The sequence below is a fragment of the Knoellia remsis genome, from assembly GCF_003002895.1.
Taxonomy (GTDB): domain Bacteria; phylum Actinomycetota; class Actinomycetes; order Actinomycetales; family Dermatophilaceae; genus Knoellia; species Knoellia remsis.
In genome coordinates, this window is record NZ_PVTI01000021.1 from 1 (window position 1) to 57,671 (window position 57,671).

49 protein-coding genes (1 of these 49 running past the window's edge) are annotated in these 57,671 nt (G+C 72.5%); 20 read left to right on the top strand and 29 right to left on the bottom strand.

Annotation, left to right across the window (positions count from 1 at the left end):
* Nucleotides 1–114 precede the first annotated feature (114 nt).
* From BCF74_RS12205 to ahcY, 8 genes are all read right to left on the bottom strand, one after another.
* Complete coding sequence (locus tag BCF74_RS12205; protein ID WP_106298238.1) at nt 115–1,350, bottom strand: winged helix-turn-helix domain-containing protein; 1,236 nt, start codon at nt 1,348–1,350, stop codon at nt 115–117.
* Nucleotides 1,351–1,421: 71 nt separating this feature from the next.
* Nucleotides 1,422–2,135: a response regulator gene (locus BCF74_RS12210; RefSeq protein ID WP_281257185.1), complete on the bottom strand. Its 714-nt coding sequence runs from the start codon at nt 2,133–2,135 to the stop codon at nt 1,422–1,424.
* Nucleotides 2,136–2,231: 96 nt separating this feature from the next.
* A complete protein-coding gene (hpf, locus tag BCF74_RS12215) occupies nt 2,232–2,915 on the bottom strand; it encodes a ribosome hibernation-promoting factor, HPF/YfiA family (RefSeq protein ID WP_106298240.1) in 684 nt (227 codons plus the stop codon).
* A 131-nt stretch (nt 2,916–3,046) separates the two neighbouring features.
* Entirely contained in the window at nt 3,047–3,772 is a 726-nt protein-coding gene (locus BCF74_RS12220) for a ComF family protein (RefSeq protein WP_106298241.1), read from the bottom strand.
* A gap of 90 nt (nt 3,773–3,862) precedes the next feature.
* The gene (locus BCF74_RS12225) at nt 3,863–5,713 is read right to left on the bottom strand and encodes an LpqB family beta-propeller domain-containing protein (RefSeq protein WP_170070233.1); all 1,851 of its coding nucleotides are present in this window, start codon (nt 5,711–5,713) and stop codon (nt 3,863–3,865) included.
* A complete protein-coding gene (mtrB, locus tag BCF74_RS12230; RefSeq protein ID WP_245889330.1) occupies nt 5,710–7,395 on the bottom strand; it encodes an MtrAB system histidine kinase MtrB in 1,686 nt (561 codons plus the stop codon). Before mtrB ends, BCF74_RS12225 begins: the two co-directional genes overlap by 4 nt.
* 2 nt (nt 7,396–7,397) lie before the next feature.
* A complete protein-coding gene (gene mtrA, locus BCF74_RS12235; RefSeq protein ID WP_106298243.1) occupies nt 7,398–8,075 on the bottom strand; it encodes an MtrAB system response regulator MtrA in 678 nt (225 codons plus the stop codon).
* Nucleotides 8,076–8,349: 274 nt separating this feature from the next.
* On the bottom strand, nt 8,350–9,801 hold the full coding sequence (ahcY, locus tag BCF74_RS12240; protein ID WP_218279262.1) for an adenosylhomocysteinase: 1,452 nt from the start codon (nt 9,799–9,801) through the stop codon (nt 8,350–8,352).
* A 260-nt stretch (nt 9,802–10,061) separates the two neighbouring features.
* On the opposite strand from ahcY, the gene BCF74_RS12245 reads away from it, so the two are divergent.
* The 4 genes from BCF74_RS12245 to BCF74_RS12260 all read left to right on the top strand — a co-directional run bounded on the left by BCF74_RS12245 (nt 10,062) and on the right by BCF74_RS12260 (nt 12,571).
* Entirely contained in the window at nt 10,062–10,319 is a 258-nt protein-coding gene (locus tag BCF74_RS12245) for a hypothetical protein (protein WP_146132959.1), read from the top strand.
* Nucleotides 10,320–10,391: 72 nt separating this feature from the next.
* The gene (locus BCF74_RS17935; RefSeq protein ID WP_342747574.1) at nt 10,392–10,940 is read left to right on the top strand and encodes a CsbD family protein; all 549 of its coding nucleotides are present in this window, start codon (nt 10,392–10,394) and stop codon (nt 10,938–10,940) included.
* 78 nt (nt 10,941–11,018) lie between these two features.
* On the top strand, nt 11,019–12,035 hold the full coding sequence (locus tag BCF74_RS12255) for a DUF808 domain-containing protein (protein WP_106298245.1): 1,017 nt from the start codon (nt 11,019–11,021) through the stop codon (nt 12,033–12,035).
* Between the two features lie 5 nt (nt 12,036–12,040).
* On the top strand, nt 12,041–12,571 hold the full coding sequence (locus BCF74_RS12260; protein ID WP_106298246.1) for a YbaK/EbsC family protein: 531 nt from the start codon (nt 12,041–12,043) through the stop codon (nt 12,569–12,571).
* A gap of 236 nt (nt 12,572–12,807) precedes the next feature.
* Here the strand turns inward: BCF74_RS12260 and BCF74_RS12265 are convergent, their stop codons facing one another.
* The 3 genes from BCF74_RS12265 to BCF74_RS12275 all read right to left on the bottom strand — a co-directional run bounded on the left by BCF74_RS12265 (nt 12,808) and on the right by BCF74_RS12275 (nt 15,784).
* Nucleotides 12,808–14,001, bottom strand: a complete 1,194-nt coding sequence (locus tag BCF74_RS12265; protein WP_106298247.1) for an SIS domain-containing protein — start codon at nt 13,999–14,001, stop codon at nt 12,808–12,810.
* A gap of 113 nt (nt 14,002–14,114) precedes the next feature.
* The gene (locus BCF74_RS12270; RefSeq protein ID WP_106298248.1) at nt 14,115–14,300 is read right to left on the bottom strand and encodes a Trm112 family protein; all 186 of its coding nucleotides are present in this window, start codon (nt 14,298–14,300) and stop codon (nt 14,115–14,117) included.
* Nucleotides 14,301–14,302: 2 nt separating this feature from the next.
* Entirely contained in the window at nt 14,303–15,784 is a 1,482-nt protein-coding gene (locus BCF74_RS12275; protein WP_106298249.1) for a phosphomannomutase/phosphoglucomutase, read from the bottom strand.
* A 137-nt stretch (nt 15,785–15,921) separates the two neighbouring features.
* Between BCF74_RS12275 and BCF74_RS12280 the strand changes: the two genes are divergently transcribed.
* Entirely contained in the window at nt 15,922–18,288 is a 2,367-nt protein-coding gene (locus BCF74_RS12280) for an ATP-binding cassette domain-containing protein (RefSeq protein ID WP_245889331.1), read from the top strand.
* Nucleotides 18,289–18,337: 49 nt separating this feature from the next.
* On the opposite strand, the gene BCF74_RS12285 is transcribed toward BCF74_RS12280, so the two are convergent.
* Nucleotides 18,338–18,724 (bottom strand): DUF3499 domain-containing protein, encoded by a 387-nt coding sequence (locus BCF74_RS12285; RefSeq protein WP_106298251.1) that lies wholly within the window; start codon nt 18,722–18,724, stop codon nt 18,338–18,340.
* A gap of 60 nt (nt 18,725–18,784) precedes the next feature.
* Here BCF74_RS12285 and BCF74_RS12290 point away from each other — a divergent pair, with 60 nt between their 5' ends.
* On the top strand, nt 18,785–19,210 hold the full coding sequence (locus BCF74_RS12290) for a metallopeptidase family protein (protein WP_245889332.1): 426 nt from the start codon (nt 18,785–18,787) through the stop codon (nt 19,208–19,210).
* Between the two features lie 100 nt (nt 19,211–19,310).
* Here the strand turns inward: BCF74_RS12290 and BCF74_RS12295 are convergent, their stop codons facing one another.
* The 3 genes from BCF74_RS12295 to BCF74_RS12305 are packed head-to-tail and all read right to left on the bottom strand — an operon-like array spanning nt 19,311 to nt 24,074.
* Entirely contained in the window at nt 19,311–20,762 is a 1,452-nt protein-coding gene (locus BCF74_RS12295) for a DUF5719 family protein (RefSeq protein WP_106298252.1), read from the bottom strand.
* Nucleotides 20,759–23,779: a glycosyltransferase family 2 protein gene (locus BCF74_RS12300; RefSeq protein ID WP_106298253.1), complete on the bottom strand. Its 3,021-nt coding sequence runs from the start codon at nt 23,777–23,779 to the stop codon at nt 20,759–20,761. Before BCF74_RS12300 ends, BCF74_RS12295 begins: the two co-directional genes overlap by 4 nt.
* A 31-nt stretch (nt 23,780–23,810) precedes the next feature.
* Complete coding sequence (locus BCF74_RS12305) at nt 23,811–24,074, bottom strand: WhiB family transcriptional regulator (protein WP_106298254.1); 264 nt, start codon at nt 24,072–24,074, stop codon at nt 23,811–23,813.
* Nucleotides 24,075–24,317: 243 nt separating this feature from the next.
* Between BCF74_RS12305 and cofD the strand changes: the two genes are divergently transcribed.
* The 3 genes from cofD (at nt 24,318) to BCF74_RS12320 (ending at nt 27,255) form a co-directional block, all read left to right on the top strand.
* Nucleotides 24,318–25,286, top strand: coding sequence for a 2-phospho-L-lactate transferase (gene cofD / locus BCF74_RS12310; protein WP_106298299.1), 969 nt, complete (start codon nt 24,318–24,320; stop codon nt 25,284–25,286).
* Nucleotides 25,283–26,416, top strand: a complete 1,134-nt coding sequence (locus BCF74_RS12315) for a coenzyme F420-0:L-glutamate ligase (protein WP_106298255.1) — start codon at nt 25,283–25,285, stop codon at nt 26,414–26,416. The genes cofD and BCF74_RS12315 overlap by 4 nt, the downstream gene beginning before the upstream one ends.
* Before the next feature lie 92 nt (nt 26,417–26,508).
* Nucleotides 26,509–27,255: a TOPRIM nucleotidyl transferase/hydrolase domain-containing protein gene (locus BCF74_RS12320; RefSeq protein ID WP_177426660.1), complete on the top strand. Its 747-nt coding sequence runs from the start codon at nt 26,509–26,511 to the stop codon at nt 27,253–27,255.
* Here the strand turns inward: BCF74_RS12320 and BCF74_RS12325 are convergent.
* Genes BCF74_RS12325 through BCF74_RS12345 form a run of 5 tightly spaced genes read right to left on the bottom strand, consistent with a single transcriptional unit; the run spans nt 27,165 to nt 32,932 of the window.
* Nucleotides 27,165–28,118, bottom strand: coding sequence for a DNA-3-methyladenine glycosylase family protein (locus BCF74_RS12325; RefSeq protein ID WP_245889333.1), 954 nt, complete (start codon nt 28,116–28,118; stop codon nt 27,165–27,167). The two genes, BCF74_RS12320 and BCF74_RS12325, sit on opposite strands and share 91 nt — an antisense overlap.
* A 19-nt stretch (nt 28,119–28,137) precedes the next feature.
* Nucleotides 28,138–28,953: a class I SAM-dependent methyltransferase gene (locus tag BCF74_RS12330; RefSeq protein ID WP_106298256.1), complete on the bottom strand. Its 816-nt coding sequence runs from the start codon at nt 28,951–28,953 to the stop codon at nt 28,138–28,140.
* Nucleotides 28,950–29,906, bottom strand: coding sequence for a lysylphosphatidylglycerol synthase domain-containing protein (locus tag BCF74_RS12335; protein WP_106298257.1), 957 nt, complete (start codon nt 29,904–29,906; stop codon nt 28,950–28,952). The genes BCF74_RS12330 and BCF74_RS12335 overlap by 4 nt, the downstream gene beginning before the upstream one ends.
* A gap of 10 nt (nt 29,907–29,916) precedes the next feature.
* Entirely contained in the window at nt 29,917–31,866 is a 1,950-nt protein-coding gene (locus BCF74_RS12340; protein ID WP_106298258.1) for a glycosyltransferase family 4 protein, read from the bottom strand.
* Between the two features lie 22 nt (nt 31,867–31,888).
* Complete coding sequence (locus tag BCF74_RS12345; RefSeq protein ID WP_106298259.1) at nt 31,889–32,932, bottom strand: glycosyltransferase family 2 protein; 1,044 nt, start codon at nt 32,930–32,932, stop codon at nt 31,889–31,891.
* A gap of 86 nt (nt 32,933–33,018) precedes the next feature.
* Here BCF74_RS12345 and BCF74_RS12350 point away from each other — a divergent pair, with 86 nt between their 5' ends.
* From BCF74_RS12350 to BCF74_RS12360, 3 genes are all read left to right on the top strand, one after another.
* Nucleotides 33,019–33,648 (top strand): trimeric intracellular cation channel family protein, encoded by a 630-nt coding sequence (locus BCF74_RS12350; RefSeq protein WP_170070234.1) that lies wholly within the window; start codon nt 33,019–33,021, stop codon nt 33,646–33,648.
* A complete protein-coding gene (locus BCF74_RS12355; RefSeq protein ID WP_106298301.1) occupies nt 33,645–34,259 on the top strand; it encodes a GyrI-like domain-containing protein in 615 nt (204 codons plus the stop codon). The genes BCF74_RS12350 and BCF74_RS12355 overlap by 4 nt, the downstream gene beginning before the upstream one ends.
* 78 nt (nt 34,260–34,337) lie before the next feature.
* Entirely contained in the window at nt 34,338–35,126 is a 789-nt protein-coding gene (locus tag BCF74_RS12360) for an inositol monophosphatase family protein (RefSeq protein WP_106298261.1), read from the top strand.
* Nucleotides 35,127–35,133: 7 nt separating this feature from the next.
* Here BCF74_RS12360 and BCF74_RS12365 read toward each other — a convergent pair whose 3' ends face one another.
* Nucleotides 35,134–37,254 carry a hypothetical protein gene (locus BCF74_RS12365; RefSeq protein WP_106298262.1) on the bottom strand — a complete coding sequence of 707 codons (2,121 nt, stop codon included), beginning with the start codon at nt 37,252–37,254 and terminating at the stop codon, nt 35,134–35,136.
* 36 nt (nt 37,255–37,290) lie between these two features.
* Between BCF74_RS12365 and BCF74_RS12370 the strand changes: the two genes are divergently transcribed.
* Complete coding sequence (locus tag BCF74_RS12370) at nt 37,291–38,004, top strand: TIGR03089 family protein (protein WP_106298263.1); 714 nt, start codon at nt 37,291–37,293, stop codon at nt 38,002–38,004.
* Nucleotides 38,005–38,025: 21 nt separating this feature from the next.
* On the opposite strand, the gene BCF74_RS12375 is transcribed toward BCF74_RS12370, so the two are convergent.
* Nucleotides 38,026–39,885, bottom strand: coding sequence for a peptidoglycan-binding domain-containing protein (locus tag BCF74_RS12375; protein WP_106298264.1), 1,860 nt, complete (start codon nt 39,883–39,885; stop codon nt 38,026–38,028).
* Nucleotides 39,886–40,177: 292 nt separating this feature from the next.
* Between BCF74_RS12375 and BCF74_RS12380 the strand changes: the two genes are divergently transcribed.
* Together BCF74_RS12380 and BCF74_RS12385 are read left to right on the top strand one after the other, a co-directional pair.
* The gene (locus tag BCF74_RS12380; protein WP_106298265.1) at nt 40,178–40,990 is read left to right on the top strand and encodes a CoA transferase subunit A; all 813 of its coding nucleotides are present in this window, start codon (nt 40,178–40,180) and stop codon (nt 40,988–40,990) included.
* Between the two features lies 1 nt (nt 40,991).
* Nucleotides 40,992–41,630: a CoA transferase subunit B gene (locus BCF74_RS12385; RefSeq protein WP_106298266.1), complete on the top strand. Its 639-nt coding sequence runs from the start codon at nt 40,992–40,994 to the stop codon at nt 41,628–41,630.
* 60 nt (nt 41,631–41,690) lie between these two features.
* Here the strand turns inward: BCF74_RS12385 and BCF74_RS12390 are convergent, their stop codons facing one another.
* Together BCF74_RS12390 and BCF74_RS12395 are read right to left on the bottom strand one after the other, a co-directional pair.
* A complete protein-coding gene (locus BCF74_RS12390; protein ID WP_106298267.1) occupies nt 41,691–44,087 on the bottom strand; it encodes a cell wall-binding repeat-containing protein in 2,397 nt (798 codons plus the stop codon).
* 178 nt (nt 44,088–44,265) lie between these two features.
* Nucleotides 44,266–45,567 (bottom strand): nucleotide sugar dehydrogenase, encoded by a 1,302-nt coding sequence (locus BCF74_RS12395; RefSeq protein WP_106298268.1) that lies wholly within the window; start codon nt 45,565–45,567, stop codon nt 44,266–44,268.
* A 135-nt stretch (nt 45,568–45,702) separates the two neighbouring features.
* On the opposite strand from BCF74_RS12395, the gene wecB reads away from it, so the two are divergent.
* Genes wecB through BCF74_RS12410 form a run of 3 tightly spaced genes read left to right on the top strand, consistent with a single transcriptional unit; the run spans nt 45,703 to nt 48,580 of the window.
* Complete coding sequence (gene wecB, locus BCF74_RS12400) at nt 45,703–46,770, top strand: non-hydrolyzing UDP-N-acetylglucosamine 2-epimerase (protein ID WP_106298269.1); 1,068 nt, start codon at nt 45,703–45,705, stop codon at nt 46,768–46,770.
* Nucleotides 46,771–46,778: 8 nt separating this feature from the next.
* A complete protein-coding gene (locus BCF74_RS12405; RefSeq protein WP_106298270.1) occupies nt 46,779–48,104 on the top strand; it encodes a glycosyltransferase in 1,326 nt (441 codons plus the stop codon).
* Nucleotides 48,101–48,580 carry a hypothetical protein gene (locus BCF74_RS12410; protein ID WP_106298271.1) on the top strand — a complete coding sequence of 160 codons (480 nt, stop codon included), beginning with the start codon at nt 48,101–48,103 and terminating at the stop codon, nt 48,578–48,580. The genes BCF74_RS12405 and BCF74_RS12410 overlap by 4 nt, the downstream gene beginning before the upstream one ends.
* Here the strand turns inward: BCF74_RS12410 and BCF74_RS12415 are convergent.
* From BCF74_RS12415 to BCF74_RS12425, 3 genes are read right to left on the bottom strand one after another with little or no spacing between them, the layout of a single operon-like run.
* Nucleotides 48,570–49,556: a Gfo/Idh/MocA family protein gene (locus BCF74_RS12415; RefSeq protein ID WP_106298272.1), complete on the bottom strand. Its 987-nt coding sequence runs from the start codon at nt 49,554–49,556 to the stop codon at nt 48,570–48,572. The two genes, BCF74_RS12410 and BCF74_RS12415, sit on opposite strands and share 11 nt — an antisense overlap.
* Nucleotides 49,556–50,653: a DegT/DnrJ/EryC1/StrS family aminotransferase gene (locus BCF74_RS12420; protein WP_106298273.1), complete on the bottom strand. Its 1,098-nt coding sequence runs from the start codon at nt 50,651–50,653 to the stop codon at nt 49,556–49,558. The genes BCF74_RS12415 and BCF74_RS12420 overlap by 1 nt, the downstream gene beginning before the upstream one ends.
* Complete coding sequence (locus BCF74_RS12425; protein ID WP_106298274.1) at nt 50,650–51,249, bottom strand: acyltransferase; 600 nt, start codon at nt 51,247–51,249, stop codon at nt 50,650–50,652. The genes BCF74_RS12420 and BCF74_RS12425 overlap by 4 nt, the downstream gene beginning before the upstream one ends.
* Before the next feature lie 216 nt (nt 51,250–51,465).
* Here BCF74_RS12425 and BCF74_RS12430 point away from each other — a divergent pair, with 216 nt between their 5' ends.
* On the top strand, nt 51,466–53,238 hold the full coding sequence (locus BCF74_RS12430; protein WP_106298275.1) for a glycosyltransferase family protein: 1,773 nt from the start codon (nt 51,466–51,468) through the stop codon (nt 53,236–53,238).
* Nucleotides 53,235–55,145, top strand: coding sequence for a glycosyltransferase family protein (locus BCF74_RS12435; RefSeq protein ID WP_106298276.1), 1,911 nt, complete (start codon nt 53,235–53,237; stop codon nt 55,143–55,145). The genes BCF74_RS12430 and BCF74_RS12435 overlap by 4 nt, the downstream gene beginning before the upstream one ends.
* A 16-nt stretch (nt 55,146–55,161) precedes the next feature.
* Here BCF74_RS12435 and BCF74_RS12440 read toward each other — a convergent pair whose 3' ends face one another.
* Nucleotides 55,162–56,685, bottom strand: coding sequence for a hypothetical protein (locus tag BCF74_RS12440; RefSeq protein WP_106298277.1), 1,524 nt, complete (start codon nt 56,683–56,685; stop codon nt 55,162–55,164).
* Nucleotides 56,686–56,737: 52 nt separating this feature from the next.
* A protein-coding gene (locus tag BCF74_RS12445) for a glycosyltransferase family 4 protein (protein ID WP_106298278.1) crosses the window boundary here: on the bottom strand, nt 56,738–57,671 show its 3' portion. It continues 401 nt past the right edge of the window; the window shows 934 of its 1,335 coding nt (coding positions 402–1,335); its start codon lies beyond the right edge, outside the window; it ends in the stop codon at nt 56,738–56,740.

The window sequence follows — 57,671 nt, forward strand, 5'->3', positions numbered from 1 at the left end:
CCGTCCCCAACCGTCCAATTGGGTGAGCTCGGGACACACCCGTCCAATGGGGTGAGCTCGGGACACGGGCCCACCGTCCCCAACCGTCCAATTGGGTGAGCTCGGGACGGCGGCTCAGGCGGGCAGCGGGGTGAGCTCGACCTCGCGCAGGTCGAGGTGGTCCGCGAGCGCGGTCAGCTCTTCGTGGAGCTCGCGCGCGTCGTCCACTCCCCCACGTCCCGGCTCCCACGTCACCCTGCGAGCGAGCAGCCGCCCGCCGGGTCGGTCGGCCTTGAGGTCGACGCGCGCGACGAGGTCCTCCCCGAGGAGGAAGGGCAGCACGTAGTAGCCGTGCACCCGCTTCTCCTCGGGCACGTAGATCTCGAGCCGGTAGTCGAAGTCGAAGAGCGCGGCCGTCCGGTCCCGCTGCCAGATGAGCGAGTCGAAGGGTGAGAGCAGCGCCCGCGCCGCGATGCGTCGTGGTCGCCGAGCGTCGACGTGCAGGTATGCCGGCCGCTTCCACCCGTCGATGTTCACCGGTTCCAGCTCACCGGCCGCGACAAGCGCGGCGATGGCGGGGCGGGCCTGCTCGGGCCTGAGGCGGAAGTAGTCGCGCAGGCACTGCTCGGTCCCGACCCCGTGGGCCCGGGCCGCGATGCGGACGAGCTCGACGAACGCCTCCGCGTCGCTCGGCCGCAGGGCCGGTGACTCGGCGACGTCGCGAAGGTGGGGTGGGAGCACCCGGGACGGGACGGCATACCGACGCTCGAACTGGCTGGTGCGCCCGGCCGAGCTGACCTCACCGGCCCAGAAGAGGTGCTCCAGGGCGGCCTTGACGAGCGACCAGTTCCACCCCCAGTGCTCGCGCTCGCGTGGGCGGTCGTGGGCGAGGGCGGACTCGACCTGCCGGCTCGTCATCGGGCCGCGGGCGCGGACCTCGGCGAGGACGGCGTCGACGATCTCGGGGTGGTCGCGCTTGACGCGCTGCATGCCACCCCAGGACTCGTCATGGGCCCGGCGCATCCGGAAGTCGAGCAGCGGCCACGTCGCGGGCGGGATGAGCGAGGCCTCGTGCGCCCAGTACTCGACGAGGCGGCGCGGCGCCCGGTCGCGCGCCCGGTCGACGAGGGCGCGGTCGTGCGGCCCGAGGCGGGAGTAGAACGGCAGGTAGTGGCTGCGCGAGACGACGTTGACGCTGTCGATCTGGACGATGCCGACGGTGTCGATGACCCGCTGGACGTGCCGTGACGTCGCCGTCCACGGGTCGGGGCGGGGCGCCGCGAACCCCTGCGCGGCGAGGGCGATCCGGCGTGCGGCGCGCTGGGTCAGCCGGCGCGGTGGGACGGGTGTCACCGGCGCGACGCTGCTCATGCACCCATCATCACCGCAGGCACCGACATCGCCGCGACCAGCCGGGGGCACGGGGGTGACGGGAGCGCCGGTCAGGCGTCGGGCTCGATGAGGTTGCGACGCAGGGCGTAGAGCGCAGCCTCGACGCGGGAGTGCAGCTGGAGCTTCTCGAGGATGTTGCGCACGTGGTTCTTCACCGTGTTCTCGCTGATGAAGAGCTGGCTCGCGATCTCCTTGTTGGCCTTGCCCTTGGCCACGAGCGCCAGCACCTCGAGCTCACGCTCGGTGAGGCGTGGCCCGCTCGTCGCCTCCTTGGGTGGCTCGTTGCTCAGCCGGGAGAACTCGGCGATGAGCTGGCTGGCCATGTGCGGCGGCACCATCGACTGGCCCGCGTGGGCGAGCCGCACCGACTGGGCGATCTCCTCGGTGGGGAGGTCCTTGAGGAGGTAGCCGCTCGCACCGGCCTTGATGGCGGCGAAGAGGTCGGCCTCGTCGTCGGACGCCGTGAGGATGAGGATCTTGGTGCCGGGCGACTTCTCCTTGATCGCGGTGCACGCCTCGATGCCGCTGTTGCCCGGCATGCGCACGTCGAGCAGCACGACGTCGGGTTCGTGCTCGAAGACCTTGGCGACGGCCTCGGCTCCGGAGCCCGCCTCGGCGACGATGTCGAGGTCGGGCTCCAGGCCGATGACCGCCTGCATGCCACGACGGTAGAGGTCGTGGTCATCGGCGATGACGATGCGGATACGGTCAGTGGCCTCCCCCGGGGACGAGGCCTGCTGACCCCTCAAGGGTTGCGGACTCACCGCGTCATGGTGACACACATCGACACCACGTGGAGGCAAAACAGAACATTCCACCTGCGCAGATGCCGGCGTCCCCGTCAACCGGGGTGACCGAAGTCAGGATGCGGCGGCGCGCTCCGGGGCCGCTGCGGGCTCTGGGACCGCGGCCGGACCGGACCCGGTCTGCGCGTCGGTGCCGCCGTCGAGGTCGAGGTGCAGCACCCCGTAGGACCAGCCGCGGCGCCGGTAGACCACGCTCGCCTTGTCGGTCTCGACGTCGTGGAAGAGGTAGAAGTCGTGACCGACGAGCTCCATCTCCTTGAGCGCCTGCTCGAGGGACATCGGGCTCGACACATGGACCTTCTCGCGCACCTCGATCGGGGAGTCGGCGAACATCCCGCCGTCGTCCTCGGAGTCGTCGTGGGCGGCACCGTTGCTGCTCGGCTCCGGTGGCACGAACGCGGTGGCCGTGGCCACGGACTCCTGCGTGTGCCGGCCGCGGCGCACACTGCGGTCGTGCTTGCGGCGCAGCCGTTCGAGGAGCTTGTCGAGGGCCACGTCCACGGCGGCGTACTTGTCCTCCTGGCACGCCTCGGCACGCACGACCGGGCCCTTGACGTGGACCGTGATCTCGATGCGCTCGCAGGCCTTGGACTGGCGGCGGTTCGCCTCATGACTGACGACGACGTCGATGCGGCGGGCGCGGGGCGCGAGCTGCTGCACCTTGTCGAGCTTGGCGGTGATGTGCTGCCGGAAGCGGTCCGAGACGGTGGTGTGACGTCCGGTGACGACGATGTCCACTGATCCTCCTGAAGACGGGGGCGTGCCTGGCTGGCCTGACGTGCCTGTCGAGGGCTACGGGCGAACGGCTCCACCTCCCACGGAGGGTGCGGCGTCTGATAGAGCGACGGTAGACCTGTCGATGAGCCCTTTCAAGAGATGGGTCGGGATCCACCGCCGAAGCGCCGGGGCGTCGCCCCGATGGCGGCCGCGACGACCCCTGCCGCACCGGCGTCGGTGAGCGCACGGGCCGCCTCGGTCAGCGTCGCACCGGTCGTCACGAGGTCGTCCACGACGACGCAGACCGACCCCCGCACGGTCGGCTCACGCCGTTCCGGCACCGCCATGGAGTGCGCGAGGTTGTCCGCCCGGGCCTGCGCGCCGAGCCGGGACTGGTCCCTCGTGACCCGCGTCGGCACGAGCACCGGGGCCACGACGACCCGCCCGGGCAGGGCCCGGGACGCAGCCTGCACCACGGACACGAGCGGCACGTCGCCGCGACGACGGCGAGCCCTGGGCGAGCCCAGAACGGGGACGACGAGCAGGCCGCGTCCGACGAGGGCGGCCCGCGCCTCGGGACCGGCGGCAGCACGTCGCAGGGCCGGCGCCAGGAGCGCGCCGAGCGCGCCGGCGAGGTCCCGCCGGTCCTCGTCCTTGTATGCCGTGACGAGCGCCCGCAGCGCACCGGTCGCCGCCCCGGCGACCCAGCAGGACGGCATACCGGCTGGTTCGGGGTCGGGACGACACCGGGTGACGTCGACGGAGAGGCACGCTCGCACCTCCCCGCGACAGGTCCGGCACAGCCGGGCCCCCGGACGGTGGCAGAGGGCGCACGTCACGGGCAGGACGAGGTCGACGAGGTCACGCAGCACGAGCACAGCCAAGCCGGGGGGTCACCGTCGCGCCATCGCCGCAGGGACCCACTGTGGACGACGAGCCGTCCGGTCCTCGCCTGTGGACGAGTGGAGTCAGTGCGCGGGGACGGCCACGTCACTGCCGGTGCCGAGCGAGAGCCACTGTCCCCCGGCCCGGCTGAGCACGCGCTGGTCCGAGGTGGTGACGATGATGTCGCGCTCGCCGCCGACCGTCGTGATCGCCACGGCGTCCGGGGTCTCGGCGAGCGGCTGGTCCTGCCCGTCGACGGAGATGACGTAGGGCCGCAGCTTCTCGTTCGTCCCGACCCGCTGCCCCAGCGCCGCCAGGGACAGGTCCGAGAGCCAGACGAGGTCCTTGAGAGCGGTCAGGGTGGCCCCGAGCCGCAGCGGCGGAGCGAGCCGCGCGGGCACACCACCCTCGCCACGGGCCACGCCGGCGAGGTCGATGCGCGGGTCGGACCCGTTCGCGGCCGTGTGCAGGACGGCCACCCGGTCACCCTCCGGCGACGGCTTCGCCTCGACGACCCTGCGTCCTGCGAGCCACTCCGCGCTGACCGGCTGGGCCGTGGCCAGCCGCTCGCGAGAGGGGTCGCCGGAGACGTCGACCGTCCACAGCGAGATGTCCGAGTCCTCGTCGAGACCGGTGCCGCCGAGCCACAGCCGACCCGTGCGGTCGTAGGACGGGCGACCGACGTTGGTGCCGAAGAACGGCACCTCGTATCGGGTCACCCCACGGAACCGTGAGATGCCCTTGCCGTCCGGGTCGACGGCGGCGATCTCCTCACCGTCCGCCGAGAGGGCGAGCGAGGTGAAGTCGTGTGGGACGTCGACGTTGCCGGAGGGCTGGGGGTCCTCCTCGCTCCCGAACGTCGTGGGCAGGAACGAGATCGCCGCACGTCGCCGGACCACGGCACGCCCGGTCGAGGACACGTCGGGCTCGACGAAGCCGACCTGTTCCAGTGAGCGGACGGGCAGGTCGACGTCGGGGAGCTCGAGCGTCGTGTCGCCGACCTTGACCCGGACCCCTTGGACGCTGGGGTCCTGCACCAGGGTGGAGACGAGCTGGACGTAGACGTTCTCGCGCTGCGTGCGGTCCGTCGGGACCGACCCGGTGATCTCGACCTCGGCGACGCCGTCGGTCACCGTGACCGAGTCGGCGATGAGCCGTGAGCCTGCGGGGATCGCCGTGGTCACCGCATCGGCGAGGTATGCCGGTGGGGCGCCGAGCTGCGCGCGCGCCAGTCGCGTGGCGAGATGGTCGCGCGGGAACCACAGGCGGTCGGGGACGAGCGAGCGGCCGTCGCGGCTGAGGTAGTGCACGTCGTAGGGCTTGAGCAGCCTGCCCAGGTCCGAGGTCGTGAGCCAGCGCCCGAAACCCTTGGGAACACTGCTGATCCGCCATTCGTCGTTGATCCGGGCGAAGCCGAAGTCGGCGCTGCGTGTCGTCCCCTGACGGGCGCCGACGAAGCGGCCGTCGGGCCCGATCGTCGAGTCCACGACCGCGGTGAGGCGGGCGCTGTCGGCCTTGATCGGGGTGACCTTCGGCGGGGCACTCGTGGAGTAGAGGACGACCTCGCCCTCGGGGACCCAGGTGCGCGCGGCGTCCTCGGTGAGGTAGCTGCGCGCCGTGGAGTAGTCGCCGTCACTCGCCGCCCCGGCACGCACGAAGCCGAGGATGACCTGCTCCTGCGTCGCGCCCTTCGTCGGCCCCGGGAAGAGCGCTCGGGGCGGTTGCACGTCCGCTCCGCGCACCTCGAGCCCCGGCTCGACCGGGGTGTGCGCACCGACGCTCGCGCAGCCGGTGAGGACGACCGCAGCAAGGAGCGTGGCGAGCAGAGCACGACCGGCGCGGACGGAGCGGGTGCCGGCGGTGGCCCGGAACCGGCCGGCACGCGCCGGTCCCACGCGCGGCACCGGCCGGCATACGTGAGTGGTCCGGGTCATGGCCGCTCCCCCGGCGAGAGCGGCAGCGGCGAGGCGGTCAGCGTCTCCCCCGACCGCTCGGGGAGGGTGAGCCGGAAGCGGGAGCCGACCCCGGGCTCGCCCCATGCCTGGAGCCAGCCGTTGTGCAGCCGGGCGTCCTCGAGGGCGATGGCGAGGCCGAGGCCGGTGCCGCCGGTGGTCCGCGCCCGGGCCGGGTCGGCCCGCCAGAAGCGGGTGAACACCATCGAGGCCTCCCCCGGCCGCAGGCCGACGCCGTGGTCCTCGACGACGACGGCGACGGCCCCGTCCTCGGCGCGCAGGTGCACGGTGACCGGCTGGCCCTCCCCGTGCTCGATGGCGTTGACGACGAGGTTGCGCAGGATGCGCTCCACGCGACGCTCGTCCACCTCCGCCTCGACCGGGCCGGGCGCGACGACGGTGACGGTGGACCCACGGCGCTCGGCGAGGGGTCGCGCCGCCTCGACGACCTCGGCGACGGTGTCGCGCAGGTCGACGGGCTCGACGTCGAGTGCGGCGGCACCCGCGTCGAAGCGGCTGATCTCGAGGAGGTCCGAGAGCAGGGACTCGAACCGGTCGAGCTCGCCCTCGAGCAGCTCGGCGGACCGGCTGACGACCGGGTCGAAGTCACCGCGCGACTCGTGGATGAGGTCGCTCGCCATGCGGATGGTCGTGAGCGGGGTGCGCAGCTCGTGGGAGACGTCCGAGACGAACCGCTGCTGCACACGGCTCAGGCCTTCGAGCTGGCGGATCTGCGCCTGCAGGCTGTCGGCCATCGCGTTGAAGGAGGTGCCGAGGAGCGCGAGGTCGTCCTCGCCGCGGGCCGGCATACGTTCGTTGAGCTTGCCCGACGAGAGGCGCTCGGCGACCTCGGCGGCACGGCGCACCGGTGAGACGACCTGTCGGGTGACCACCCATGCGACCGCGCCGACGAGGACGATGAGGATGAGGCCGGCGACGGTGAACGCGGTGGAGATGAGGTCCATGGTCCGCAGCTCCTGCGCCATGGGGAAGATGTAGTAGAGGTCGTAGCGGCCGGCGCCCGGGACCTCGACCGAGCTGCCGACGAAGACGGCGGGGACCTGGCGGCCGTCGACGAGGATGTCGCCCACCATGCGCTGCTGGCGCGTCGGGTTCGCGGCGACCTGCTCGCGCAGCTCCTGGCTCACCGACGCCAGACCGATGCGGTTGGACTCCAGTGGCGTGAGCTGGATCGGGCTGTTGTTGCCGGCTCCCCGCATGAAGACGACGTAGCGCGACGGGTCGGTGCCCGGAGGGGTGAGCGTCGAGCTCATGATGTCGCTGGCGAGGATGTTGAGCGCCTGCGAGGTCGTCGCCGGGGCGCTGTTGTCCCACTGGCTCTGCGCCTCGGACGTCAGCAGCTGGGCCTCGGCCTCGCTCGCGCGGATCTTGTCGGCCTGCAGCCCGGTCGCGATCTCGTTGTAGAGGTAGGAGCCGAGCAGCGAGATGACGACGATGCTCAGTGCGACGGTGGTCGTGACCACGCGGAACTGGAGCGAGCGGCGCCAGGTGCGCCGCAGTGCCCGCCACCCGCGCACGATGGCCCGCGCGACCGTCCCCAGGACGCTCTGCGCCGCCGCCCCGAGCTGGCGCATGTGCCCGGCCAGGGTGGGTGAGGGCGACGACGTGCCGATCGTCGTCTTGCTGATCGGCGTCCCCGCCATGGTCAGCTCGATCCGGCGCGGTACCCGACGCCGCGAACCGTCACGACGACCTCCGGGTGCTCGGGGTCCTTCTCGATCTTGGAGCGCAGGCGCTGGACGTGGACGTTGACGAGGCGGGTGTCGCCGGCATGCCGGTAGCCCCAGACCTGCTCGAGCAGCACCTCGCGGGTGAAGACCTGCCACGGCTTGCGGGCGAGTGCGACGAGCAGGTCGAACTCGAGCGGGGTGAGGCCGAGCTCCTCGTCGCCGCGCTTCACGGTGTGGCCGGCGACGTCGATGGTGAGGTCGCCGATGGTGAGCCGCTCGTGCTCGACGTCGTCACCACGGCGGAGGCGGGCGCGGACGCGGGCGATGAGCTCCTGCGGCTTGAACGGCTTGACGACGTAGTCGTCGGCGCCGGACTCGAGGCCGACGACGACGTCGACGGTGTCGGTGCGGGCGGTGAGCATGACGATGGGGACGCCGGACTCGGCGCGGATGCGCCGGCACACCTCGAGGCCGTCGATGCCGGGGAGCATGACGTCGAGGAGCACGAGGTCGGGCCGCGACTCACGGAATGCCGCGAGCGCGCCGTTGCCGTCGGCGACATGGCTGACCTCGAGGCCCTCGTTGCTCAGCACGATCCCGAGCATCTCGGCCAGCGCCTGGTCGTCATCGACGACGAGCACGCGTCCCTTCACGGTTTGCCCTCCCGGTGGCACCACGGTTCCGACACGGATACGAACGGTGCGGAGCGCCGCACCGTTCCGCACATCGTCGCACAGTCACCTCGGCGTTTCGGTGAGCTTGCCCGTCAGACGACCGTATGCCGTCCGCTCACCCGCGCACCGCGCGCAGTACCTCGGGCTCGCTGGCGAAAAACCGGGGCAAAGCCTCCGAAAACGACGGTATGCCGGCCGCGCAGGAGCGCGGACGGCATACCGACAGCGGCCCGAAGGGCCGAAGGACACGACCTCAGTAGCGGTAGTGGTCGGGCTTGTACGGGCCCGCCACGTCGACACCGATGTACTCGGCCTGCTCCTTGGTCAGCTCGGTCAGCTCGGCGCCGAGGGCGTCGAGGTGGAGCCGGGCGACCTTCTCGTCGAGGTGCTTGGGCAGCACGTAAACCTGCTTGTCGTACTCGTCGTTCTTGGTGAACAGCTCGATCTGGGCGATCGTCTGGTTCGCGAACGAGTTGCTCATGACGAAGCTCGGGTGGCCCGTGGCGTTGCCGAGGTTCATGAGCCGGCCCTCGGACAGCACGATGATGCTTCGGGGCGGCCGGCCATGCCCCTCAGGGAACGTCCACTCGTGCACCTGCGGCTTGATCTCGGTCTTGGTGACGCCGGGGACCTTGGCGAGGCCGGCCATGTCGATCTCGTTGTCGAAGTGGCCGATGTTGGACACGATCGCCTTGTCCTTCATCTGCGTCATGTGCTCGGCGGTGATGATGTTGAAGTTGCCGGTCGTCGTGACGAAAAGATCGGCCACGTCCACCACGTCCTCGAGGCGGGCGACCTGGTAGCCCTCCATCGCGGCCTGCAGCGCGCAGATCGGGTCGATCTCGGTGACGATGACGCGAGCGCCCTGGCCGGCGAGCGCGGCGGCACAGCCCTTGCCGACGTCGCCGAAGCCCGCGACGACGGCGACCTTGCCGCCGATGAGGACGTCGGTGGCGCGGTTGAGGCCGTCGAGGACGGAGTGGCGGCAGCCGTACTTGTTGTCGAACTTGGACTTGGTCACCGAGTCGTTGACGTTGATCGCCGGGAAGAGCAGGTCACCGGTCTTGGCCAGCTCATAGAGCCGGTGCACGCCGGTCGTCGTCTCCTCGGTGACGCCCTTGATGCCCTCGGCGACCTTGGTCCACTTCTGCGGGTCGGCCGCGAGGGTCCTGCGGACGAGCTCCTTGAAGACACCGATCTCCTCGGAGTCCTCGTCGGTCGTGGGCGGCACCTGACCGGCGGCCTCCCACTCGCGGCCCTTGTGCACGAGCATCGTCGCGTCACCGCCGTCGTCGAGGATCATGTTCGGGCCGTCGCCGCCCGGCCACGTGAGGATGGCGTCGGTGCAGTCCCAGTACTCCGGGAGGGTCTCGCCCTTCCACGCGAAGACGGGCACGCCCTGCGGGTCGTCGACGGTCCCCTCGGGGCCGACGACGACGGCCGCGGCCGCCTCGTCCTGGGTCGAGTAGATGTTGCACGAGGCCCAGCGGACCTCGGCGCCGAGCGCGACGAGGGTCTCGATGAGGACGGCGGTCTGCACGGTCATGTGCAGCGAGCCGGCGATCTTCGCGCCCTTGAGCGGCTGCGCGGATCCGTACTCCTCACGCAGGCTCATGAGGCCGGGCATCTCGTGCTCGGCGAGTCGGATCTGGTGACGGCCGGCCTCGGCGAGGCTCAGGTCGGCAACCTTGAAGTCGAAGGACATGGGTGATCTCTTCCGTGTCTGTGTCGTATGACGCCCGCTCACCGTGGCGGTGAGCGCGGACGCCCGGTTGTCTGACCCGGCGCAGCCCATCTGGGCGAACACGGTCGCGGCGACGGGCACAGGTGGCCCGAGGTCACGTGGAGCGGGGCATCTCCCGCGCCGGCACCCCCACTGTACCGAGCGGCGCGGTAGACATGAACGTGTGCGGGGCTCGCCCGCACCAGCAGCGACGAGCACGACGGGAGTCCAGAGCGATGAGCATGAGCGAGTCCGAGAACACCGAGACACCTGCCGACACGGAGGCCACCGGGGGCACCGAGGACACCCGAGGTGGCACGGAGGACACCCGGGGTGACGCGGAGCCGGCGCCCGAGCGAGTCACCGACGACGAGGTTCGCGACGAGGTCCGCCTCGACCTGGACCAGGAGAGCATCGAGGACTGGGACGACGTGCGCGACGACTACGCCGTCGACCCCGGCCAGGACCCGGTGCGTCCGGCCCTCAGCGAGGACGAGTAGGCCGGCCCCGGGGTCGGCGAACTCCCCGACCGCTCACGCCCCTCTCGCGCTGGCCGATGGCTAGCGTGGCTCGTGTCCAACCGACCGAGAATCAACTCCGAGGAGATGGCCATGGGCATGGACGACATCAGGAACAGCGCCGCGAACACTGCCGACGAGGCAGCGGGCAAGGCCAAGGAGCAGTGGGGCAAGGCGACCGGCAACGAGTCGCTCGAGGCCGAAGGTCGCATGCAGGACGCGACGGCCGACGTGCGCCAGGACGCCGACGCCGTGCGTGACCGCTTCGACGACACCGACGGCAGCTTCGGCGACAAGGTCGACGCCGCGCGTGACGAGGCCGGAGACCGGTTCGACTCCACCCGCGACTCCGCCGGCGAGGCCACCGACTCGTTCGGCGACCGGGTCGACGCCGCGCGCGACAACGCGGGCGACCGTCTCGATGCCGCCCGCGACGACGTCAGCGAGAAGCTCGACGTCGAGGACCGGGGCGACCCGGGCCTCGGGCCGGTCGGCGAGGGCATGCGCAAGGCCGAGGACTCGGTGAGCGCCGCCGAGGACAAGGTCGGCGACGCCGTGCGCGGGCTCGGCGACAAGATCAAGGGCGCCTTCGACAAGAAGTGAGCCCCCGTCGCGGTCTGGGTAGGGTGACGTCGTGACGCACTCGACCCAGACCGCCCTGACGATCGAGCGAGCCCGCTGATGGCCGGCGGACTCTTCGCCCTCCTCGACGACATCGCCGTCCTCGCCAAGGCCGCTGCGGCCTCCGTCGACGACATCGGCGCCGCCGCGGGCCGGGCCAGCGCCAAGGCCGCCGGTGTCATCGTCGACGACACGGCGGTGACGCCGCGCTACGTCCACGGGCTCGACCCTGCCCGCGAGCTGCCGATCATCAAGAAGATCGCCATCGGCTCGCTGCGCAACAAGCTCCTCTTCATCCTGCCGGTCGCGATGCTGCTCAGCCAGTTCGCCGAGTGGGCGCTCACTCCGCTGCTCATGATCGGTGGCACCTACCTCTGCTACGAGGGTGTCGAGAAGATCTGGGAGAAGCTCTCCGGCCACCAGGAGGGCAAGGCCGGCGAGGCGCACGAGCAGGGTCTCGTCGCCGACGAGGACACCATCACGAGCGGCGCCATCCGCACCGACTTCATCCTCTCGGCCGAGATCATGGTCATCTCGCTCAACGAGGTGAAGGACGAGCCGTTCCTCACGCGCGCAGCCATCCTCGTCGTCGTCGCGATCGCGATCACCGTCCTCGTCTACGGCGTCGTCGCGCTCATCGTGAAGATGGACGACGTCGGCCTCGCGCTCACCGAACGCTCCGGCGGCAAGTCCGCCCTCGGCCGCGGGCTCGTCTCCGCGATGCCTCGCCTGCTCACCACCCTCTCCGTCGTCGGGATCGCCGCGATGATCTGGGTCGGCGGTCACATCCTCCTCGTCGGCCTCGACGAGCTGAGCCAGTACTGGTCGCCGCTCGCCGCGCCGTACGACCTCGTGCACCACGCCGAGGTGTGGGTCAAGGAGGCGACCGGCGCCCTCGGCGGTGTCCTCGGCTGGGTGACCAACACCATCGGCTCGGCCATCCTCGGTCTCATCGTCGGTGCGATCGTCGTCGCCGTGATGCACGTCCTGCCCAAGCGCGGCAGCGACCACGGCGGTGCGGCCCATGGCACGGGTGACGCCCCGGCCGTGCCCGCGCCGGACACCGACCTCTCCTGAGCCGTATGCCGTCCGCTCGCGGAACGCTGGACTGGTCGCCTGCCGGTGACCACACCGACCTGCTCGCCGATGCGGTGGCCACCGCACTCGCGACGGCGCCGGGGGCCGAGGTGGCTCCCATCGACGCAACGCTCGCGGACACCGAGAGGTTCTGTGCGGCATACGACGTCGCCCTCGAGGCGAGCGCCAACTGCGTCATCGTGGCGGGCAAACGCGCCGGTGAGGTGCGCCGGGCCGCGGTCATGGTGCTCGCGACCGACCGTGCTGACATCAACGGGGTCGTGCGGCGGTACCTCAACGTGCGCAAGATCAGCTTCGCCCCGATGGACGAGGCGGTCACGCTGACCGGCATGGAGTACGGCGGCATCACGCCGATCGGGCTGCCCGCGGACTGGCCGGTGGTCGTCGACTCGGCCGTGGTCGCCGCGGGGCCGGTCGTCATCGGCAGCGGCATCCGCGGCAGCAAGCTGCTCGTGGAGGGGTCGGTGCTCGCGGACCTGCCGACGGCCGAGGTCCTCGACCTCGCCCAGCGCTGACGGGATGCCGCTCGTGACTCAGACCGTGTCCGTCAGCCGGTGGGGCGAGGTCCCATCCTCAGGCCGTCGCCGGCTTCTTGTCCTACCGGGCGCGGGATGATCGCGTCGGGTCCAGCGCGGGTGGTGGCGCACTTTGCGCGCGATGACGCAGTTTTGTCTGCGTCCTGCCGCGCAATCTGCGGCCGGCACCCAGCGGCCGCGGACCCGGGGCTTGGCGCCGGGGCGGGCGCGCTGGGCTAGCTGGTGCGGTCGCGCAGCTCGGTGACGTGCCGGGAGACGGCCGGGTCGAGCCCGAGCCCCAGCGCGAGGTAGGTCGCGGCGAAGTCGGTGAGGGCGATGAGCGAGGCGAGCCGCTCGATGGGGTGAGCGCCCGTCGCCTCGACCTCGAGAACGCTCACGCCGGCCTCCCGCGCCGACTCCGTCACCGCATCGGCGAGCCGCACGGCCTCGAGGCTCGCTCCCCCGGCCGGGTCGTCGGGCGGAGCCGGACGGTCCCGCACCATGAGCAGTCCGAGCTGCGGTGCGGGCGGGCCGTCGAGGTAGGGGTCGGCGAAGATGTCCCGTCCACCGTCCGGCGCCCGCCCGGCGGCGTTGCCGCCACCAGAGCTCGTGAACGGCCCGTCGAACGTGGCGACCACCTGCGAAGCCGCATCGGGCAACGCACCGTGCGTGGCCGGCATACGGGCGGTGCGGGCGAGCATCGCGGCCGCGCGGCCGGCAGCCACTCCCGTGAGCGCCCCATCACCGAGGACGACGGGCACGGTCTCGGCGAGGCCGACCGCGATGACCTTGGCGGGGTTGACGAACGACTCCGAGCTCGGGCGGCACTCCTCCGCGCGCTCGTCGAGGAGGTCGGCGACGCGCTCGAGCACCGGCTCGGGGCAGTCGACGAGGCCGAGGCCGTCGGCCGCGAGCAGCACCGGGGTGAGCATCGACCACAGCGCGGCGCGCGAGCTCGGCGCGTCGGACGCGATGTCGACGTGCACGCCGCGGCCGCGAGCAGCGACGTCAGCCAGGGGCGAGTCCGGGGCGCCGACGGTGAGCAGCGCGGCGCCGCGGCGGGCCGCCTCGGCGGCCAGCGCCAGCGGTCCCGCGGCCCGGCCCGACTGCGAGACGGCGATGACGAGGTCGAGCGGACCGATCCACCCCGGCAGCGGCGCCTCGCGCCGCGTCGTCAGCGGAACCGGTGACCCCGGCTCGGCGAGGACGTCGAGGACATCGCACACGACGGCGGACCCGCCGAGCGACGCGACGAGGACCGACCGCGGCCGGTCTCCCCCGGCGACCCGGTCGATGCCCGCCTCACGGGCGGCGACGAACGCCCGGCGCACCTGCGCACCGGCAGTCGCGAGTGCCCGCAGCGACCCACGGGAGTCGAGCGACTCCAGCGCGTCCACGGAGTCGAGGAAGGACTCGTCGAGCTGCGGCACGGCATACCTCGCGTTCGTCGGCGTACGAAGTCTTGGGCCCGGAGGGTGAGGCGCGACCCCGGAGGGTGAGGCGCGACCCCGGAGGGTGAGGCGCGACCCCGGAGGACGCAGGCTCAGCCCGGGCGGCGGGCCTCGTCGACGAGGAGCACGGGCACGCCGTCGTCGACCCGGTAGACGAGGCCGCACTCGGTGTTGGTGCACGCGAGCTCGGGGCCCTCGGCGCCGGTCTCGTCACGCAGCTCCGCGCGGCAGTTCGGGCAGCGCAGGATCTCGCGCAGCCAGGGTTCCATGGTCGCCATCGTCAGCTTCCTCTCACGATCGTCAGGACATCGTCGCGCACTCTGGCCATGGTGTCCGCATCGGCCGCCTCGACGTTGAGCCGGAGCAGCGGCTCCGTGTTCGACGCGCGCAGGTTGAGCCACCACATTGTGTCGTCGTTGCCGCTGCCGGCGTGGGTCAGGGTGAGACCGTCGAGCTCGTCCACGGTGACGTCCTTGTCCGCCGCCCAGGCGCGCACGGCCTCGGTGCTCGCGGCCTGGTCGTCGACGGTCGAGTTGATCTCGCCGGACGCCACGTATGCCGTGTAGTCGCCCATGAGCGCGCTGAGCGGGCCGTCCTGCTCACCGAGTGCGGCGAGGACGTGCATCGCGGCGAGCATGCCGGTGTCGGCGAACCAGAAGTCGCGGAAGTAGTAGTGGGCACTGTGCTCACCGCCGAAGACGGCGTCGGCGCGGGCCATCTCGCCCTTGATGAACGAGTGCCCGACGCGGGTGCGGACCGCGCGGGCTCCGAGGCCGGCGATGACCTCCGGGACCTGGGCGCTCGTGATGACGTTGTGGACGATGGCGACGTCCTGTGGTGTGCGTCCGGCAGCGACCTCGCGGGCGACCTCGCGCGTCGCGATGAGCGCGGTGATGGCGCTCGGGCTCACCGGCTCGCCCCGCTCGTCGACGACGAAGCAGCGGTCGGCGTCGCCATCGAACGCCAGCCCGAGGTCGGCGCCGTGCTCGACGACGGCGGCCTGGAGGTCCCGCAGGTTCTCGGGCTCGAGCGGGTTCGCCTCGTGGTTGGGGAACGTGCCGTCGAGCTCGAAGTAGAGCGGGATGATCGTGAGCGGCAGCTCCGGCAGCCCGGCCTGCGTGCCGAGAACCGCGGGCACCGTGTGCCCGGCCATGCCGTTGCCGGCGTCGACGACGACGGTGAGCGGGCGGCCACCGGAGAGGTCGACGAGGCCGCGGAGGAAGCCGGCGTAGTCGGCGAGCACGTCGCGGTCGGTCGTCGCGCCGACGTCGGAGCGACGCAGCTCACCGGTGCCGTCGAGGATCTCCTGGGCGAGGTCGCGCACCTCGGCAAGACCGGAGTCCTGGCCGACCGGGCGGGCACCGGGGCGGCACAGCTTGATGCCGTTGTATGCCGCGGGGTTGTGGCTCGCGGTGAACATCGCGCCCGCGAGGTCCAGGCTGCCGCTGGCGAAGTAGAGCTGGTCGGTGCTCGCGAGGCCGATGTGGGTCACGTCGACACCGCGGCTCGCGACGCCCGTGCCGAACGCCTGGGAAAGCTCGGGCGAGGTGGCACGCATGTCGTGCCCGATGACGCAGCCGGTGCCGCCTTCTCGCGCGACGACGACCTCCGCGAACGCGGCTCCGAGAGCCCAGGCGACGTCGACGTCGAGCTGCTCGGGGACGAGGCCGCGTACGTCGTACGCCTTGACGAAGTCGGTGAGTTGGTGAGGCACGCCCGCGACTCTACTGGCGCGCTGCCGCGCGACGTGCGCGGCCGGCATACCTCTGATTCGGTCGTATGCCGTTTCGTTCGTGTGCCGTTGCGCTGGCTCGCGCAGTGGCGTCGCGTGAGGAGCAGAGCAACGGGAGCCGACGGCATACCACTGGGCTGCCGTTGCCACGCACTAGCGTGGCGCTCGTGAGCGAACCGACACACCCTGCCGACGGCCACGACCTCATCCGCGTCCAGGGTGCGCGCGAGAACAACCTCAAGGACGTGAGCATCGACCTTCCCAAACGACGGCTCACGGTCTTCACCGGCGTGTCCGGGTCGGGCAAGAGCTCGCTCGTGTTCTCGACGATCGCAGCCGAGTCGCAGCGGATGATCAACGAGACCTACAGCGCGTTCGTCCAGGGCTTCATGCCGGCGCTGGCCCGGCCCGACGTCGACGTCCTCGAGGGACTGACGACGGCCATCATCGTCGACCAGGAGCGCATGGGCGCCAACATCCGCTCGACCGTCGGCACCGCGACCGACGTCAACGCGATGCTGCGAATCCTGTTCTCGCGCTTGGGCAAACCGCACATCGGCACGGCGAAGGCATTCTCGTTCAACGTCGCATCCATCTCCGGTGCCGGCGCGGTGACGATGACCAAGGGTGGCGAGACGGTCAAGGAGCGGCGCGAGTTCAGCGTCCAAGGCGGCATGTGCCCCCGGTGCGAGGGCACGGGCAACGTCACCGACTTCGACTACACGGCCATCTATGACGAGGACAAGTCGCTGCGCGAGGGCGCGCTGACGATTCCCGGCTACAGCATGGAGGGCTGGTACGGCCGGGTCTTCATGGGCAGCGGGTTCTTCGACCCGGACAAGCCGATCAAGAAGTACACCAAGCGCGAGCTCGCCGACCTGCTCCACAAGGGCCCGACGAAGATCAAGGTCGACGGCATCAACATCACCTATGAAGGCGTCATCCCGCGCATCCAGAAGTCGATGCTGTCCAAGGACCGCGACGCGATGCAGCCGCACATCCGTGCGTTCGTCGACCGGGCGGTGACGTTCACGACCTGCCCCGAGTGCGATGGGACGCGCCTGAACGAGCGGGCCCGCTCGTCGAAGATCAAGGGCATCTCCATCGCCGACGCGTGCGCGATGCAGATCAGCGACCTCGCGCAGTGGGTGGTTGAGCTCGAGGAGCCCTCTCTCGCACCGCTGCTCGAGGCGCTGCGCGAGACACTCGACTCGTTCGTGGAGATCGGGCTGGGCTACCTCTCACTCGACCGCCCGGCCGGGACACTCTCCGGCGGCGAGGCCCAGCGCACGAAGATGATCCGCCACCTCGGGTCCTCCCTCACCGACGTCACCTACGTCTTCGACGAGCCCACGATCGGGCTGCACCCGCACGACATCCAGCGGATGAACGAGCTGCTGAAGCGACTGCGCGACAAGGGCAACACCGTCCTCGTCGTCGAGCACAAGCCGGAGGCCATCGCCGTCGCCGACCACGTCGTCGACCTCGGACCGGGCGCGGGGACCGACGGCGGTGAGGTGGTGTTCGAGGGCACCGTCGACGGGCTGCGCGCCTCCGACACCCTTACCGGCCGCCACCTCGACGACCGCGCCCGGCTCAAGGACGAGGTCCGTACACCCACCGGCGCGCTCGAGATCCGGGGCGCCTCGACGCACAACCTGCGGGACGTCGACGTCGATGTGCCGACGGGCGTCCTCGTCGTCGTCACCGGCGTCGCCGGGTCGGGCAAGAGCTCACTCATCCACGGCTCCCTCGCGAAGCAGGACGGCGTCGTCGTCATCGACCAGGGCGCGATCAAGGGGTCACGGCGCTCCAACCCCGCGACCTACACCGGCCTGCTGGAGCCGATCCGCAAGGCGTTCGCCAAGGCCAACGGCGTCAAGCCGGCTCTGTTCAGCGCGAACTCCGAGGGCGCCTGCCCGACGTGCAACGGCGCCGGCGTCGTCTACATGGACCTCGCGATGATGGCCGGCGTCGCGACGACGTGCGACGAGTGCGAGGGACGACGTTTCCAGGCATCGGTGCTCGAGTACACCTTCGGCGGCAAGGACATCAGCGAGGTCCTTGCGATGCCCGTGGCGCAGGCCGAGCAGTTCTTCGGCGAAGGCGAGGCGCGCATCCCCGCGGCGCACAAGATCCTCACCCGGCTCGTCGACGTCGGGCTCGGCTACGTCACCCTCGGGCAGCCGCTCACGACCCTGTCCGGCGGCGAGCGCCAGCGGCTCAAGCTCGCCTCCCAGATGGGCGACACGGGTGAGGTCTACATCCTCGACGAGCCGACGACCGGCCTGCATCTCGCCGATGTCGAGAACCTACTCCAGCTCCTCGACCGGCTCGTCGACGGTGGGAAGTCGGTCATCGTGATCGAGCACCACCAGGCCGTCATGGCGCATGCCGACTGGCTGATCGACCTCGGACCGGGAGCCGGGCACGACGGCGGTCGGGTCGTCTTCGAGGGGACGCCGTCCGAGCTCGTGCAGGCGCGCTCCACGATCACCGGCGAGCACCTCGCCGACTACGTCGCGTCCCGCTGAGCGCCCCGCCCAACGGGCGTGGCGCGGGCACGGCACCCCGAGGGGTCGGTCAGGCGTCGGCGCTGCCGGTGCCCGGCAGGACGCGCAGGTGACCTCGGCGCTGCTCCCCCGGCAGCGGCATGGCGCCGACGACGGCGCTCGCCACGGTGGACTGCGAGGGGGGCGGAGTGCGGGTCTCCCGCACGGCGTCCACGACGGCGAGGAGGTCATCCTGCTCCGGGGCCGGCACATACCCGTCGGAGTCGAGGCGCACGACCTCCCAGCCCTGGGGTGCAGTGAGCCGCATCGCGTGGTTCGCGCACAGGTCGTACGAGTGGGGCTCGGCATAGGTGGCGAGCGGGCCGAGCACGACGGCGCGGTCGGCATACGCGTAGGTGAGGGTGGCGACGGCGGGCTGGCCGCACGCGGTCTTCGTGCACTTCCTCGACGCGTTCACCCCATGGACTCTAGGTCACCGCTCCGACAGCCGCGCGGTGGCACGCCGTACGCTGCTCGAGTGACCCCGAGCCGCCCCCGCTCCCCCGCGCCGGGCCGCAGCCGGGACCGCCGTGGACGTGGCCCGCGAGGCCCGCTCGCGTGGCCGCCCGTGCCGGCGATGCGCTCGCGCCGGGAGGTCTTCGACGACATCGTCATCGATGTCGCCGAGCGTGCCCGCACCTATCTCGGGAGCCGGTATGCCGGTGTCGAGTTCGCCGTGGAGGACGTGCCCCTGTCCGATCCGGCGCCGTGGGAGGAGCCTGCCGCGCCGCTCGGACGGCTGCTGCCCGTGGGTGGCTCGGTCGGGCACCGCGTCGTCGTCTACCGGCGTCCGGTCGAGGCGCGCGTGCGCGACGCGGACGACCTCGGGGCGGTGGTGCGAGAGGTGGTCGCCGAGCAGGTGGCGGCGCTCCTCGGGGTGCCACCTTCGGAGATCGAGCTCTAAGGCGTCACGACAGCAAGAGAGTCAGGCATCACGGCACCGAGAGAGCCCGGCGTCACGGCACCGGGCAGGCCCGGCATCGGAGTACCGAGGAGGCCCGGCGTCAGGGCATCGGGTGGGCCCGGCTCACCCTCGAGACCTCCGCCGCCGCGACGAGCGGTGAGACGGAGACCAACCGCGCGCCGGGTACACCAGCCATGGACACGACGCCGGCGCGCACGTCGCCCGACCCGGCACTCCGACGCACGAACACCGCTTCTGCGGCACCGAGCTCGACCGTGACCCCGGTGTCCTGGGCGAGGGCGAGGCTGCGGGTGCGCCACTGTCCGCCGGTGAGCCACGCGAGCTCCGCCGTGGCCGGGGCGCGGGACGCGACGACGGAGACCGTCCTCGTCACCCCCTCGGTCCTGGGGAAGGCCCCGCCGACCAGGCCCGCCGCTGGCTCGGTGGACGCCCCCCAGACGAAGTCCCCGAGGCCGGAGCCGACCCGTCCGGTCGACCAGAGCGATGCGACGACCGGGACGTCCGAGGTGACCTCGACGGCATACGTGCCGCCCTTGAGTCCGGTGAGCGGCAGCTCTCCGGTGGACCGTCCCGACACGCGAGCCACCCCTCCGCCCGGGACGGGCACGGGGCCGTCCTTGCCGAGGATGCGGGCGCTGACGACGGCTTGTTGCTCACCGGGCACCGCGATCCGCAGCGAACCGGAGGTGCCGACGGCGGCAGCCGGGATGACCTGCCGGGTCGCAGGCTTCGCCGTGGGCAGGGAGGTCTCCGCACCGACAGGGGTCGACCCGTCGAGCCAGATGTCGCTGAGTACGGCACGCACGGAGCCACCGGTGGCCCGGACCCGGATCGCGGGTGACTCCTCGGCGCCGGTGACCGCGTCGACGAGCAGGGCTGTGCGACCTCCGGCCGGTACGACCGTGCCACCCGTGGGCGTGGCGACCGGTCCCTTGCGACCGAGGACCTCGAGGTCGACGGTCACCTCGTTCGCACCGGGGTTGGTGAGAACGAGACGCTCCTGCCGTCCGGGGGCGCCGCCACCGGCGAGGAGCCACAGGTCGGCCCCGGGCGCGGCGCAGGGCACCGTCGCGAGGCCCCGGAGCTCCGGTCGCGTCGAGACCCATTCCTGGCCGGCGGCCAGGCCGGGCGCGAGCGCGCCGGATGCCTCGACGGTGGCGGGGCGGTTGGCGGCCAGCGGCAGCGAAGTTGCCGCTCCGCGCTCCGGTGGCGGGGTGACCTTCTGTCCCGCAGCGGCCAGGCCGCTCGCGCCACCGGGGGTGACCGACAGCATCGACTGGGGCGCGGTCGCGACGGCCAGCCGGGGCGCCACCTCGATGTCGTCGACGTCCCGGACGCCGCTCAGCTCAGGGCCGGGGCAGGTCGTGCTCGCCGAGCTCACTGGCGCGAGCGAGGCCCCCTCGCCCTGCGGACCCTGTGGTCCGGTGGGGGCGCCGTCCGCCGGCGCGAGCGTGGCGAGGGCGACGAGTCCGGCGGCACCCGCCGCGGTGAGGGCGAGCCGCCCCGGAGCGAGCAGCTGGGCGCGGTTCATCGACGGCTCCTCGACGCACGGGTACCGAACGGGATGGCGAGGAACGCCACGGCGAACAGGGCCAGTCCCTGCAGCAGCCGCCACCACGGATGGTCGGTCCGCACGTCGATCGAGAGACGGTGCTCCCCGGCAGGCAGGGCGTAGGTCGGGACCGCGGCGTCGTCGGCGGCGTTGAGCTCGCGGCCGTCGACGCGCACCTCGGCGTGCCGGGCCCACTGCGGCGGCTCGGCGACGGTGAGGACGTCCCCGGCGCGGGCGGTGATGGTGGTCTCGGTCGCGGCGTGCTCGCCGGTCGTGGGGACGAGGACCCGCTCCGCTCCTCGCACGAGGGTGAGGCGCGTCGGTGCCACGGGGACGGTGGCGCCCTCCCCCGCGGAGGAGACCCGCCAGAAGTCGTACCCGTCCCGGCTCGCGAGGCGGGACAGCTTGTCGCTGGAGTCGAGCCGGCGCGTCACCTCGTCACCGGCACTCTGTGCGACCCCCAGGAAGCCGATGGCCTGCTCGGCGAGGCGTTCGCCGGCATCCTCCCGGCTGCCGTCGAGAAGGCCGCTCACGTCCGGCGCGATCCGCGCGTCCGCGGCGGCGTCCCGGGGCAGGGTGCGCGCGAGCGCGCCGGTCTCGCGTCCGACGATCCGGTATGCCGCCCCGCCGGCTTCGGGGGTCACGAGGACCGTGCGGTTGGCGAGGTCCCCGCTGGCCTGGTCGACGGCCACGGCGGGGCGAGGGTCGGTCCACGTGCCGAGCGTGCTGCCGAACCCGAACCAGGCCAGCGCCACGGCGCCGACGAGCGCGACCGCCACGAGGCCGGTGAGGGACATGGCACGGGCCCGGCCGCGCAGCGCCTCGACGCCGATGACGGCAGAGGCGAGGAGGGCCAGGGTGAGGGGCAGCATGAACGTGCCCACCCAGGGCGTCAGCCCGTCATCGCTGAGCGAGACCCGGGGGCTGGCGAGCACCGCGGCGAGTGAGGCCAGGCCGAGCAGGGCGGCGCCGGTCGTGACCGAGCGGACCCGTCCCGGGGCGAGCAGGCCGAGCAGTCCCGCCGCGACGACGAGACCGCCGACCCACCACGGGGTGGAGCCGTCGCCACCGGGATGGAGCAGGGCCAGGGCTGCCGGCTCGGGGACGGTCGTGCCCCACTGGGTGAGACCCGGGCCGGTCGCGAGCACCGGCCAGTCCTGCACGGCGTCGACGATCCAGGGACCGAGCAGCAGTGGCGCCACGACGGCGGGCACCAACGCCCGCCCCCGAGCCCCGGGCATGCCGCACAGGGCCACCGCGAGGCAGGCGAGGACCACGAGCACGAGGAGGGGCGGCGCGAAGGCACCGAGGACGGCAGCAGCGAGAGCCGTCGCGAAGGCAACGGTGGCGGTGCCGGTGGGGCGGGCCAGCATCACGAGCCCGGCGAGGACGACGGGCAGGAGGACGAGCGCGGCGACGGCACCCAGACGACCCTGGGCGACGGCTGCACCGGCAGCCCCGGTGCTCACCCAGGCCAACGCCGCGATGCCCCGCACGAGCCGACGACCGGTGAGGACGCCGGCGCTGAGGTACGCCGTGACGGTCGCTGCCGGGAGGGCGAGGACGAGGAGCGCCCCGACGACGGCGCCCGACGGCGAGGTGAGGTCGGCGCCACCCGGGAGCTGCTCGACGAACCAGGTCGGGATCGCGAGCAGCGCGAGTGAGGGGCTGCCGATGGCGCTGCTCCCGAGACCGCTGCCACTCCAGCCGTCGAAGGCCGCGTGCCACAGGCTGCTGGCGGTGGCCCGGGTCGTGACGAGCTCACCCCCGGTGACGCCGGACCCGAGTCGGCTCACGAGGCCGCCGCCGATCTCCCGTCCGGCTGCGACGACGACGGCGAGTGCCGCCACGGTCGCGAGGACCGCGGGGTGCAGCGCGACCTGGGCGACGAGCGAGCGGCGCTCGGCCGCCTCCGTGCCGCCTTCGTCCGGAAGCGCGGACGGTGCGACGAGCGACTCGTGGGCCCGGTCGAGGCCGCGACGCACCACGGTCGACGCCGGCACGAACACGGTCGCGATGTCGCGGTGGCGCACCGCCGCAGGCCCCCGAGTGCGCCATTTCGAGCGAAGCGCCCGGACGGGGTCGAGGGCGCCCAGGTCAGCGAACGCCACAGCAGCGGCACGTGGTCTCTTGAGGAGGAGCAGGGCGATACCGGAGGCGATGGCGCTCAGCGCCACCCACAGCGCGAGGAAGGGGACCGCCCACCACGACGCCCGGGCGAGCGCCACCCGGCGAGCGGCCCGACGTCGCGGCCCGGTGGTCGCGGTGGCGAGGCCGGCTGCCCCGGTCGAACGCATCCGGGCCTCGGGCACCACGACGACACGATGCCCCCGGCGCTGGGCACGCCAGCCGAGGTCGAGGTCTGCTCCGAGGTCTCCGAAGCCGTTCTCCCACCCCAGCTCGCGCAGCACCCCCGCGGTGCCGAGGAGGCCGGCGAACGGCACGGCGATGACGTCGCGGCGGGCGTCGTGCTGGCCCTGGTCGTGGGTGCCGGGAGCCGGGTCCTCGATGACGCGACCGGAGCGGGTGGTGCGAATGCCCACGGAGCGCAGCTGCCCGGGCGAGGTCGCCACGACGTGCTTGGGACCGACGATGCCGACCGACGGGCTGCGCCGGTGCGCTGCCACGAGCCGGGTGAGTGCCTCCGGCTCGGGGACCGACCCCGTGGGAAGGACCCAGACGAGGTCCTCGTCGGACACCTCCCCCGAGGCGAGCCACGCCTGCAGCGCCGCACGGGCCGGCATACCGGCGTCGAGACGGACACGCTCGACGGGGAAGGTGCCGGACGACGCGGCAGCGACCACCGCGGGGACGTCGTCCCCGCTGGTCGTGTCGAGGACGGTCACCTCGTCAGGAGCGGTGGACGACGCGGCGAGCGCGTCGAGGAGGGCGCGCAGGCCGGTGTCCGAGCCCGTGGTGACGATGACGGCCCGCACCGTCGGCCCGGTCGCAGGGGCGGAGGCAGGGGGGAGCACGGCGGCGGGCGTCAGCGTCATGCGATGGCCGTCATCAGGGGTGGGCGCGCCGTCAGACGGCGCGCTTCTTCAGCTTCCGGCGCTCGCGCTCGGAGAGCCCACCCCAGATCCCGAACCGCTCGTCGTTCGCCAGTGCGTACTCGAGGCACTCGGCGCGGACCTCGCAGCCCACGCACACCTTCTTGGCCTCACGGGTCGAACCGCCCTTCTCGGGGAAGAACGCCTCGGGATCCGTCTGAGCGCACAGGCTCCGCTCCTGCCAGGAGAGCACCGTCTCCTCTTCGATCATGGCGTCGATCAACGTCAACTCGTGCATCGCAGCCTCCTCGACCCTTTTCGCGACCCTGCGCCCCGACCGTCCCCCCGTGCGAGGGCCGGAGTTCACCGGGACACAATGATGAAATTACACGCGTGTCATCCCCATCCGTCAAGCCGGAATCTGCTATCGGCACAACCGAATCGGCTAGCGGGCGGGTCTGGACCGCGTGTCGCGGCGACACGCGGGTGGGTCAGACTGACCATCATGCCCAGTGACCCCGCCCTCTTGTCGGGCCGCCCCCTGCGCGTCACCGCCCTCGCCGGCGGTGTCGGCGGTGCGCGTTTCCTGCGTGGCCTGCGCCGTCACCTCGACGCCGTGGCGCCCGACTCCGAGCTCACCGTCGTCGCCAACACCGGCGACGACATCACCCTCTTCGGGCTGCGCGTCTGCCCCGACATCGACACCCTGCTCTACACCCTCGGCGGCGGTGTCGAGGAGTCGCAGGGCTGGGGTCGGGCGGAGGAGTCGACGCGGGTCCAGGGCGAGCTGGCGGCCTACGGGGCGGAGCCGCAGTGGTTCAGCCTCGGCGACCTCGACTTCGGCACGCACATCGTGCGCTCGCAGTGGCTCGGGCAGGGACTGACGTCGTCAGAGGTCACGGCCCGCCTCGCGACCCGGTGGGGGTTGCCGGAGCAGGGCATCACGCTGCTGCCGATGACCGACGTCCCCGTCGAGACGCACGTCGTGCTCGAGGAGGACGGTGAGCAGAGGGCGGTGCACTTCCAGGAGTGGTGGGTGCGCATGCAGGCGGCCGTGCCGGCGTCGCGCTTCGTCGTGGCCGGGCTCGACCGGGCGACCGCCGCGCCGGGGGTCCTCGACGCGATCCGGCAGGCCGACGTCGTCGTCCTGCCGCCCAGCAACCCGGTCGTGTCGATCGGCATCATCCTCGGGGTGCCCGGCGTGCGAGATGCGTTGCGCGGCACCGCTGCTCCCGTCGTGGGGGTGTCGCCGCTCATCTCCGGGCGGCCGGTGCGCGGGCATGCCGATGCGTGCCTCTCGGCGATCGGCGTCGAGTCGTCGAGCGCCGCCGTGGCGGGGCTCTATGCCGACTTCCTCGACGGGTGGCTTGTCGACCCCGCGGACGCCGACGTGTCGGTGCGCGGGGTGACGACGGCCATGCACCCGGCACCCCTCCTCATGACGGACGTGGAGGCGACGGCGTCGATCGCGGGTTCGCTGCTCGAGCTCGCGGATCGCGTCCGGCGGTGACCCGCCCGATCACCGTCGTGCCCGTCCTCGGGGTGCCCGAGGTCATGGCCGGCGACGACCTGGCGGCTCTGCTGCTGGCGGGGGTGGCGAGGTCTGTCAAGGGCGGCCTGACTGCCGGGGACGTGCTCGTCGTGTCGAGCAAGGTCGTCTCGAAATCATTGGGGCTCAAGGCTGTTGGCGATGACAAGTCAGGCGTCGTCGCCGCCGAGACGGTGCGTGTCGTGGCCGAGCGGCACGCCGGGGACCGGGTCACGCGAGTCGTCGAGTCGGCTGCCGGTCCGGTCATGGCCGCGGCCGGTGTCGACGCGTCGAACACCGGCCCGTCCGGCGAGCTGCTGCTCCTGCCGCGCAACCCGGACGGGTGCGCGCGCGAGCTCCTCGCTGCGCTGCGCGCAGGTGCCGGTATGCCGTCCGCGGCGCCTCTCGCGGTGGTCCTCAGCGACACGGCCGGACGCCCGTGGCGGGCCGGGCTGACGGACTTCGCGCTGGGGGCGGCGGGACTGCGGGTCCTGCTCGACCACCGCGGGACGACGGACGCCGACGGACGGGTCCTGTCGGTGACGGCTCGGGCCGTGGCCGACGAGGTCGCCGCCGCCGCGGATCTCGTCAAGGGCAAGTCCGACGGCGTCGCGGCAGCGGTGGTGCGGGGGCTGCCCGAGGACTGGTTCACCCCCGGCGACCCGAGCAACCCCGGCGACCTGGGCGACCCGAGCAACCCCGGCGATCCGGGCGAGTTCCCTTCCGGCGCAAGGTCGCTCGTGCGCACCGGTCCCGGCGACTGGTTCGCCCTCGGCCACGTCGAGGCGCTGCGCGCGGCACTCGGCATCGACCCGGGGTCCTCCGACTCGCACGCCGTCGGCATCCGCTCGGTCACCCCGGAGCCGTGGCCCACGCGGGTCGGGCGCGTCGTGGCCCTCACCCTCTTTGCTGACGAGGACGCGAGCGCCGATGTGCAGACGACCGCCGACTCGGCCACGGTGATGCTCGGCGCGACCGACCCGTTCGGCCTCGGACGGCTGGCGACTCGGCTCGAGGTGGCCGCCGCCAGTGAGGACCTCGCGGTGACGACCTGGGGCATCCCGACCGGCGAGCACACCGTCACCGCGACCCTCGTGCCGCGCGACGCCTGACCGTCCCACCGCGACACGGACACCGTTCGCGGCACGCGGCGGTGCGGCGAAACGCGGTGGCGAACGCACGGCATACCGGTCAGGCTCGTGCCATGACCACGGCAGGCGAGCACTCCCCCGTCGTCGTCCTGCTCGAGGGCGACAGCGATGTCGCCGCGGTGCGAACCCTGCGCTCCCGCAAGGGAATCCGCCCCGAGCACGAACCCTGCCGGCTCGTCGCGATGGGCGGCGCGACGAACATCCGGCGCCACCTCGGCGTTCTCGCCGAGCTGCCCGTCCGGCCGCGGGTCCTCGGGTTGTGCGACGAGGGCGAGGCGGGGTTCTTCGTGCGCGCGTTGGAGCGGTACGCCGCCCCGCTCGGGCTGGCGGGGACGCCGACGGCGGACACCCTGCCGGAGCTGGGGTTCCAGGTGTGCCGCCGCGACCTCGAGGACGAGCTCATGCGAGCGCTCGGGGTCGGCGGCGTGCGCGCGGTGCTGGGCGACCTCGGGCTGGACGGGTCGTTCGAGGCGTTCCGGCGCCAGCAGGCCTGGGTAGGCCGACCGGTGGAGGCACAGCTGCGACGGTTCGCGACGACGACGTCGGGACGCAAGGAGCTGCTCGCCGAGGCGATGGCCGCGGCCGTGCCGGACGGTCGGTGGCCGGCGCCGCCGCGCTCGTCGCCTCGATGCCGGACCGAACGACACAGCCCAACCGCACGTCAGTGCCCGACCCCACGACGATCCCCGGCCGAGGCTGACCGGCGGCCCTACCTCGGCAGGTGGGTCGGCAGGGTCATCCGCGGCCCACGGCGCGGCCGCATCGCGCCGCTGAGCTCGAGGAGCCGCTGCACGCGGTAGCGGTGACCGGCGTACGGCTCGAGCAGCTCGGCCATGCCCTCGTCGTCGACGGGCGTGCCGGTGAGGGCCCACCCGACGTTCTTCGCGACGTGGTAGTCGCCGAAGCTCACCGCGTCCGCGTCACCGAGCGCCCGCTGGGCCACCTCGGCGCTCGACCAGCGGCCCACACCAGGCACGGACTCGATCCGCCGACGCGCGTCGAGGACCGGCAGGGCGGCGCACTCCTCGAGCCGCCCGGCCCGCGAGGCGACGAGGACGGCGGGCCTCGACCGAGCACCGTCCACGCCCGCGCGCAGCCACTCCCACGACGGGATCCGCGCCCATCCTGACGGCTCCGGCGGGACGACGAGGCGCAGCTCCCCACCGGGTCCGGGAGCGAGAGTTCCATTGCGGCGCACGAGGATCCGGTATGCCGCGAACGCCTCCTTGCCGGTGACGCGCTGTTCGATGATCGTCGGCAGGAGCGACTGCACGACAAGACCGGACGACGGTACCCGCCAGCCTGCGAACCGGCGACGAGCCTCCCGCACGATGTTGTGGTGTGCGACGAAGCCGGAGTCGTCATCCTCCTCACCGAGCAGTCGCGGCAGCCGGTCGAGCATCCACTCGGCTCCCTCGCCCCACGCCTGCGCGACGACGTCGCCGTCACCCGCCCGCTGGCGCAGCCGCAGCGTCACCGGCCCCGTCGGCACCCGCCACGCGAAGACCCACGTCCCGAGGCGGTCGCTCCACGACGTCGGGTCACCGGCACCGCGGCGGAACGTCGACACGACGGCACCGAGCTGCAAAGGCCGAGCCGACCGGAACGTCCGCTCGAGCGGCGCCGACGGCGCGGTGGGCTGCCCGTCGTCCGGCGGGGTCACGCGAGGTCTCCGTGACCCGTCATCCGACGTGCCGGGGCGACACGCGCAGGGGTGGCCCCGCGGGAGTGGCCGGCGACTTGAACGCCAGCCAGACATAGGTGGGCACGAGCGGGAGCGTTGCCGCGAGGGCGCGTTCGGGCAGCCGTCCGACCCACTCGGGGATGACGTCGCCGCCCGAGAACGCGGCGGGATCTGCGAGCACGGGCAGGGTGTAGTCCCAGACGTCGAAGTCGGCGAACATCCGCCGCAGCCCGGCGGGCGTGGCATACCGCTCGTAGTAGTGCTCGCCCTTGCCGGTGAGCCGCAGGTACCGGTCCGCCGCCCCTTGAGGCAGCCACGACAAGAACGGCAGCCGGTAGTGCGGCTCGATGACCTGCCACCGGTGCCCGATCCCGAGGTAGAGCACCCCGCCCGGTGCGAGCACCCGGTGGATGTCGGCGACGACGGCGTCGGGGTCGACGACGTGCTCGTAGATGTGGTTGAGCACGACGACGTCAACCGAGCCGTCCTCGAACGGCAGGTCCTCGCCGCGGGCGAGCCGGAAGTCGACGCGGTCGCCGAAGCGTTCGCGCGCCTTGGCCAGCCCGGGCTCGTCGATGTCCACGCCCGTCGTCCGCGCCCCGGCGAGGGCGAGCTCGTCGGCGATGAACCCGGCCGAGCAGCCGACGTCGACGGCGGTCAGACCGGCGAGCGCACCGCCGGGGTCGGACGCGCTGCGACCCAGGCCGTGGGAGATGACCGAGATGAGCTTGGCGGCCTTGGTGCGGCGCGCCTCTTCGTCGAGCATCTTGTCCACGAGCTCGGAATAGGCGAGCTGCTCCTCGCGGTCGGTCATGGCGCCACCTCCTTCCGGCGTTCGGCGCGCGCACCGAGCAGGTGGTGCGAGCGCGCCCACAACCATCCCAGAGCCGCGACGACGACGTCGGCGACGACGCTGAAGAAGCGGGCGACGACGACGATGGTGAACGCCGCCGGGAAGGGCATGAGCGCCCCGAGCAGCACCGCGAGAAGGCCGTCGCGCACCCCCACCCCGGCCGGCACGATGACCGAGAACATCCCGATGGCCGACGCGAGCGCGAACCCGCAGATCGACGTGACGACCATCGAGGTCACCGACCGCTCCGGCGCCATCGCGTCGGCGAGGGCGAGGATCGACAGCCCGGCCGCGAGCCACGCGAGGACGAACCACAGTGTCGTCAGCCCGATCGCGGGCGCGGTGAGCTCGTGCTCGAGCGGCTCGCGCCGGAGGATCCGCAACGCCCGGGCGATGCCCCAGTTGAGCACCCGCGGCCACAGCAGCAGCACCAACAGCACGGCCGGTGCGAACCACCACAGCGACCGCACCTCCCCCGTGCGCGCGAGCAGCAGCGGCACCGCCGGGATCCCGACGATCGCTCCGGTGAGCACCGACAGCAGGATCGACAGCAGCCCGACGACGCCCGTGCGCCGGCGCGGCACCCCGAGCCGCGCCGCCATGTCTGCCTGCGCGACGACGCTCCACACGGACCCGGGCAGGTACTTGCCGAGCTGCCCGACGAAGAACACGCTCGCCCCCGCCGGCAGCGGCAGCCGGGTCCCGAGGTCGTTGAGCAGGACCCGCCAGCCGAGGTAGGAGAACACCGGCGCGAGCAGCGCCAGCACAAACGCCCCGAGCAGACGCGCACCCGCGATCTCGTGCAGGTGCGACGACACCTCGCTCCAGTTGCGCCACACCGCGACGACGACGGCGACGAGGACGAGCGCGGCGACGACGATCCGCACGACGTCGAGCAGGCGGCTGCGGTTCATGCTCACCGCCTCACTTGCGCCGGAACGTCAGTCGCAGGATCCCGTATGCCGGTGCCGCGCCTGCGCGCCGGCCCGCCGGTGTCGTCGCGCGCACCTCGCGCGCCGAGGCGGAGGCCTCGCGCAGCCGCTCGGTGATGTCGCCGTCGAAGTCGCCGACGAGGACGAGCCCGAGGTCGTCGGCGCGGGCGATGATGCCGCGCACGTCGGCGGGCCGGATCGCCCACTGCGGGTCGTCGTCGCCGATGGGGATGGTGATGACGAGCAGCCCGCCGGAGCGCAGCGCCCACGACGCCTGGCCGACGGCGTGGTCGACGTCGTCGGCCCCGCACCCGCCCGGGTGCAGCCGGGCGATGACGTCGAGGCTCGCGGTGTCGACGTCGAGCACCTCGACCGAGGTCCGACGCCCGGTGAGCTCGAGCTCGACCGGGGCGAAGCCCAGCGTGCGCAGCCACCTCGAGAACGGCGACCGGGTGCCGGACTCGTCGACGACCACGCCGGCCCGGCGCCCGTCGTCGCCGATGCGCAGCACCGCGGCGACCGCGCCGAGCGCCGCCCACGCGGCGACCGCGTCGGAGCAGCGCGGAAGGCCGAGCTCGCGCGCGAGCGCCTGGGCATCGAGCGCCTCCGCGTCGAGGGCGAGGGCGTCGGAGGGCCGCACCCACTCGGGCAGGTCGGCCGGTCGCAGGTCGACCCGCTTGCGGCGCCGCAGCCGAGCCGCGGTGACGAGGTCCTTGGCCCGCTGGACCGGCGTGTCCGGCGGCGGCTCGGCCGTGGGCAGGTCGCCGGCGGCATCGGTCTCGGCACTCGCGAGCGCCTCGATCCCGCCGACGTAGTGCGCCCACGGCCCCGACAGGTCGGGTGGGCGCACCTGCGAACGCAGCTGTGCGGCATACGTCCTGTCGGAGAGGCGGCGCAGCGCCTCGACGAGCGCGGCCCGGTCGTTCGGCGGGACGAGCAGGCCGTCGACGCCGTCGCGCACCTGTGCGCCGAAGGTCCCGACGTGGGTGGCGAGGACGGGCAGGCCGTGGCGGTTGGCGAGGAGGACGTTCTGCGACGCGGTGGCGTGCCGGTAGGTCAGGGCGAGGACGTCGTGGTGCGCCAGGAGCGAGGCGATCCGGTCGGCGGGCACGTAGCCGCCGTGTACCTCGACGCGGCCCTCGAGGCGCGGGTCGGCGGCGAGCTCCTTGACGCGGCGCCCGCTCTCGCCCCACATCTCCCCCGCGACGGTGAGGCGCAGGTCTGGCACGTCGCGCAGGGCGTCGAGGAGCAGGTCGATGCCCTTGTAATCGCGCACGATGCCGAGCGACAGCAGCCGTGTCGGACCCGTCGAGTCGACGTGCGGCTCCGGCGGCCCGCCCGGCAGGTGGGGCGGCAGGTCGAGCTCGCGCACGTGCCCGGCGCCGAGCTCGGTGGCGAGCTTGGCCTGGGAGTCGGAGTGGACGACGACGGAGTCGACGCGGCGGAACAGCGCCTCCATGAGCTGGCGGTCTCCCGGCCTCGACTCGTGCGGGAGGACGTTGTGGGTGATGACGATCGAGCGGGGCCCGAGGCCGCTGCTCGACGTGCGCCCGACACCGGCCGCGCGCAGCACGGCGAGGTGCGAGGGCACCGCCTGCGGGATGACGTGGACGACGATGATCGCGTCCATGCCGCGCAGCCGCCGGCCGGTGCGCACCCACGTGTCCGGCCGCGCCCACGACAGCGCGCGGATCGTGCGCGGGAACGGCTCGACGTCCGGCGCACCCCCGGGCACGGCCTGCTCGCCGGGGTAGAGCAGCGAGGGGTAGAGGTGGCTCCACGACACGAGCGTCACGTCGTGGCCCGCCTCGGCGAGCTCGTGGCACAGCTCTGTCGTGTGCGAGGCGACGCCGCCCTTGTAGGGGTGGGTCGGTCCGACGACGGCGAGCCGCAGCGACGCCGGGCCGGACCCGCCCGAGCCGGCCCCCTCCGCCTCCGTCACTGATTCGGGCCGAGTTCCCTTGTCAGACACCGTCTCTGGACCTCACCACGAGGTCGGAGAGCAGGGCGAGGGAGGCGATCATCAGGCCGCTCACGAAGAGCAGGACCGTGTTGGCCGGGAAGTAGAACGGGTGGCGCACCATGTCGACGATGCCCTTGACGACCCCGATGATGATGAGCCACAGCGCCGGAGGCATGAGCACCTTGAGCGGGTCGAAGTACATGACCATCCGCAGCACCTGGAGGATGTATCGGTAGGCGTCGCGGACGAAGTGGAACTTGCTCACGCCCTCGCGCTTGGCGTACTTCGTGTCGACGTACTTGATGTCGTGCTGGTTGGACAGGAACGCGATGGTGATCGTCGTGACGCACGAGAACCCCGCCGGCAGCAGCCGCAGGTAGGGCAGCGACACCTCGCGCCGGAACGCGCGCAGGCCGCTGTTGAGGTCCGGGATCTTCGTCTTGGTCAGCCACTCGGCGACCTTGCGGATGAACCACTTCGCGGGGACCCGGGCCCACTTGTGCGTGCCCTCCTCGGTCGTGCGCGCGCCGACGACCTGGTCGTAGCTCGCGTCGTCGCGCAGGATGCGGACGAGCTCGGGGATGCGCTCGTTCTCGTAGGTCATGTCCGCGTCGGTCCACACGACGATCTCGCCGTATGCCGCCTGTGTCCCGATGCGTCGCGCGGTGCCGGAGCCGCCGTTGCGCCGGAACGGCATGACCCGGATGTTGGCGAAGTCCCGGGCCGCCTGCTGCAGCACCTCGAGGGTGTCGTCGGTCGAGGCGTCGTCGATGCACAGCAGCTCGTAGGTGAACTCGCTGGCGTTCATCGCGGCCGTGATCCGGTCGATCTCGCGCAGGACGTGGGCACCCTCGTTGTAGCAGGGCAGCACGATCGTGACGTAGGGCCGGGGCGAGCCGTCCTCGAGCACCGCCGGTCGCGGGTCACGGTGGGTGCCGCCCCGGGCGCTCGGGTCGTCGCCGCTGCCAGCCAGCTCGCCCGAGCGGACCGCGATGCGCTCGGTCGGGGCGGCGGGGATGAGCTCGGTCTCGGGGTGCTCGTTCATCGCTGCCGAGCGTACCCGTCGCGCGAGCACCGTCCGGCCACCGTCGCGCCCGCCGGGCGCGTGCCGCCGCGCACTAGCCTGTGCGCGTGAGCTCGCTGGCCATCCCCGTCTGGCTCGACGTCGTCGCCGTCGGGTTCGGCGGCCTCGCCGGCGCGCTCGCGGCCCGGCGCCAGGGGTTCGACATCGTCGGCGTGCTCTTCCTCGCCGTCATCGGCGGGCTCGGCGGCGCCCTGCTGCGCGACCTCCTCCTCCAGGTGCCGGTCCGGGCGCTCACGTCCCCGTGGCTGCTGCCGTCGGCCTTCGTCGGCGGCGTGCTCGTCGCTCCGCTGCTCAAGGTCGTCGGGCCGCTGCGGTTCCGCCGCGACGTCGCCTTCACGCTCCTCGACGCGATGTCGCTGGCGCTCTACTCGGTCCTCGGCACCGACCGCGCCATGACCGTGGGCCTGCCGGTCATCTCGTGCATCTTCGTCGGGGTGGTCGCCGGGGTCGGCGGCGCACTCATCCGCGACGTCCTCATCAACACGACGCCCGAGCACTTCAAGCCGGGCTCGTTCTATGTCCTCGCGGCCCTCCCCGGCTGCGTCTCCTACTACGTCCTGCGCACCCTCGAGCTGCCCGTGCTGGTGTCGGCGCTCGTGTCGATCAGCGTCGTCATCGCCGTGCGCATGTCGTCGTGGTCGCTCGACTGGCAGACCGGCACGCGGAGGTCGCGATGACAATCGACGTCAAGAAGGAGTACCGCGAGCTCTACGCCCCGAAGCCCGACGACTTCGTCCTCGTCGACGTCCCGACGCTGACCTACCTCGCCGTCGACGGCCACGGCGACCCCAACGTGAGCGAGGACCACGCCGCCGCGGTGCAGGCGCTATACAGCGCGGCATACGCCGTGAAGTTCGCGTCGAAGGCCGTCGGCCTGGACTTCGTCGTCGGCCCCCTCGAAGGGCTCTGGACGAGCGCGGACCCGACGGCCTTCGTCGACCGGCGCAAGGCGGAGTGGGACTGGACGATGCTCATCCACCTGCCGGCCGCCGTCGCGGCGGACTCGCTCGCGGCCGGTGTCGCCGCGGCGCGGGCGAAGAAGCCCGCGCTGCCCCTCGAGCGGGTCGACGTCCGGCAGCTCACGGAGGGCCCGAGCCTGCAGATCCTCCACGTCGGCAGCTACGACGACGAGGGCCCCACCCTGGCCCGGCTGCACGACACGGTCATGCCGGAGCGCGGGCTGACGTTCAACGGGCCCCACCACGAGGTCTACCTCGGCGACCCGCGGCGCGTCCCGCCCGAACGGCTGAGGACGGTGCTGCGCCAGCCGGTGCGTCCGGCCGACTGACCGCCCCGCTGCCCTCCGTGGTGTCGGCGCGTGGGCCGGTATGCCGTCCGCGCACCTCGTGTGGGAATGTGTGTGTCCGTGGACACAGCAGCCGTGCTCGACCTCCTGAAGCAGGTGGCCGCCGAGGTCATCACCCCGCGGTTCCGGGCCCTCGCCGACGGCGAGGTCATCGAGAAGAACCCCGGCGACCTCGTCACGGTCGCCGACCGCGAGGCGGAGGTGCTCCTCACGGAGGCGCTGCTCACGGCATACCCGGACGCGGTCGTCCTCGGTGAGGAGGCGCATGCCGCCGACCCGAGCGTGCTCGAGCGCTACCTCGCCGCCGACCACGCGTTCACCGTCGACCCCGTCGACGGCACGAAGAACTTCGTCCACGGCTCCCCCGACCACGCCGTCATGGTCGCCGAGACCCGCGGCGGCGAGACCGTCCGCGGGTGGATCTGGCAGCCGGAGCACGGCGTCGCCTGGGTCGCCGAGCGCGGCGCAGGCGTCGAGCGCAACGGCGAGAAGGTCACCCGTGAGCCGGTCGCGGACGGCACCCCGCCACGTGGGGCGACCTCGATCTGGTCCCTGCGCGGTCACGAGCTCGCCGACCTGCCGGCGCTGCGACCGTCATGGGTCTGCTGCGGCGTCGACTACCCCAAGCTCATCCAGGGCGAGGTCGACTACGTCCTCTACAGCCGCTCGAATGCATGGGACCACGCGCCGGGTTCGCTCATGGTCTCCGAGGCCGGTGGGCACGTCGGCCACTTCGACGGCACGGACTACGGCCCGCGCTCGACCCAGCCCGGCATCATCGTCGCGGCCGACCCGGTGGCCTACGGCGCGGTGCAGCGCCGACTGCCTGCCGATCTCGTGAGCCGCTGACGCCCGCTCAGCCCTCGGGCGCGGCTGCCGGCGCCGGCGCCGGCGCCGTCCAGACCTCGAGGGAGATTGGCGCGAGCCCGTCGGGACGACGCTCGAGCAGCCGCTCGTCCTCGGCAACGAAGGTGTCGCTCACCTGACGAACCCCGTCTGCCTGCAACGCCTCCAGAGCCTGCGGACCCTCGGCCGCGAGGAGCACGAGCCGGCCGCCGTTCGCGCGGACGGCTGCCCCGATGGTGGCAACGGTCTGCGCGAGGCGCGCCGGGTCCTGCTGCAGCGCCCGGGTCGTCGAGAGCGACGGGACGCCGCATTGCCCGCGCAGCACCTGGGGCCACTCGTTCGCGGCGCGCGAGTCGACGGCGAGGACGACGTCTCCGGGCTCGAAGGACCGGCACACCCCCTCGACCGCGGCGAGCGCGCCCGCCTCGACCCGCTCCGCCCGGTGGGGCCAGGTCGCGGCGGCCGTCGGGACGAGCATCGCGAGCGACAGCCCGGCACCGACGGTGGCCGCAACGCCGACGGGAGCGCGCCGGGAGAGGTGGCGGACGGCATACGCGGCTGCCGCGACGCAGAGGACGACGACGAACGGCAGCACGATGAGCAGGCGCCGCTCCGCCCACGGGTGGTCCGGCGTGATCCCGGGTCGCCACAGGGTGAGGACGCTCGACCCGGCAGCGACGAGGAGCGGTCCGGTCCACGCCGGCAGCACCTCGCCACGCGTCCACCGCGCCGTGGCGGTCCGGACCGCCCAGGCGAGCGCGGCCAGCGCGATGACGAGGGCCGGGACGCCGACCCACCACGACAGCCACACGACGGTCTGCTCGGCATAGGTGCGTCCGCCGTCGACGGTGAGGCCCTGGCGCAGCTGAAGCCCGGCGACGACCCGCGAGCCGGGGTCGTCGGGCGACTGGCGCACGGTCTGCCACAGCGGCCGGCTCGCGAGGAACAACCCGACAAGGACGACCACGCCAGCGAGCGCATCCGGCAGGTGACGCGAGATGTGTTGCGGCACAGTGGCTCCGCGGCGCTGCCACCACAGCAGCGCTCCTGAGGCGAGCGCCATGAGCACGGTGAGGGCGACGAGCGGGACGAGGCTGGCGGCGATCGTCCCGAGGTACTGGTTCGACAGCCACAGCGCCGCCCCGAACGCGAGCAGCGTCGACAGCCCGGCGCCGACGAGCGTGGCCCGCGGCCACCGCTGCCCCTGCGCCAGCGCGAGTGCCGCGACGGGGACGAGGAGCATCGTCTCGCGCAGCCCGTCGATGCGGACGAGCGCCGTGCCGCCCACGAGGACGCCCGCGAGCAGCGCGGCTCGGCCGACGACGCCGTCGCGTCCCTCCCGGGCGGCGACGACGAGGGCGAGCAGGCCACCCCCCAGCGTGACCATCGCCAACGGCTCCGAGTAGGTCGCCCGCGCCGTGTGCAGCACGGGGAAGAGCAGCGCCACGCCGAGCGCCGCGAGCGGCGACCACCGCGCCCCGGCGCTGCGCGCCGCGAGCAACCCGATGGCGAGGATGCCGAGTGCGGACGCGACCGCCGGCAGCAGCATGGCCCCCGCCGGGCCGCCGAGCCACACCCCGAGCGACCACACCGCTCCCGGTCCGATGACGAACTGCGGCTGGACAGAAGGTTTCTCGTCGGTCCCGGTCTCATAGAACGCGGGGCTCGCCAGGGTCACCCCGTCGAGAGCGAGCACCGCGGGCCCGCCGACCGACGCGGGGTCGACGGGCACGACGCGGCGATGCGTCTGCGCCATCGAGATCCCCGCTTGGAGGTTGCTCGCGGCATCGCGACGCGGCAGCACCTGCTCCGAGTGCGTCGCCGCCGTCCACACCCCGGCGCCCAGCGCCACGGCCGCGAGGAGGCCAGCGGTCCACAGGGGCAGCGGACGGGCCGGTATGCCGTTCGCCCACCAGCCGCAGCCCGCCGCGGCGAGCGCTGCGAGCGGCAGGACGAGCCACGGGAACCACGCACCGAGACCGGCGAGGACGACCGCGAGGAGCGACATGACGACGACCCAGGTGGCCGCCCCGAGCACGAGCGTCTGGAGCCACCGGCCCGCCCGGTGCTCACCGACGGTCGCCGGCAGGTCCTCGTCAGCGGTCGGGTGGGCCGACGGCGGGTGGCTCATGGACGGCAACGCTAGCGGGGCACCTACCCTGCAGAGGTGACCCGACCCGCTGACGTCCTCGCCGAGCTGCTGCGCACCGACGCCGCCGCCCCGCGCATCACGACCTACGACGACACCGACGCCCCGACGCGGGGCGAGCGCATCGAGCTCTCCGCCCGAGTCCTGTCGAACTGGGTGAGCAAGGCCGCCAACGCCCTCCAGGACGACTTCGACGCCGCACCCGGGTCGGTCGTCCGCCTCGACCTGCCGCCGCACTGGCGCACGGCCTACTGGGCGCTCGCGACCTGGTCGGTCGGTGCAACGGTCAGCCTCGACGTCGAGGGGCCGGCCGACGTCGTCGTGACGACCGACCCCGGCACCGCGGGTGCCGCGGCCGCAGCCGGCGTGGGCTCGGTGCTCGTCACCCTCGCCGGCCTCGCGCGGTCCGCGACCGTCCCGGTTCCCACGGGAGTCATGGACGAGGCCAGGGAACTCTCCACCCACGCAGACCAGTTCGCCGCCTGGGAGGACGCGAGCGACGACGACGTGGCGCTCGTCGCGGCAGGCGAGCGGACGGCATACGCGAAGGTCGTTGCCGCGCAGGGGAACCCGGGCGAGCGGCGCCACCTCACGACCCCGGACACCGCGGAGTTCCTCCGGACCGCGCTCGGCCTCTGGGCGGCCGGCGGCTCCGTCGTCCTCAGCCGCGGCGATGCACCCGCGGACGTGCTGGCCCACAGGTCCGAGGTCGAGGGCAGCACCGGGCCGTGACCGGCGCCGCCCCCGCCTCGGTCACATCTGCTTCTCGATGGCCTTCCAGGTCAGCGTCGCGACGACACCGGTCGAGGCGATCCTCGCCCGCGTCTGGGCGGCCTTGACCGCGGCCTCCGTCGCCGGGCCGAACGACCCGTCCGCGGTGATCCGCAGCGCCTTCTGGAGCGCGACGACGTTCGAGCCGCGGCTGCCGCGCTTGGCGACGGTGTTCCACCAGGGCAGGAGCGGGTGGACCTTGAGCTCGACCTTGTCCCACGTCGCCCGGTCGACGACGCCCGTGGCGGCGAGGCCGACGGACTTCTGGAAGGAGATGACGCGCGACTGCGTCCCCGGACCGAAGGCGCCGTCGACCGCGACGCCGCCGAGCCCGGACTGGAGCACCTTGACCGCCGTGCCGGTCGAGCCGCGACGCAGGACTGTCGACTTGTAGGGCGTGAACTCGGTCGACGTCGAGGTCGTCGCCGGCGGGGTCGTCGTCGTGGGCGTGCCGGTCGAGGTCTGCCCCATGAGGGCGTTCCACGTGGACGTCGCGACGACGCCGGTGGGGCTGATGCCCTTCGACTTCTGGTAGGCGATCACCGCGGCCTCCGTCGCCGGGCCGAACGACCCGTCCGCGGTGATGCGCAGCGCCTTCTGCAGGGCGACGACGGCCGCGCCGGTCGACCCGCGCCGCAGCGTCGTCGTCGCGTAGGGCGCGAGCGGGTGCGCCGTGGGTGACGTCGCGGTCGCGGCGATGAGGGCGTTCCACGTGGCCGTGGCGACGACACCCGTGGCGCTGATGCCCTTCGACTTCTGGAAGGCGATGACCGCTGCCTGCGTCGCCGGGCCGAACGACCCGTCGGCGGTGATGCGCAGCGCCTTCTGCAGCGCGATGACGGCGGTGCCGCGCGAGCCGCGCTGGAGCACCGTGTTGACGTAGGCCGACAGCGGGCTCGTCGTCGTCGAGCTGCCGCCGTTGCGGGCCGGCACGAGGCCGAGCTGGATCATCTTGGTCCACGTCGCGTTGTCGAGCTGCTTGGTCACCGGCACGCCCCGGCGGGACTGCCACGAGGCCAGCGTCGACTCGGTCATCGGCCCGAACGAGCCGTCCTTGGTGATGCCGAGGACGCCCTGGGCGAGCATGACGTCCTTGCCCGTGTCACCGCGCTTGAGCAGCGGATAGCCCGTCGCCGTGAGCGGCGGCGCGACAGGGACCGGCGAGGTGGCGCCACTCGTCGGGCCGGTGTAGCGCACCGAGGTGAGGGCCTTGCCGGTCCACCACGACGTCTGCTTGTAGGCGCCGTCCCACGTGAACGAGATGTGGATGTGGTCGGTGTGCGGCGAGGAGCCGGTGTAGGCCGCCCAGCCGCGTGCCGGGTCGTAGGAGCGCCACTGCTGGCGGTTCCAGATGATGTAGTTGATGCCGAGGCGCCGGGCCATCGCGCCCGGGCGGCCCTGGCTGTCGGGGGCCGAGAGCCAGCGCGTGATGGCGTTGCCGACCGCGAGGCCGTTCGGGTCGTTGGCGTTGACCATCCAGTCGAGGGCGCGGCCCTCACCGTGCTCGGCCGCACAGGTCCGGTTGATCCCGTAGACGTGGCGGCCGTAGGTCGCGTTGAGCAGCTGTGCGAAGGCCGTCGGACCGGGCAGGTCACCGCTGAGGCAGCGCCAGCCCTCCTGGTACTTCGGGGCGAAGTCGAGCTCGGCCGGCAGCGACACCGACGGCTTGGGTGGCGACGGCACGGCGGTCGGCACCGCGGCGGCGGCCGACCCACCCGTCAGGGTGATGCCGATGGGGATCGTCACCAGGGAGGCCGTGACGGCGCCGAGCGCACGGACGGGCCGAGTGGTCGGGCTCGAAGGCTGCGGCTGGGACTCGGTGGGCAGGGGCGTGCGCGTCAACGTCGGGCTCCTCGGGCGAGGCGGTTCAGGGGTGCGGGTCGGGTTGGCCCCCAGCCGTCACGATTTCCCGTCACAGAGGTCACACCAGACTCATTTGCGTGACAGTTGTCCCACTGGTCACACCCGTTCCGCAAGTGATGGGCCGCAAATTACACGGATGTACTTCGCCTGACCCCGCCTGACTGTGAAGATTTTCCGGTGCTCGCCTGAAAATTCAGGACGATCTCCACACGGCGCGCGGACGGCATACCGGCTCGGCAGGCACCTCGACGAGGTGGCTAGAGTCACCGCCATGGACAAGGTCGTCTCCTCCGCCGCGCAGGCTCTCGAGGACGTGACCGACGGCGCCAGCCTGGCCGTCGGCGGGTTCGGACTCTGCGGCATCCCCAGCGTTCTCATCGCCGAGCTGCACGCCAAGGGGGTGCGTGACCTCGAGGTCTTCTCCAACAACTGCGGCGTGGACGACTGGGGCCTGGGCATCCTCCTCGGCTCGAAGCAGATCCGGCGCATGGTCTCCTCCTACGTCGGCGAGAACAAGGAGTTCGCGCGCCAGTACCTCGAGGGCGAGCTCGAGGTCGAGCTCACGCCGCAGGGCACCCTCGCCGAGCGCCTGCGCGCCGGGGGTGCCGGCATCGCCGCGTTCTTCACTCCCACGGGGGTCGGCAGCCAGGTCGCCGACGGTGGCCTGCCGTGGCGGTATGCCGCGGACGGCTCGGTCGCGCTCGCCTCGCCCCCGAAGGAGACGCGCACCTTCGCCCTCGGCGGCGAGGAGCGCACCTACGTCCTCGAGGAGGGCATCGTCGCGGACTTCGGTCTCGTGCGGGCCGCGAAGGGCGACCGCCACGGCAACCTCGTCTTCCACGAGTCGGCCCGCAACTTCAACCCGCTCTGTGCCATGTCGGGGCGCGTGACGATCGCCGAGGTCGAGGAGCTCGTCGAGCCCGGTGAGATCGACGCCGACGCGGTCCACCTGCCCGGCATCTACGTCCAGCGCGTCGTTCCCTTGACCGCCGCACAGGCCAAGGAGAAGCGGATCGAGAAGCGCACTGTGCGTCCCGCCGGCACCGACCCCGAGGCCGACCCGGCCGCCAAGAAGGAGCTCTGACATGGCCCTGACCCGTGACGAGATGGCCGCGCGCGCGGCCCGCGAGCTCGAGGACGGCGCCTACGTCAACCTCGGCATCGGCCTGCCGACGCTCGTGCCGAACCACGTCCCCGACGACGTCGAGATCGTCCTGCAGTCCGAGAACGGCATCCTCGGCGTCGGCGCCTACCCGACCGAGGACGCCGTCGACCCCGACCTCATCAACGCCGGCAAGGAGACGGTGACGATCCGTCGCGGTGCGAGCTACTTCGACAGCGCGACGAGCTTCGGCATGATCCGCGGCGGCAAGGTCGACGCGGCCATCCTCGGTGCGATGCAGGTGTCGCGCGCCGGGGACATCGCCAACTGGATGATCCCCGGCAAGATGGTCAAGGGCATGGGTGGGGCCATGGACCTCGTCCACGGCGCGAAGCAGGTCATCGTGCTCATGGAGCACGTCGCCAAGGACGGCTCGCACAAGATCGTCGAGGAGTGCGACCTGCCCATCACCGGACTCGGCGTCGTGCAGCGGATCATCACCGACCTCGCCGTCATCGACGTCACGCAGGACGGCCTCGTGGTGCGCGAGCTCGCGCCGGGCGTGACCGAGGACGAGCTGCGCGAGAAGACCGGCCCTGAGCTGACCTTCGCCACGGCCTGACGCCGTCGGTCGCCAGCGTGCGGGTGGTCTCGGACCACCGCGCGCTCGCGCGTCACGGGGTCACTCGAGCACCGACTGCTGCAGCCGTCCCGCGACGAGGAGCGGCACGCTGGCCTCGCCACCCATGACGGTCACCCGGGAGAGGTTGGCGCGCCCGTCGAGCTCGGTGGCGACCTCGGCCGGGACACCCGCGCTCCGGACGTAGAACAGCTGTCGGCCGAGCTGACCGCCCGACAGGGCGTCCGCGAGCGCCGTCTGCGAGCCCGAGGACGCGAGGACGTCGCTGCCCTGGACCCCGGAGCGGGTGGCCCACTGCGCGACGGCCACGGACACGGCATACCGCGACGCACCCCCGAGCCGGGTCGGTGAGGGCAGCTGCGCGAGGACCTCGTCCGAGACCGACCCCGGGCCGCCGGGCACGACGGTGCGACGGACGCCGAGCTCGGTGAGGGCGGCACTCGTCGCGGCCGCCATCGTCGTCGGCGGGGTCAGCAGGATCGGCCGGCGCAGCGCGGTCGCCGGGCCGGACGTGACGAGCCCGTCGGCCATCGCGTCCTGCTTGCCACTGGCGACGAAGACGTCGGGAGCACCCAGTGGCGCGACCGCGCGGGCGACCTCGGCCGCGACGCCGTAGCGGTCGCGTCCGCCGAAGCGCTGGACCGTGACGACCCCGAGCGACCTGAGCTGGTCGACGACCGTCTGCGAGACCGACCCCTCGCCGCCGACGACGTATGCCGTCCGCGCACCTCGCCGGGTGATCTCCGCGCGCGTCGCCGTCGGGAGACCGGCCGCGTTCGTGAGCAGGAGGACCGCGTCCTTGGTCCGCGCCAGGGGGGCGGAGACGAGGGCGTCGCCCATCGCCGCGTCCTGACCGTTGGCGATGACGACGTTGGTCGTCGAGGCGTTCGCCTCGCGGCTCGCGGCGGCCGCGACGGCGAAGCGGTCCGCACCGCCGACGCGCGGCGGGCAGTACCCCGGCGGTGCGCCCACGGCGTCGCCGACGGTGACGGTCGTCCGCCACGGCGTCGCCGTCCCGGTGGCGGTCGTGCCGGAGGTCGCGGTGAGGGTCAGGGTGTAGCGGCCCGGGGGTGCCGGCGCCGAGCCGATCCGGCCGTCCCAGGTGGCGCTGAGGGCGGTCGATGTCGAGGTGCCGGTGCGGGTCGTCACGGGGGTGTCGCGACACACCGACCTCACCTCGAGGCGCCAGGTGAGGGCCTTGGACACCGCCGCCGAGATCGTCGCCCCACCGGTCGCGCCGTAGTCCCACGCGGTCCGGTTCAGCGAGGGGCGGTAGAACATGGCCCCCTGGGCCGCCCGCATCCTCGGGCGCAGCGTGTCGATCCGGTTGTAGAGCGAGTCACCCGGGCACTCGGTGCTCTTGTCCGCGTCGGCGAAGTCCCGGTGGCCCGAGACGTTGCGGAACACCTTGGTCGGGTAGCCGTCGGAGTCGGTGAGCGTCGTCGTGCCCATCGGGTCGACGAGGCTCAGCGAGAGCTTCCACGCGAAGAGCGAGGTGTACGCGTCCTCGACGGCGGTGGGCACCGTCGTCGTGTTGTAGCTCCCGAGGACGGACATGGCGAAGGAGCGTGCGTTGTAGCCGCGGGTGTGCGCCCCCACGACCGGCTTGTCCATGCCACCCGCACGCCCCTCCCACATGCGTCCCCACTTGTCGACGAGGAAGTTGTAGCCGATGTCCTTCCAGCCCAGCGTCTTCACGTGGTACGCGTAGATGCCGCGGATGATCCCGGGAACGTCGCCGCTGGAGTAGGAGTTCGAGCCCGCGGTGTGGTGGACGAAGCCGATGTCGACCCGACCGTACTCGGGCGTCCCGGCGATCGACTCGTCGGCGCCCCAGTCAGCACGCGTGCGGATCGCCGGCCGCACGCCGGCACCGGTCGCGCGGGGCAGGATCGACTCGCGGTCTGCCGCCGACGCGCCAGGGTCGATGAGGTCGAGCTCGAGCTTCGGGGGCACGCGGCCGCTGCTCGTCGCCACCTGGACCTGGACGTCGTCCGCACCGCTCACGATGAGCGGGTCACTCCCCGCACGGGCCGAGCCGGCCTCGGCCGTGCCGTCGTCGGGGCCGTGGCCCTCGTTGACGCCGAGCTCCTCCCATGCGCTCCAGCGGCCGCTGTCGCGCGTCCGCACCCGCACGTCCGTCACATCGCTGTGGGTGGGCCCGGCGGGGTCGTCCCAGCTCACGCCGACGACGGAGCTGCGGCCCACGGGAACGGCGGTGGAGACCGCGGCGACCGTGACGTCCGGGCCGGCCGCCCGGACCGCGGCGGCGTCGGCGCGGGCGTCGATACCGGTCAGCGGGACGGTGCGCGTCGCGCTCGCGACGGGCGAGGGGGCCGCGTCACTGGGGACGATGGGTGCCACGAGGGCGGTCGCGGCGAGGGTCGCGACCGCGACGGCGGAACGCAGGAACGACGAAGAGGAGCGACGGTGTCGCATGGGCCTGCCTTGCCTTGGGGGTAATGGCCCGAACAGGCTACTCGCTTTCTAGCCCGTTTGCCCCATGAGTCACAGGTTGCGCATGGGTCACATCATCGTGAACTCGGCCAAACACAGGAGACGACGACGGCGCCGCCTCCGGGCGGAGGCGGCGCCGTCGTGCAGCGTGGGGGGGTTGTCACCCGGCGGTGGCCAGCCCGATCACGCGGTGCGGGACACCCTCGAACCGGGCCGGGTCGGTGACCTTGCGGCCGTCGACGATGGCCTTGACCCCCGGCAGGTCCGCCGCGGAGAGGTCCTTGTACTCGGCGTGGTCGGCCTGAACGACGACCGCGTCGGTCTCGTCACCGACGTGGTACGGCGTCCAGCCGAAGCCCTGGATCTCCTCGTCGGAGTACATCGGGTCGTGCACCGACACCTCGGCGCCCTTCGCGCGAAGCGCCTCGACGAGCGGGAAGACGCCGGAGAACGCCGTCTCCTTGACGCCACCGCGGTAGGAGGCGCCGAGGACGGCCACCCGGGCACCGGCGAGGTCGCCGTACGCGCCCTCGAGGAGCAGGGTGGCGTGGTCGGGCATGCCCATGTTCGCCTCGCGCGCGGCACGCACGACCGTGGCATCGGGGTCGTTGAAGAGGTAGAGGCGCGGGTAGACGGGGATGCAGTGCCCGCCGACGGCGATGCCGGGCCGGTGGATGTGGCTGTAGGGCTGGCTGTTGCTCGCGTCGATGACCTGGTGGATGTCGATGCCGTTGCCCTCCGCGAACTTCGCGAACTGGTTCGCGAGGCCGATGTTGACGTCCCGGTAGGTCGTCTCGGCGAGCTTCGCCAGCTCGGAGGCCTCGGCCGAGCCGAGGTCCCACACCCCGTTGGCGCGCTCGAGGTTGGGACGGTCGTCGAAGTCGAGGACGGCCTCGTAGAACTCGGTCGCGCGAGCGGCGCCCTCGGGGCTGAGGCCACCGACGAGCTTGGGGTACTTGCGCAGGTCGGCGAAGACGCGACCGGTGAGCACGCGCTCGGGCGAGAAGACGAGGTGGAAGTCCGTGCCCTCGGTGAGGCCCGAACCCTCCTCGAGCATCGGCTTCCAGCGGTTGCGGGTCGTCCCGACGGGGAGGGTGGTCTCGTAGGACACGAGGGTGCCCGGCGTGAGGTGCTCGGCGATCGACCGGGTGGCGGAGTCCATCCAGCCGAAGTCCGGCTGCCAGGTCTCGTCGTTGACGAAGAGGGGCACGACGACGACGACGGCGTCGGCGCCCGGAATGGCCTGCGAGTAGTCGGTCGTCGCGGTCAGCCTGCCCTCCGGGACGAGGGTGGAGAGGCGCGCGTCGAGCTCGGCCTCACCCGGGAAGGGCTCGCGCCCCTCGTTGACGACCGCGACGAGGTCCTCGTTGACGTCGACGCCGACGACGTCGTGTCCCTTGCTGGCGAACTGGACGGCGAGCGGCAGGCCGATCTTGCCGAGGGCAACGACGGCGATCTTCACGAAGACTCCTAGCTGTGGCGTGCGGGCGGTGCCCGTGCGACCACAGGCCGGGCCATCCTACCGAGCCCGCCGGGCCGCAGGACTCGCGCACGGGCCACGCGTGCCGCCGCGGGCTGACGCCCTACATTGGTCGCCGTGAAGGTACTCAGCATCGTCGGCGCCCGCCCCCAGTTCGTGAAGCTCGCACCCATCGCGCACGCTCTCGACGCCGCAGGCCACGAGCACGTCATCGTGCACACCGGCCAGCACTACGACGAGAAGATGTCCGACGTCTTCTTCGCCGACCTCGGCATCCCCGCGCCCGACGTGCACCTCGGTGTCGGCTCGGGGTCCCACGGCGTGCAGACCGGCTCGATGCTCACCCAGCTCGACGCCGTCCTCGAGGAGCACGACCCCGACTGGGTCCTCGTCTACGGCGACACGAACAGCACGATCGCCGGTGCGCTCTCCGCCGTGAAGCTGCACTACCCGCTCGCCCACCTCGAGGCCGGGCTGCGGTCGTTCAACCGCCGCATGCCCGAGGAGCACAACCGCGTCCTCACCGACCACGCGGCCGACCTCTGCCTCGCCCCGACGGAGGTCGCGCTCGCCCACCTCACCGACGAGGGGCTGGGCGAGCGAGCCGTCGTCACGGGTGACGTCATGACCGACGTCTGCCTCGCGACGGCCGAGCGGGTCCGGGACCGCCAGCCCGACCTGCCCGAGGGCGTCGTCGCCGGCGAGTACGTCCTGTCGACCATCCACCGGGCCGAGAACACCGACGACCCGGACCGACTGTCCGCGATCATCACGGGACTCGCGGCGCTCCCCTACCCCGTCGTCCTCACGGCCCACCCGCGCCTCGTCGCCAAGGCCAAGGACCAGGGCCTCGACCTGACCCAGGGGTCGCTGCACACCATCGAGCCGCTCGACTACCCGGCCATGGTGGGCGCCGTGCAGCACGCCCGCGCGGTCGTCACCGACTCCGGCGGGCTCCAGAAGGAGGCCTTCCTCCTGCGCACTCCCGCGACGACGGTGCGGACGGAGACGGAGTGGACCGAGACGGTCGACCTGGGCTGGAACGTGCTCGCCCTCGACCTCGACCGTCTCACCGAGCTCGTCGACCGCCCGGCCCCGGAGCCGACGGACGCGACCCCCTACGGCGACGGCAATGCCGCAGCAGCGACGGTGACCGCGCTCGAAGAGCACCTCCCGCGACGCTGACCCCGCCGATGAGCGCGCCGCACCTGCTCTACCTCGCCTGGGGCTTCCCGCCCGCGGCCAAGTCCTGCACGTATCGCCTCCTCGCCACCGCGAACCTCTTCCGTCGGCAGGGGTGGGACGTCACGGTCGTGACCCTGACCGAGGAGGCCTGGCGACGCGAGCACGGGCTCGACCTCTCCCTGAGTGCCCTGGTCGACCCCGAGATCGAGGTCGTCCGGCTCCCCCTCCTGCGCGAGGACCTCGAGACCGACATCCGCACTTATCCCAAGGAGCGCGCGCAGCACCCACTGTCCTGGCTGCGACGCCACCGCAAGGAGGACGAGGAGTCCTTCCCCGAGCCGGTGTTCGGCCGCTGGCACGACGAGCTCGTCGCCCGCGTCCGCGAGCTCCACGAGGCCCGGCCCGCCGACCTCGTCCTGGCCACGGCCGCGCCCTACACCTTCTTCGCGCCGGCGCTCGACCTGCACCGCCGCACGGGTGTGCCGTTCGTCCTCGACTACCGCGACGCCTGGGCGATCGACATCCTGCGTGACGTCCCGGCGTTCACCCCCGACAGCCGGCGCGGCCGGATCGAGGCCGAGCTCATGGACTCCATGCACGAGGCCTGGTTCGTCAACACGCCCATCCGCGACGCCTACGCCGAGCTCTACCCGGCACGCGCCGACGACCTCCACGTCGTCCGCAACGGCAGCGACCTCGACGGCTTCAGCCGCCCCGAGCCGCGCACGCCGGACCCCGACGCCGGTCTCACCTTCGGCTACCTCGGCACCATCACCTTCGGTGCCGACCTGACCCGGGCGGTGTGCGAGGGCTGGCGCCTGGCCCGCCGTCACGACCCCGTCCTGGCTCGCTCTCGGCTCGAGTTCCGGGGGCACGTCGGCGCCGGTGCGGCGCGCGGGAGCAACGCCCACGCCCGCATCATCGACGAGTTCGAGGAGGACGGCGTGAGCCTCAGCGGCCCGGTCCCCAAGGCACGGACACCCGAGGTGTATGCCGCGTGGGACGCCCTCGTGCTCTGCCTCGTCGGCGGCAAGTACGTCACCTCCGGCAAGGTCTACGACTACGTCGCGACCGGCCTGCCGGTCGTCTCCGCGCACGCGCCCGACCACGCCGCGGTCGAGATCCTGCGTGACTACCCGCTGTGGGTCCCGAACGCCGACCTCACCCCGGAAGCCCTCGCCGAGGCATTCCGCGCCGGCGCCGCCCGCGTTCTCGAGGCGACGCCGGACGAGCGCGCCGACGCCGCGGCCTACGCGCGCCGCTTCGAGCGCACCGCGCAGATCGAGCCGGCCGTCTCGCGGCTCACGGCCGAGTTCACCGGAGCCTCGGCATGAGCCACGTCGTCATCGTCGTCACCCGTCCGGCCGCGGCCCTCGTCGCGCACTCGATCACCCGGCTGCGAGACCACGGTCACGAGGTGACTCTCGTCGCGCCGCGGGTCGTCGGCGCCGAGGTCATCCAGGCCGCGGACCGGCACATCGAGGTGAGCCGACCGTTCGGCCGGGGACCCGCGCCGGCCGGCCTCGTCAAGGGGCGGCCCCGCTGGGTCGTCCACGTCGCCAAGGGCGTCGTGGACAAGGGCACCTCCGCGATCGGCAACCGCACGGTGGGCCCGGGCACCCTCTGGTGGCACGGCATACGGCGCTCGAACGCGGCACGCGAGGCGCTCGGATCGGCGGACGTCATGACGGCGGCCGACGCCAACGCCGTCTACACCGTGTGGCGGGCGGCCCGGGACAACGTGGGGGCCGACGCCGTCAACGGCATCGGCCCCACGATGGATCTCGTCGTCGACGACGTCAGAGCGTGACGGTCTGACCCGTCTTCGCGGACTCGATGCAGGCCTCCGCGACGCGCACCGTCTCGAGACCCTGCTTCATCGTGACGATGTCGGTGTCCTTGCCGAGGACGGCGTCGCGGAACTGCTCGTGCTCGACACGCAGCGGCTCCGGCTTGCTGATCGCGTAGCGCACGACATCACCCTCGGAGACGCCGCGGAAGTTCGCGATGTCGTCCCACGTCGTCTGCACCTCGCCGTTGGCGTAGAAGGTGAGGTCCGCCGTGAGGGTGTCCGCGACGAACGCACCCTTTTCGCCGGTGATGATCGTGACCCGCTCCTTGAGCGGCGACAACCAGTTGACGAGGTGGTTCGTCACGACGCCGTTGGACAGCTGGCCGGTCACGGCGACGAGGTCCTCGTGCTCGCGGCCGCTCTTGTATGCCGTCCGCGCGGCAACCGCGGTGAACGTCTGCTGCGTCACCCAGGCCGTGAGGTCGATGTCGTGGGTGCCGAGGTCCTTGACGACACCCACGTCGGCGATGCGCGCGGGGAACGGGCCCTGTCGGCGAGTGGTCACCTGGTAGACGTCACCGAGGTCGCCGGCCTCGAGGCGACGGCGCGCCTCCTGCAGCGACGGGTTGTAGCGCTCGATGTGCCCGACGGCTCCGACGAGGCCCTTGGCCTCGAACGCCTCGGCGACCTTCGTCGCGGCGGGCGTGTCCTGGGCGAGCGGCTTCTCGATGATGGCGTGGACGCCGGCCTCGGCAAGGGCCAGGCCGACCTCCTCGTGGTAGATCGTCGGCACGGCGACCATGCAGTAGTCCAGCCCCTGCTCGATGAGCTGCTCGATGTTCTCGAGGACGGGGCGGCCACCGGCGACGCCGTGGACGTCACCGCCGGGGTCGGCGACGGCGACGAGGTCGACACCCGGCAGCGAGCCGAGCACCCTGCCGTGGTGGCGGCCCATCATGCCGAGCCCGATGAGTCCGGCGCGCAGGTTCGCCATCAGGCACCTGCCTTGGCGAGCGTGTTGACGCCCTCGACGATGCGCTCGAGGTCGGCCTGGGTGAGGCTCGGGTGCACCGGGAGCGAGAGGCACTCGGCGGCGGCCTTCATCGTCTCGGGCAGGTCAGAGTCGGCCGTGGTGCCGGCGAACGGCTTCAGCTGGTGGTTCGGCACCGGGTAGAACATGCCCGACCCGACGTTGAACTGCTCCTTGAGTGCGGCGGCGAGGCCGTCGCGGTCCTCCGGGACCCGGATCGTGTACTGGTGGTAGACGTGCACGGCCCCGTCGGCGACCGGCGGCGTCGTGACCCCCTCGAGGTTCTCGCTGAGGAAGGCGGCGTTGTCCTGGCGGGCCGTGGTCCAGCCGTCGACCTTGGTCAGCTGCACGCGGCCGATGGCGGCGTGGATGTCGGTCATGCGGGTGTTGAAGCCCACGACCTCGTTGTGGTACTGCTTCTCCATTCCCTGGTTGCGGTAGAGCCGCATGAGGCGCTCGACCTCGGCGTCCTCGACCGAGACCATGCCGCCCTCACCGGACGTCATGTTCTTCGTGGGGTAGAGGGAGAACATCGCGAAGGTGCCGAACGCGCCGACGGGAGTGCCGTTCAGGGAGGCGCCGTGGGCCTGGGCGGCGTCCTCGTAGACCTGCAGCCCGTTCTTCTGCGCGATGGCCATGATCTGGTCCATCTTCGCGGGGTGGCCGTAGAGGTGGACCGGCATGATGCCCTTGGTCTTCTCGGTGATCCGCGACTCGATCGAGGCCGGGCTGATGCAGAAGTCGTCGGCGTCGATGTCGGCGAAGACCGGCGTGGCGCCGGTGAGCGCGACCGAGTTGCACGTCGCCGCGAACGTGAACGACGGGACGATGACCTCGTCTCCCGCCGTGACCCCACTCGAGAGCAGCCCGAGGTGCTGGCCGCTCGTGCCGGAGTTCACGGCGACGCAGGCACGTCCGAGGCCGAAGTGCTCGGCGAACTCCTCCTCGAACGCCTTGACCTCCGGGCCCTGGGCGAGCATGCCGCTGCGGAGGACGCGGTCGACGGCCGCGCGCTCCTCGTCGCCGATGAGCGGCTTCGCCGGGGGGATGAACTCGTTCACTTCGCAGCCTCCGTCAGGCTCTCGTTGTCTTCGATGTAGGTCTCGCCGGTCTTGGGGCAGACCCAGGTGTTCGGGGCGTCACCGGGCTCGAGGGGGACGCCGGCGCGGCCGACCCACCTTATCCGCCGGGCGGGAACACCAGCGACGAGGGCGAAGTCGGGGACGTCCTTGGTGACGACGGAGCCGGCGGCGACGAGGGCCCACCGGCCGATCGTCACCGGCGCGACGCAGACGCTGCGCGCGCCGATCGACGAGCCCTGCCGGCAGGTGACACCGACGGCCTCCCAGTCGTCGCCGCGCTTGAGCCGGCCGTCGGGGTCGATCGAGCGCGGGAAGTGGTCGTTGGTGAAGACGACCGCCGGTCCCACGAAGACGCCGTCCTCGAGGACGGCCGGCTCGTAGACGAGCGCGTAGTTCTGCAGCTTGCAGTTGTCCCCCATCGTCACGCCGGTGCCGACGTACGCGCCGCGCCCGACGATGCAGTTCTCCCCCAGGACGGCCTTCTCGCGGACCTGGGCGAGGTGCCAGACGCTCGACCCTTCTCCGATCGTCGCCTCGTCGGACACGTCGGCGCTGGGCTGGATGGTGACTCCCACGAGTGGGCTCCTCGCTGGTCGAGCGGTCGGGTCGCGGTCCGGCAGCCACGCCTGACCGCGTCGTAGTCTGCCACCTCGGGGTCCCCGTCCCACGCGCCCACACCGCAGCACCGACGACCGGCGCGGGCGGCCACCGAGTATCGTGATCGCCCGCGGGTGCGACCAGGGTCAGCCCCGACAACCGACCGCGATCCAGACCGGCCAGGAGCACACTGCGTGGACCAGCCCTCGACGCCCACTTCCCCGACAGCCTCGAGCGGAGACCTCCGGATCCCGCACCGCGACCCCGCCGCGGTCAAGCTCGCCACGTCGGTGAAGCGCCGGGTCACCTCGCTGCCCCGCTCCCCGGGGGAGGTGCGCGATCGCGCGGTCCGCGCCGTCGACAAGCGCATCCTCGACGTCCCGTCGCGCCGCGACGCCGTCATCTCCGGCACGGTGGCCCTGAGCCGTGTCCCGGGTGCCGGCGCCGTCGCCGCCGGCACCGCCGCCTGGATGGGTGACCGGCTCACGCGGCGCAAGGCGCCCACCGCGGCATACCGGCTGTATGCCGGTGTCGGACCTCGCGTGGCCGGCACCCCGGGCCTGCCCCTGCGGGTGCGCAAGGCGGTCGCGGACCTCAACGCGGGCGTGCGCCCCGACGACACCGACGAGCTCGTGCGCCTCAGTGTCGAGGCCGCCGACAGGGCCTACGAGGCGCGCCGCCACGACGCGGCGGCAGCCCACCTCCAGGCCGCGTTCGACCTCCTCTTCCACCGGTACTTCCACTTCGAAGGACTCGCGTCCCCGTATGCGAAGGACCCGGTCGGCTACCTCGCGCCGCTGCGCGAGTCGAGCGCCTTCCGAGCCCTGACGACCCCGTCGGACCGCGTCCGCACCCCGGCTGCGCCCGACCCGTCGCGGCCGCACCGGCTGCTCGTGACGACCGTGAGCAACTTCAACTTCGCGAAGGGCATCATCGACGAGTGGTCGCAACGCGACGACGTCGAGGTGCGCACGCTCGACCTGCGCACGGTCCCCAAGGGGCCCTGGGAGGCGACCCCGGAGCGACTCGTCGCCAACCGCCTCCGGCAGGCGGACGGCATACCGTTCGAGGTGCCCGCGGAGGTGCGCGAGGACTTCGACTGGGCGGACACGGTCTTCACCGAGTGGGGCCACCGCGCCATGGTGTGGACGTCGATGCTGCCGGACCTGCAGGCACGCACGGTGAGCCGGATCCACAGTTATGAGGCGTTCACGCAGTTCCCGCACATGACCGACTGGAGCGGCATCGACGACCTCGTGTTCGTCGCCGAGCACATCCGCAACCTCACCCAGGTCGGTGTGCCCGCGGTGGACCGCGGTCCGCGGCTGCACGTCGTCCCGAACCGCAATGTCCTCGACGACTACACCCGGCCCAAGCGCGGCTCCTGGGAGCGAACGATGGCGCTCGTCGGGTGGGCCCAGATGGTCAAGGACCCGCTGTGGGCGCTCGACGTCCTCGACATCCTGCGCCGACACGACGACCGGTGGGAGCTTCGGCTGTTCGGCGCCGAGTTCGCGCCCGACGAGCAGCTCACGACGGTCGCCCGCGACTACCGCGACCGGGTCACGGCCCGCATCGCCGAGCTCGGCCCGGCCGTCCGGAAGATGGGCTACAGCAAGGACGTCGGCCACGCGCTGCGCCGGGTGGGGGTCATTCTCTCCTCGAGCGTGCGCGAAGGTACCCACGAGGCCGTCATCCAGGGCGCTGCCAGCGGCGCGCTGCCCGTCGTGCGCAACTGGCCGTTCGTCGCCGCCTACGGGGGGCCGCGCACGATGTTCCCCGACATCTGGGTCGTCGAGACGCCGCAGCAGGCGGCCGACCGGATCATCGCCCACACCGACGACGTCAGCCTCGCCGACTCCGCTCGCGAGAGTGCGGCGTGGACCCGTGAGCACTACGACTGGCCCGTCATCGAGCCCCGGCTCGAACAGCTCCTCCTCCGTCCGGAAGGCACCCCCACCGCATGAGCGACCAGCCCCACCTGCTCTACCTCGCCTGGGGGTTCCCGCCCGCCGCGAAGTCGTGCGTCTACCGCAAGCTGGCGACGGCGAACGCCTTCGTCCGCTCCGGGTGGAAGGTCACGGTCGTCACCCTGACCGAGAGTGCGTGGCGGCGCGAGCAGGGGCTCGACGCGTCCCTCTCCTCACTCGTCGACCCGCGCATCGAGATCCACCGCCTACCGCTGTACCGCGAGGACTTCGAGACCGACATCCGCACGTACTCCGAGCTGAGGGCCCACCAACCGGGCCGCTGGCTCAAGCAGCACCGCAAGGGCGACGTCGAGCAGTTCCCCGAGGTCGTCTTCGGCCGCTGGCACGACCAGCTCATCGAGGCGGTGCGCGAGATCCACGACGCGATGGAGACGCCGCCCGACCTGCTGCTGACGTCGGCGTCGCCGTACACGTTCTTCGCCCCCGCGCTCGACCTCTACCAGCGCAACGGACTTCCGTACGTCATCGACTACCGCGACGCGTGGGCGATCGACATCCTTCGCGACCGGCCGGCCTTCGCGCCCGACTCCCGGGCCGGGCTCTTCGAGCAGGAGCTCGTCGAGCACGCCACGGAGGCCTGGTTCGTCAACCGGCCCATCCGGGACGCGTACGCCGGGCTCTACCCCGAGGCCGCTGACCGGATGCACATCGCCCGCAACGGCAGTGACATCGCCATCGGCACCAACCGGATCCACCACAGGACGCCGAACCCCGAGGACGGTCTCACCTTCGGCTTCCTCGGGACGGTGACGTTCGACGCCCACCGGATGCGGGCCCTGTGCGAGGGCTGGCGGCTGGCCCGGGAGGAGAACGAGGTGCTCCGCCGCTCGCGGCTGGTCTTCCGTGGACACCTGGGCTCGGGCTCGGCGCTCGGCACGAACGCCCAGGCCGCCGTCATCGACGAGTACGCCGAGCACGGCGTGAGCTTCGGTGGACCGGTGGCCAAGGCCGACACGGCCGCCGTCTACGAGAGCTGGGACGCCCTCGTGCTCTGCCTCGTCGGCGGCAAGTACGTCACCTCGGGCAAGGTCTTCGACTACGTGTCGACCGGCCTGCCCATCATGTCCGCTCACGAGTGGGACCACGCCGCCACCGAGATCCTCGACGGCTACCCCCTGTGGGTCCGCAACGACGGCGTCGACGCCGAGGACCTCGCCGAGGCCTATGTCGAGACGGTCGACCGCGTGCTGTCGGCCACCGACGCGGACCGCGACGCCGCCAAGCGCCACGCCGACCAGTTCGAGCGCTACGCACAGCTCCAGCCGGCCGTCGACCGCCTCACCGAGAAGTTCGCGCCGGGCCTGGTCGACACCGAGCTCGACGCGGCTGCACTCGCCCCGCTCGAGTCCTCCCCGCGGGGCGAGGACTTCCACACCGAGTCGGTGGCGTCACCGCACGCGCGAGGCGAGCAGGTCGTGCTGATGTTCACCGTGCCCGTCCCCGATGTCGTGCGCAGCCAGATGCGCCGCATCCGCGACAACGGCGGCCGGCTGCACCTCATCGGACCGGAGAGCGCGGCCGACGACGGCCTGCGCGACCTCGCCGACTCGGTGACCCTGCTCTCCCGCCCGACGAACGCCGTCCCCGTCGAGGGGCCGCTGCGCAAGGGGTCGCCGCGGTGGGCCCGGGTCGTGGCGCAGAACACCGTCCAGCGGGCCTTCGTGCGGAGGCAGGTGGCCAAGCACGGTCTGCCGCACGGCTGGTGGATCTCCACCCGGCGCAGCACCGAGGCCATGCGACACCTGCGCGACGCCACGGTGCTCACGGCGCTCGACCAGGGCGCGGTCTACCCGATCTGGAACGCCGCGCGCCTCAACGCGCACGCGCCGGCGATCAACGGCATCGGCCCGACCCTCGACGAGCTCGGCCTCGGCCGCGGTTGACCCACCTCACCGGCGCTCATCCCCACCGGGCGGCCAGGGCCGCGCAGTAGGCGTCGACCCCGCGGTCACCGACGACCGTGGCCTCGTGCGCTGCCAGCACGGCGAGGGCGTGCTCCCGCACCGCCGGCACCCACGGGGCGAGCGCGAGCCACGCCGCGGCATGCCGCTGCTGGTCCGGTGCTGCCCGGCGCCCTCGACGGGACACGTCGCGCGCGATCGTGGCGGCCGGGACACGACGCCACGGGCCACGACGCCATGGGACGCGCCCACTGGGTCGGGCCACCCGGCGCAGGTAGGTCTCGCCGAGGGCGGCCAGCTCACGACCGGTGATGGCGGACCCGAATCGCTCGCCACGTGCGCACGCGACCGCGAACTCGAGGTCGAGCAGGGCGTGCGTGACGTCCTCGAGCTTGGGCTGGGCCGTGAACTGCGGCCGGTGGGGTGACACGCCGGCCGTCGGGTCACTGCCCTTGGACCACCCCCGGTGGACCGCGCCGAAGTCCGGCCAGTAGCTCCACTCCACGAGGCGTCCGACCGGCCGCAGCTGCCCACGGAGGGTGGCGGCGATGGCCGCGGCCCGTTCCCGGTGCGGGCCGTCGGCGCTCACCCGACCCAGCTCGAGGTGTGCGCGACCGACCGCGAGGAACTCGTTCGTCGGCAGCTCGACCCCGGCGAAGGAGACCGGCTGCTCGCGCGGCCACGCGTACCAGCCCAACCCGTCCGCGCTGCGGTACTCGCCGTCGTGGGTCGCGAGCGCCACCGTGGCCGCCTCGAGCCACGCGTCCACGCGCCGAGTGAGCCGCTGGCCCGCGGCCGTCGGGTGGGCCAGGACGAGCCGGGCCAGTTCGACGACGGGGAAGGCGAGCATGCCTGTCTGCGCCGCGAGGGACACGCGCGCAGGACGGCACGCGTACCTCCCCTCGCGCACCATGGCGGCGTCGGAGTCCCCCCGCATGCGACTCGGGTCGCCGGGAACGGTGACAGTCGTGCGCGTGGCACCGGGATAGGCCCCGTATGCCGCACGCGGCGCCCACCGTGGGTGCGCCGGGTCGAGCGAGAGGTCGGCCAGGACATCCGTCTCACGGTCACCGTTCGTCACGGCCAGGGTGACCGTGCCGGACTGGCTCCCGGACCTGACCTCGACCCGCGCGCCGACGCTGCCCGGCGGGCACACGTGCACGCACAGCGCCGCCTCGGCGTCGGGGTCCTCGCCCTTCCGCGGGATGCGCGCCGTGGCGACGGTGAAACCTCCCGTGCTGCTCCACACCGGAGCGGACACGCCGCGGAAGTCACGCACCCCGCGCACGCTGTCGCGCTGGTCGAGCACGAGCTCCACGGTGTGCGCCAAGCGGTGGAGGTGGGCTGGATCCCCGGTCTTCTCGAACATCAGCGCGTGGGAGCGCAGGACCCAGGCCGTGCCCCAGGCGAGCGACCCGCCGTCGTTGACGGGGACCTCGCCCTCCAGTCCTGCGACGGCACCGAGCCGGGACAGCAGCGCCGCGTGCCTCGCGGTCGCAACCCGCACGTCGGTCTCCCCCACCGCAGCCACCTCCAGACCGCCGAGAACGACAGGAGCCTACGACGCGGAGGTCTCAGGCACCCCCGAAGTCGAGCTGGAGCTCCTCGAGGTGCCACGGCCGGTCCGGGACCTCGAGACCGGCGGTCGCGCCGCTCGGCAGGTCGCGGTAGACCTCGACGAGGTGACGCTCCTGGGTCTGCCAGGAGAACTCGTGGCGCAGCCGCGCGAGCACCCCCGGGTCCGGCCCCTCGCCGACCCGGACCCTCTCGAGCACCTCGACGAGCGCGCAGGCACAGTCGATCGCGTCGCGCTGCCGGAAGACCGCGCCGAGGCCGTGCTCGCGGACGAAACCCGCCATCGCGGCGATGTCGCTCGTCGCGATCGGCAGGCCGGCATGGATGAACTCGAACAGCTTGTTGGGCAGGGCCATGTCGTAGCTCGCCGAGTCCCCGTGGATCGGGCTCACCGCCACGTCGGCGGCGCTGAGGTAGCTCGGGACCTCGGCCGACGCGACGGGTGGGACGAGGTGGAGCCGGTCGGCGACACCCGCCTCGCGAGCCCGTCGCTCCAGCTCGGGCGCCATGGGGTGCGGGTGAGGCACGGCGACGACGGCGAGGTGCACCCCCGGCGCCGACGGCAGCGCGTCGATGACGGTGTCGAGGCCGCGGGCGGCGCTCACCGCGCCGGAGTACACCGCGAGCGCGGTGTCGGCGCCGACCCCCGCCTCGGCGCGCAGGTCTCGTGACGCCCTGAGGTGGTCCCACGCGAGCGGGGCGTTGTGCACCACGGCGACCGGGGCCCGCAGCGGGTGCTCGGCCTCGAGCCGGCGGGCGATGCCGTCCGCCACGGTGATGACCCGGTCGACGTGCGGGATCACTTCGGCCTCGAGGGCGGCCCAGCCGTCGACGACGCGGCGGGTCCGCGCCCCGGAGACCGCGAGGTCCGCGACGTACTCGTGCGCGTCGTAGACCACTGCCGGGCGGGTGGCGGGGTCCGGCCACGCCTCG

What these genes read in the sequence shown, in the direction of transcription:
- BCF74_RS12410 (WP_106298271.1), top strand. Translation starts at nt 48,101, where the DNA reads ATGAGCCACGTCGTCATCGTCGTCACCCGTCCGGCCGCGGCCCTCGTC.
- BCF74_RS12415 (WP_106298272.1), bottom strand. Translation starts at nt 49,556, where the DNA reads ATGGCGAACCTGCGCGCCGGACTCATCGGGCTCGGCATGATGGGCCGC.
- BCF74_RS12275 (WP_106298249.1), bottom strand. Translation starts at nt 15,784, where the DNA reads ATGCCGGCCGCGCACGTCGCGCGGCAGCGCGCCAGTAGAGTCGCGGGC.
- BCF74_RS12205 (WP_106298238.1), bottom strand. Translation starts at nt 1,350, where the DNA reads ATGAGCAGCGTCGCGCCGGTGACACCCGTCCCACCGCGCCGGCTGACC.
- ahcY (WP_218279262.1), bottom strand. Translation starts at nt 9,801, where the DNA reads ATGTCCTTCGACTTCAAGGTTGCCGACCTGAGCCTCGCCGAGGCCGGC.
- BCF74_RS12300 (WP_106298253.1), bottom strand. Translation starts at nt 23,779, where the DNA reads ATGACGCTGACGCCCGCCGCCGTGCTCCCCCCTGCCTCCGCCCCTGCG.
- mtrB (WP_245889330.1), bottom strand. Translation starts at nt 7,395, where the DNA reads ATGGCGGGGACGCCGATCAGCAAGACGACGATCGGCACGTCGTCGCCC.
- BCF74_RS12390 (WP_106298267.1), bottom strand. Translation starts at nt 44,087, where the DNA reads ATGCGACACCGTCGCTCCTCTTCGTCGTTCCTGCGTTCCGCCGTCGCG.
- BCF74_RS12245 (WP_146132959.1), top strand. Translation starts at nt 10,062, where the DNA reads ATGAGCGAGTCCGAGAACACCGAGACACCTGCCGACACGGAGGCCACC.
- BCF74_RS12365 (WP_106298262.1), bottom strand. Translation starts at nt 37,254, where the DNA reads ATGAGCCACCCGCCGTCGGCCCACCCGACCGCTGACGAGGACCTGCCG.
- BCF74_RS12405 (WP_106298270.1), top strand. Translation starts at nt 46,779, where the DNA reads ATGAGCGCGCCGCACCTGCTCTACCTCGCCTGGGGCTTCCCGCCCGCG.
- BCF74_RS12380 (WP_106298265.1), top strand. Translation starts at nt 40,178, where the DNA reads ATGGACAAGGTCGTCTCCTCCGCCGCGCAGGCTCTCGAGGACGTGACC.
- BCF74_RS12385 (WP_106298266.1), top strand. Translation starts at nt 40,992, where the DNA reads ATGGCCCTGACCCGTGACGAGATGGCCGCGCGCGCGGCCCGCGAGCTC.
- BCF74_RS12260 (WP_106298246.1), top strand. Translation starts at nt 12,041, where the DNA reads ATGCCGTCCGCTCGCGGAACGCTGGACTGGTCGCCTGCCGGTGACCAC.
- BCF74_RS12305 (WP_106298254.1), bottom strand. Translation starts at nt 24,074, where the DNA reads ATGCACGAGTTGACGTTGATCGACGCCATGATCGAAGAGGAGACGGTG.
- BCF74_RS12270 (WP_106298248.1), bottom strand. Translation starts at nt 14,300, where the DNA reads ATGGCGACCATGGAACCCTGGCTGCGCGAGATCCTGCGCTGCCCGAAC.
- BCF74_RS12225 (WP_170070233.1), bottom strand. Translation starts at nt 5,713, where the DNA reads ATGACCCGGACCACTCACGTATGCCGGCCGGTGCCGCGCGTGGGACCG.
- BCF74_RS12435 (WP_106298276.1), top strand. Translation starts at nt 53,235, where the DNA reads ATGAGCGACCAGCCCCACCTGCTCTACCTCGCCTGGGGGTTCCCGCCC.
- BCF74_RS12330 (WP_106298256.1), bottom strand. Translation starts at nt 28,953, where the DNA reads ATGACCGACCGCGAGGAGCAGCTCGCCTATTCCGAGCTCGTGGACAAG.
- BCF74_RS12345 (WP_106298259.1), bottom strand. Translation starts at nt 32,932, where the DNA reads ATGAACGAGCACCCCGAGACCGAGCTCATCCCCGCCGCCCCGACCGAG.
- BCF74_RS12355 (WP_106298301.1), top strand. Translation starts at nt 33,645, where the DNA reads ATGACAATCGACGTCAAGAAGGAGTACCGCGAGCTCTACGCCCCGAAG.
- BCF74_RS12335 (WP_106298257.1), bottom strand. Translation starts at nt 29,906, where the DNA reads ATGAACCGCAGCCGCCTGCTCGACGTCGTGCGGATCGTCGTCGCCGCG.
- BCF74_RS12255 (WP_106298245.1), top strand. Translation starts at nt 11,019, where the DNA reads ATGGCCGGCGGACTCTTCGCCCTCCTCGACGACATCGCCGTCCTCGCC.
- BCF74_RS12295 (WP_106298252.1), bottom strand. Translation starts at nt 20,762, where the DNA reads ATGAACCGCGCCCAGCTGCTCGCTCCGGGGCGGCTCGCCCTCACCGCG.
- BCF74_RS12320 (WP_177426660.1), top strand. Translation starts at nt 26,509, where the DNA reads ATGACCACGGCAGGCGAGCACTCCCCCGTCGTCGTCCTGCTCGAGGGC.